This window comes from Occultella gossypii (assembly GCF_019947135.1).
GTDB classification, from domain to species: domain Bacteria; phylum Actinomycetota; class Actinomycetes; order Actinomycetales; family Beutenbergiaceae; genus Occultella; species Occultella gossypii.
Genome location: NZ_JAGSHT010000010.1, coordinates 57,282 through 114,638, shown reverse-complemented (window position 1 = coordinate 114,638; position 57,357 = coordinate 57,282). Strand labels below are relative to the sequence as shown.

Below are 57,357 nucleotides of genomic sequence, written 5' to 3'. Positions count from 1 at the left end.
GGTCGCCGCATCGTCGGCGGCGAACGCACCCCAGGTGAGGTCGGGACCGATGACCACCTCGGTCGCGCCGGTCCCGTTCTCGGGGTCGGTGCCGGCCTCCGGAGTGGCGTCGATCTCGGGATCAGCCTCGGAACTCGGAGCGGGCGCCCGATCGGAACCGGCTCCCCAGGTGACGTCCGCGCCGACGGACGCTCCGCCGTCGGGCATCGGTTCCGCCTGCGCGGGCGCGACCAGCGCCCCGGCGGCCAGGGCGACGCCGACGCCCACGGAGGCCATCCGCGCCATGAACGGCGCGCCGCCTGCTCGCAGCGCACGCTCGCCCGCGGACCAGCCGCGTCCGGCGGCCCGCGCGGCCAGACAACCCAGCGCCAGTACCGCGCTGACGCAGTACCAGGCCAGGACCCCCAGCGCGCACCAGAGCAGTCCGAGCGCGATCGCCTCGTCCACCGAGCGTGGGGTCGCGGCCGCGGGGAGGGCCACCGTCGCGAGCCAGGCCGCGACCCCACCGGTGATCCCGGCGACACCCAGGGTGAGGAGAGCCCGTCGCATGAGACCACCGCGTTTCATGTCAGTTCGTGTCGGTACGTGACTTTCGATGGAGTTAGGTGTAGTCCTTTCGGCGGTCGTTGTCCAGAGCAGTGCCGGGCATGTGGACAACGCGGGCGGCCTCCCTACTGTTGGGTCCATGAACTGGGACGACCTCTTCGCCGACCTCCAGGCCCAGTTCGTGGCGCAACAGCGGGCCGAGCAGGGCGAGCTGGTCGCGGACCTGGTGGAGGCCGAGGTGGCCACCACCACGTTCGGGGACCGGGTGCGCGCGGCGAAGGGCCGCTCCGTGACCGCGCGCCTCGTGGACGGCACCGACCGCCGCGGCCTCGTGACCGACGCCGCACCGACGTGGTTCGTGCTCGGCGAGGGCGAGCGGCGCTCACTGATCCGGATGGACGCCGTCGTCGCGGCGTGGCCGTTGGCCGGCGTCGCACCGGCGCCCGGGCGGGTCGAGCAGGGGTTACGGCTCGGGCACGTGTTGCGGGCCCTTGCAGCGGACGGAGCCGAGGTGCTCACGCACACCCTCGGCGGGATGCACCGGGGCCGGATCGTGCGCGTCGGCGCCGATCACCTCGACCTGGCCACGGCTGCGGCGGTGCTCGTCGTGCCGTGGTCGGCGCTGTTGAGCGTCGACTCCCCGTAGGCGCGCCGCCGGCGCCGGGGAGTCCGCTTTGGAGGATCCTCCAAGGCAGTTCGGGGCTGGCGGCCGAACGTTGGCGGATTGGTGACTGGCACGGCGCACCCGTGATGAACGACCGTGGTTACCTGCGCACAACGCGGAAGTCACATTCCAGGATTCGAAAGATTGTTGGTTCGCGGATTCGACGACGAATCGACCCGACTCCCCGAGGTTCCCATGTCTGTTGCGACACCCAGCCCCACCCGCACCCGGTCCGTCCATCCGGTCGACGAGCGACTGCCCACGGGCAAACTCGCCGTGTACGGGCTGCAGCACGTGCTCGCGTTCTACGCCGGCGCCGTCATCGTCCCGATCCTGCTGGCCGGGGCCATCGGACTCGACGAGCGCGAACTGATCCACCTGATCAACGCGGACCTGTTCACCTGTGGGATCGCTTCGATCATCCAGTCGATCGGGTTCTGGAAGGTCGGGGTCCGGCTCCCGCTGCTGCAGGGGGTCACGTTCACCGCCGTGAGCCCGATGATCGCGATCGGCCTCGCCGCCGGCGGCGGCACAGACGGGCTGCTGGTGATCTACGGCGCGGTCATCGTGGCCGGGCTGTTCACGTTCCTGATCGCACCCTTCTTCGCCCGCCTTATCCGGTTCTTCCCACCGGTGGTGACCGGCACCGTGATCCTGATCATCGGCATCGCGCTGCTGCCGGTGGCGGCCCAGGACGCGGTCGGTGGCGCCGGCGGCGACCCCACGAACCCGCGGAACCTCGCCTACGCACTGGGCACCCTCGCCCTGATCGTGGCGATCCAGCGGATCTTCAAGGGCTTCATGGCCACGGTGGCCGTGCTCATCGGACTGGTGGTCGGCACGCTGGCCGCGTGGGCGTTCGGGGACGCCCACTTCGGCGGGGTTGCCGAGTCCGCGTGGGTCGGTGTGACCACGCCGTTCTACTTCGGCTGGCCGCAGTTCAGCGCCGCGGCGATCATCTCGATGATCGTCGTCATGCTCATCACCGCGGTGGAGACCACCGGTGACGTGTTCGCCACCGGGGAGATCGTGGACAAGCGCATCAGCAAGGTCGACATCGCCCGGGCGCTGCGCGCGGACGGGCTGGCCACCACGCTGGGTGGGGTGCTCAACTCCTTCCCCTACACCTGCTTCGCGGAGAACGTCGGCCTGGTGCGGCTGACCCGGGTGAAGAGCCGGTACGTGGTTGCCGCCGCGGGTCTGATCATGATCGGGCTCGGCCTGCTGCCCAAGGCCGGCGCCGTGGTGGCGGGCATCCCGCACCCGGTCCTCGGCGGCGCCGCACTGGCGATGTTCGCCACCGTCGCCGTGGTGGGCATCCAGACCCTCTCCCGGGTGGACTTCAACGACCACCGCAACATCGTCATCGTCGGCACGAGCATCGGGCTGGCCCTGCTCGTGACCGCGCAGCCGGCGGTCGCCCAGGCGGTGCCGTCCTGGGCGGAGATCATCTTCGGCAGCGGCATCACGCTCGGCAGCATCACCGCGATCGGACTGAACCTGGTGTTCCACCACGTCGGGCGGGGCCGGGGACCGGCCGTCGCGGGCCGGCCCGGTGCCGACTCGATCTCTCTCAGCCAGGTCAATGCGATGAGCCGCGAGGAGTTCGTCGCCACCTTCGCCGCGCTGGTCCAGGGGGAGGGCTGGGTGGCCGAGCGTGCCTATGACCGGCGCCCGTTCGGCGACACCCAGACGCTGCGGATGGCCCTGCAGGAGGCCCTGTTCGCCGGCGGAGTCGACGAGCAGCGGACGCTGATGCAGGCCTACCCGGACCTCGGCGGGCTCGGCGAGGAGGCCGGCGCGGACTCGGCCGCGGAGCAGTCCGAAGTGGGCCTGACCCGGCTCGACGAGGAGTCCCAGGACGAGTTCACCCGCCTCACGGGCACCTATCGCGAACGGTTCGGGGTCCCGCTGATCTCCTGCGTGCGTGACATCGGTGCCCGCGAACGCGTGCTCGCCTCGGGGTGGGAGCGGCTGTCGAACTCCGACGCCCAGGAACACGCCACCGCCATCATCGAGATCGCCAAGATCGCCAACCACCGTTTCGAGTCACTCGTCGCGGACGCCAACCCCATCAGCGCCGCGCGCACGCGTAGCCTGGACCGAGCAGGGAGCTGACCATGAGCCACATCGAACTCGCGGAGGGGCGGATGATGACCGCGGACCCCAGGCAGGAGCACTGGCTCGCCGAGGCCGTCGCCCTCGCTCGCAGCAACGTCGCCGACGGGGGCGGCCCGTTCGGGGCGCTCATCGTGCGCGACGGTCAGATCCTCGGGCGGGGGGTCAACCGGGTCACGCGTGACAACGACCCGACGGCGCACGCCGAGGTCTGCGCGATCCGTGCGGCGGCGTCCGCGCTCGGGGACTACCGCCTGACCGGGACGGTGCTGTACACCTCCTGCGAACCGTGCCCGCTGTGCCTGTCGGCCGCCCTGTGGGCGCGCGTCGACCGGGTCGTGTATGCCGCGGACCGTTACGACGCGGCCCGCGGCGGCTTCGACGACCTCGCGTTCTACGAGCTGTTCGCCAAGGACCGCTCCGAGTGGGACACCGAGGTCGTCTCGCTCAAGGTCCCGGGGGCGGCTGGTCCGTTCGACGACTGGCTCGCCCGCCCCGACCGCGTGGCGTACTGACGCCTCACCGCAGCCCCAGCGCGAGGAAGACGTCCACCCGGTCGGCGAACCGGGACAGGTCCCTGCCGGTGAGCTCCTCGACCCGGCCGATCCGGTACCGCACGGTGTTCACGTGCAGGTGGAGCGCCTGGGCGGTCCGGGTCCAGGATCCGTCGTTCTCGAGGAACGTCACGAGGGTCTCCTCCAGCGACGCGTCCTGGTGCTCGGCCCGACGGGTGGCCAGGGCGCCGAGCACCCGGGCCGAGAACGCCCGCCGGACCTCGTCCGGCACCGCCGCGAGCAGACCGACATGGCTGGTCACCTCGGCCGCGGTGACCACCTCCACCGGTGCCGGGCGCAGCCGCGCGAGGGCGAACGCGTGCCGGGCCTCGTCCAGGGCACCGGCGATCGCCGCGTCGGTGGTGCGCGCGCTGATGCCGACGCAGAAGCGGCGTGCCCCCATGGCCGGCGTCAGCCGCAGGGCCGCGGCCCGGACCCGCTCGGCGGCGTCCACACGCGCCGCCGGCACCAGCGCCAGCGTCACGCCGTCGGGCCCGACCGAACCCACCGCACCGCGCCCGAGGTGCGCGGCGACGTCGTCCAGGATCGCGCCTGTGGCACCGGCCGGCGCGCCCGGGCCGGGCCCGGCAACCACCGCGACGAACGGCTCGTGGGGGTCTACACCGCACTGGTCCAGCAACGCGTGCGCCTCGGCGCCGGAGCCGTGCCCCTGCGCCACGAGCGCGAGGACGCCGTCGGCCAGGGTGTGCGCGACCTGCCGCACCGGCGCCCTGCGTGCCTCGTCCAGGGCCACGACGGCGCAGAGCTGGGTGATCGTGTCCAGGTGGTCCTCCGGCCAGTCCGCCCAGTTGCCCTCGACGAGCACCATCGTGGTGGTCACCCGGTCCGCGAGGGCACCGGCGCCGGCGAACACCGACCACGGCCCGACGGCGTCGCCCGGCTCCGTCGGCACGGTCACCACGGTCGGCAGCCGCGGGGCCCGCAGGTAGGCCTCGGTGATGTGGTCGAGCGTCGCGTCGGAGAGCGGGTCGCCCTCCCCGGCGAGCCGGCGTCCGCTCGGCGTCAGCACCCGGCAGGCCAGGCCGGTCTCGGCCCGCACCTGTCCGAGCAGTTCGGCCACGTTGTAGCCCTGCGCCAGAGCGAGCAGCAGCCGGCGCTGGCGGTCCAGGCGGGCGGCGAGCTGGTCGCCCCGCTCGGTACCGACGCGGCCCACGATGTACTCGGTGAGGGTGGCGAAGGAGACCGGCGGCGGCACCTCGAACAGGACCAGCCCATGGCGGGCGCAGGCGGCGACCACGTCCTGCGGCACCGGACCGAAGTAGGCCGTGCCGGCGGCCAGCGCCACCGCCCCAGCGGCCCGGATGGTCGCGACGAAGGTCTCCGAGTCGGCCGGCCCCTGCCGCCACATCAGGCCGGATATCACCAGCTCCCCGCCGCTCAGGTATCGGCCGGGGTCGATCAGGTCCGTCGTGTAGACGACGTTGACCGGCGCCTCGAGTGCGCTGTCGTCCCCGACCAGCAGTCGCAGGTCCAGGTCCTCGGCGTCGAGGAGGTCGCGCAGCCTCATCGCCCGAACCTACTCCGGCACGGCGCTGCCGATGACCCCTGGCCCGCCCGTGCGCGCGGTCCTGGGGCCGTGGGCGTCAGCCCTCGGTCAGCGGTGCGGTGTCGTCGAGGTCCGCCATCGGGTCCCCGCCATGGGCGATCCGCTCCTGGGTGCGCTTGTACATCCGGGCGATGTACGCCTCGAGCTCGGTGTTCTCGACGCGCCAGGTGCCCTTGCCGCCGATCTGGATCGCCTTCAGCTCCCCGCTGCGCACGAGGGCGCGCGCCTGCGACATCGTGATCTGCAGGACCTCCGTCACGTCCGCGAGAGAGAGGAATCGCGCTTCCATCCTCATAGTTTGACAGCGAACGACCCGCTTGGAGTGAACATGAGCAATCTGTGCATAACTTCCCGCAACGGGTGTTCTCTTGGCACCATGGGTGCACTCCTCGAAGGGCGAGGGGTTGGGGGGAGCAACGATGCCCGATCCGAGTACACCTGCGGCGCCGCGGCTGCGTCGGCCGAGTTGGCGCGACCCTCGGTTGGGGATCGGGATCCTCCTGGTGGCGCTGTCCGTGGCACTCGGTTCGTGGGCCGTCACCAATGCCGCCGACACGGTCGAGGTGTACCGCACCACCGACGCACTCAGCCCGGGCGACCGGATCGACCCGGTGGACCTGGAGGTCGTGCGTGTGCATGTCCCCGACATCGATCTGTATCTGACCCCGGACGAACCGGTCCCCGACGACGCGGTGGCGATCCGCGCCGTCGGGCCCGGTGAACTCGTGCCGGGTTCGGCTCTCGGCACCGAGTCGCAGGTGGAGGTCCGGCCGATCTCCCTGCCGATGAGCGCCGCCCTGGAGGCGTACCTGGAGAAGGGGTCGCGGGTGGACCTGTGGGTGGCGCTGCCGGACCCGGACGGCGTGGGCGCCAATCCCGTCGGCCCCGCGCAGCTGTTGGTCGAGGGCGTGGAGGTCTGGGACATCCACGAGGACACGTCGCTGTTCGCGGGCACCGACCAGGTCCAGGTCCAGGTCCTCATCGACGTGGCCGACCTGCCGGACGTGCTGGACGCGCTCAGCAGCGGGGCGGAGATCACGGTGGTGCCGCTGCCCGGGCAGGCCGACTCGTGAGCACCGGGGTGCTGCTCTGCCTGCGCGGCGAGGTCGAGCAGTCGCTCGTGGCCTCGATCGCGGCCGCCCCGGGACTGTCCGTGGTGCGCCGGTGTGCCGACACCGCCGAACTGTTGGCCGCGGCCCTGGCCGGTCTGGGCTCGGTGGCCGTGGTGGACGCCGACTTCGAGGTGGACCGCCCCCTCATCAGCCGGCTGCGCGCCGCGGGCACCCGCACCCTCGTGCTCTGCGAGCCGGACGCGGTGGACCGGCACGCCCGGCTCGGGGCGGTCGCCGTTGCCCCGGACGGAGACCTCCTCGGCGCGGTCACCGCCCTCGCCGACGGCATCGACAACGACACCGACCGCACGGCGGAGCGCTTCGACGTGGTCATCGGCGCCGGCTGGGACGACCCTGGCGGGGCGTCCACGGACGCACCGGAGCAGGGTCCGACGGCGGAGTTCGCCGAGTCTGGTGCCCTCACCGGGGCTGGGGCAGCCCTAGGCGATCACGATCCCGGGCGCGTGGTGGTGGTCTGGGGGCCGGCGGGTTCGCCGGGGCGCACGACCATCGCCGTCAATCTCGCAGCGGAGCTGGCCGCGGCGGGGGAGCCGACGCTGCTCGTCGACGCCGACATCTGGGGCGCGTCCGTGGCTCAGGTGCTCGGCGTGCTGGACGAGTTCGCAGGCCTCGCCGCCGCAGTCCGGGCCGCCGATCACGGCACCCTCGACGCCGCATCGCTGGCCAGGCTGACCCCCTGGGTGTCCCAGGACCTGCGCGTGCTGCCCGGGCTGACCCGGCCCGGGCGGTGGCGGGAGGTGAGCGGTGCCAGCCTGGACGTGCTGTGGGATCAGGCCCGCCGGCTGAGCCGCTGGGTGGTGATCGACGCCCCGGTCCTGGTGCCCGACGACGAGTCCGGGCTCGGCCTCGGCCCCGCCCGCAATGCCGTGGCGGCATCCGCATTCGCGGCCGCCGACGAGCTCGTCGTGGTCGGCGCCGCCGAGCCGATCGGGGTGGAGCGCCTCGTGCAGGCCCTGCTCGACCTCGACGACGTCGCCCCCGCCGGGCTGCACCGTACCGTGCTGGTGAACCGCGTCCGGGCCTCTGCCGCCGGCCCGCGGGCAGCCGCTTCCGTCGGGGAGGCGTTGGCCCGGTTCGCCGGAGTGAGCGACCCGGTGCTCGTACCTGACGATCGCCCCATGTGCGACCGGGCCCTGCTCGCCGGGACCGCCTGGGCCGAGGCGGCGCCCAGGTCCGCGGCCCGGGAGACCGTCCGGGACGTGTCGCGCGAACTGCGGGACCGGGCCGGCCAGCGGGCGCATGCGCCCGGGCGTCGCTGGTGGAGCGGGCGCGGCCGAGGGCTGCGTGCCGACCGGGTCGGCGTGGCCCGGACGCTGCGTGGACAGTAGCCGGCGGATCCACGGTCGAAGGGTGCGCGGCGCCTGCGTCGGACGCCTGGGCGTGGCGCGTCCCCAGGGTCCACGCGTCCCGGCCGCCGCTTTGACACACTGACGCCATGCGCATCTTCCTGCCTGCCACGTCGGCCGACCTCGACAACCCCGACGGCGTGGGCGCGCGTCGGGCGCATGCCCTCACCGCGGCGTGGCGTGCCGCGATCGGCGACGAGGACCCCGAGACCGGCGAGTTCGCGACCCTGCTGATCGCCGCCGACGAGAGCGTGACGCGGATCGGCGCCACCGGCGCCGCTCCGTTGCGGGTGGTTATTGCCGCCGACGTTCCCGACGCCCAGGTGCGCGCACCGGGGCAGGAGGCGCCGCCGTCGGCCGTGCTTGTCGACGACGTGCCGTGGTCCGCGGTGGTGAGCATCCATGTGGACGACCCCGGCGACAGCGAGGTCCGAGACCAGGTCGCCCGGGCGGCCACGGGCGACGAGGCGGCTCTGGCCGGGACCGGTGACGTCGACCTGCTCTGGTACGACGTCACCGAACGCGGCCAGTTGCGGGAACTGCTGCGGGCGTGACGGACCGCGCGGGTCAGGACCGCGGCGTCCAGGCGGGCACGTACGTCGGCTCGTAGAGCAGCACCGGCTCCAGGCCCGGGACGTCGAGCATCGCGCAGCGACCGTAGGAACGTTCGGCGACGTCGCCCGTGAAGGTCGCACCGCGGGCCGAGAGGTCGGCCATCGTCACCTCCAGGTCATCGCACATGAGCGAGAGTTCATGGCGCTGGATGGAAGGTTCCGTCTGCCCGGGCCAGGTACGCGGATGGACGCCACCCTCACTCGGGCCGCTGGCGAAGATGAGCCAGCCGGGGGACGTCTCGAGGAAGCCCCACCCGACGACGTCACGGAAGAACGCGCGGGTGGCGTCGGGATCATCGCTGTAGACAAGGGTGTGGATTCCCGTGATCATCAGTTCACGATACGACTGTCCACGCAGCGGAGGAAGGCCTGAACGCGGTCATCGGAGGGCCGGGCGCAGCCTGACCCGTCACCCTCGAGCAGCGCGCCGCACACCCGCCGTTCACCGGCGGGCCGCCTCGCCGCCGTAGGGTGCTGGCAGTGCCACGTGGGTCGGACGTCGGCCCACCGCCACGGATCACGCCACCGGAGGAGAACCGTGCCCCTACCCACTCGACGACTCATCGCCGCGCTCGCGGGCGCCGGCCTGCTCCTCACCGGACTCGTGGCGCCCGCCACCGCGGACCCCGCTCCGGCGGCCGGGAACGGACTCGTGCGTCCGGGCGACGACAACGGCCTCGGCCTCGATGCGGACGGGTCCGTGCTGCACGAGGTCTCGACCCGGCCGATCGCGCCCGGACTGGACCTGACCAGCTTCCAGCGGTTGGAGGACCAGGGCTGGACGACCGGCAACATCCTCGTCGCGGACCTCACCGAGCCGACCCTGAGCATGCAGGTCCTCGACTCGGGCACCACGACCGCACCCGCGACCGTGCTGGACCAGGTGGCCGGTACGGGCGCCGTCGCCGCCGTGAACGGCAACCACTTCGACATGAACTACACGAACGTCCCGATCTTCACCACGATCACCGGCGGCGAGGTGATCAACGGCTACGCCCAGCCGTACCCGGCGTTCACGATGACCGACGGCGTCGCCACCATCGAGTACCTGTCCGCCGCCGGCGCGCTCACGGTGGGCGACGCGACGCACGATCTCGCCGGCTTGAACCGCGCGACGATCCCGGCGAGCGGCATCGGCGCCTACAACGAGCGGTGGGGCGACGCCGCACTGGACCGGCCGGCCGGGGTGCCCGGCGAGACCGACGTCGCCACCGCCGTCGTGCAGGGCGGTGTGGTCACCGCGGTCGCGGACGGGACCGGCGCCGGCGTGCCCGACGGTGCCCAGGTGCTGCTCGGCCGGGGCGCCGGCGCGGCGACGCTGCGGGCCCTCGAGGTCGGTCAGGCCGTCGAGATCAGCATCAGCCCGAGTTCCGACGTCGACCTCGGCATCGGCGGCAACGTGCCGCTCGTGCTCGACGGCGAGCTCGCCGAGTTCCCGGACGAGGCCGTCGCGGCCCGCACCGTGCTCGGCCTCACCGAGGACGGCAGCGAGCTCATCGTCGCGACCGTCGACGGCCGGGGCGCCACCGCGCGCGGGCTCACCAGGATCGAGATGGCGGAGCTGATGATCGACCTCGGCGCGTACAACGCCGTGAACATCGACGGCGGCGGCTCCACCACCATGGTCGCGCGGCCCGCCGGCGGCACCGAGGTCGAGCTCGTGAACACGCCCTCGGACGGTTCGGCGCGCGTGGTCGCGAACTCCCTCGCGTTCTTCTCCTCGGCCGACTCCGAGCGGCTCACCGACGTGGCCGTGCGTCCGGCGCTGGCCGATCCCGACGCCCACAACATCATTCCGGGCCTGACCCGGACGGTCGAGGGCGTCGGCCTGTCCGAACAGCTCGCGGGTGTGCCTGCTCCCGGCGTGACCACCGTCAGTTCGCCGGGGGGAGCGCCGAGCGGACGCGACGCGAACGCCGTCATCACGCAGCGGCAGCGGACCGGGGCCGTGCTGACCGGCGTGACGCCCGGGCCGGTGACCGTGACCCACCGGGCCACCCGGATCACCGGCACCGCGGAGTTCACCGTGCTCGGGCCGCTCGACCACGTCACCGCCTCACGCCAGCAGATCGCACTGGACGCCGCCGGGGACACCGCGACCGTCTCGCTGGATGCCCTCGACGGTGACGGGTTCTCCGCACCGGTCGAGACCGCGGACGTCGAGGCGAGCATCACCGAGGGCTTCACGGTGGCGGCCAGCGGTCCGGACACCTACACGGTCACCGCCGTCACGGGCTCCGGCTCGGCGCTGGTCACGTTCGAGGTTGCCGGGAAGATCGTGCAGGTGCCCGTCACGGTCGGCCTCACGACGGCGCCGGTCACCGACCTCGCCGACGGCGCGTCCTGGCGGTTCGAGCAGGCCCGCGCCTCCGGGACGCTGACGACGACCACGGGGCCGGACGGCCAGAACGCGCTGCGCCTGCAGCACGACTTCACCACCTCCACGGCGACCCGCGGCTCCTACGCGGTGGCCCCGGTCCCGATCGCGATCGAGGGCCAGCCGCAGGCCATCACCATGGCCATCGACGGGGACGGCACCGGCGTCTGGCCGCGGCTGCAGGTACGCGACGGCGACGGCGTGGTCCGGCAGCTCGACGGGCCGCTGGTCACGTGGGAGGGCTGGCGGGAGGTCACCTTCACAGTGCCCGCCGGCGCGCCGTTCCCACTCACGCTGGAGCGGGTGCGGCTGATGGAGACCCGGTCCGCGGTGAGCTACCACGGGGACATCTCGTTCTCGGACATCAACGCCGTCGTCGCCCCGGACGTGGCGCAGCCCGAGGCCGCCCCGGTGCACGACCCGGTGATCGTCACCGACGGCACGGTGACCGGGTACTCCCAGCAGATCGCCGTGATGTCCGACGCGCAGTTCGTGGGCCGGGCCCCGGAATCGGACATCGTGGCCGCCGCGCGGCGCACCCTCGCCGAGATCGTGGCCGCGGACCCGGACCTGCTCGTCATCAACGGCGACCTGGTCGACGAGGGGGCACCGATCGACTTCGACCTCGCCCGGCGGGTGCTCACCGAGGAGGTGGGCGACGCCGTCCCCTGGCTGTACGTGCCCGGCAACCACGAGATCATGGGCGGCTCCATCGGCGAGTTCGAGGCCGCGTTCGGTCCGGCCCAGCAGGTCACAGACCTCGACGGCACCCGGATCATCACTCTGGACACGTCCGCCGGATCGCTGCGGGCCGGTGGACTCGACCAGATCCGGATGCTGGAGGATGCGCTGGACGCAGCAGCGGCAGACCCGGCGGTGACCGGCGTGGTGGTGTTCTTCCACCACCCCACCGAGGACCCGCTGCCCGGGGACGCCTCACAGATCTCCGACCGCTACGAAGCCGCGGCCGTGGACGCGCTCCTGGCGCAGTTCCGGGCGACCAGCGGACGGTCGATCGCCGTCATCAACGCCCACGTCGGCGCGTTCCACGCCCGTAGCTTCGACGGCGTGTCCAACGTGATCAACGGCAACTCCGGCAAGTCCCCGGCCTCGACACCGGCGGACGGCGGGTTCACCGGGTGGACGCTGCTCGGGATCGACCCGGCTGATGGCGTGGTCGGGGCGAACCCGGACCCGGTCGCCGACCGGCTGGCCTGGCTGCGCGCGGAGGTGCGACCCCGCGTCGACACGCTCGCGCTCGAGATGCCGACCCAGATGACCGTGGGGGAGGTGGGCCCGGTCGCCGGGACCGTCACCCAGGACGAGGGCCGCGAGGTGCCCGTGGCGTGGCCGATGAGCGCGGACTGGTCCGGCGAGGGCGTGAGCATCTCCGACGGGACCGGGACGGACCTGGAACCCGCGGCGCAGGTGCTCCGGCTCAACCCGGCGACGGGTGAGGTCACCGCGGTTGCGCCCGGGACGGCGACCGTCGTGCTGACCGTGAACGGCGTCAGCCAGGAGGTGGTCGTGACCGTCGTCGAGGGCTGACGGTCTACCGCCCTGCAGGTGCGGGTCAGTGACGCCGCAGGCCCGCCAGCACGCCGTCGTGGAGGTGCCCGTTGGTGGCGACGGCGTTGCCTCCGAACGGGCCGTCCACTCCCTCGAGCGACGTGAACCGGCCGCCGGCCTCGGTCACGATCGGGACCAGCGCCGCCATGTCGTAGATCTCAAGGTCCGGCTCGCACGCGATGTCCACCGCGCCCTCGGCCACCAGCATGTAGGACCAGAAGTCGCCGTAGGCACGGCTGCGCCAGAGGCTGGCCTCCAGGGACAGGAACTCGTCCAGCAGGTCGGCCTCCTCCCAGCCCGCCAGGCTCGAGTAGGACATCGATGCGTCCTCGAGGCGGGTCACCGAGGACACCGAGATCCGCGTGGCCGCGGAAAGCGACCGGCCGGTCCACGCCCCGGATCCGTTGGCCGCCCACCAGCGCCGGTTCAGCGCCGGTGCGCTGACCACGCCGAGCACCGGCTGGCCCTCGTCCACCAGCGCGATGAGGGTGGCCCAGACCGGCACACCACGGACGAAGTTCTTGGTGCCGTCGATCGGGTCGATCACCCACTGGCGGGCGCCATGGCCGGTCACCCCGAACTCCTCGCCGAGCACCGAGTCGCGGGGGCGGGTCCGGGACAGCTGGGCCCGGACGATCTCCTCGGCGGTGCGGTCCGCGTCGGTGACCGGCGTGGTGTCCGGCTTCGACTCCACGTGCAGGTCCTGCGCCTTGAACCGGGCCGTCGTCTGCGCGTCGACCTGGTCCGCGATCACGTGTGCGAGGCGGAGGTCGTCGTCGTAGCGAGGCCGTCGAGGGGCCTGGGCTGCACTATCGCTGCTCATGTCAGGCAACCTATCGGTTGGCGGACGACGGTCCGGGCAGGCGCCCCGGTCCCGGTCGGGTGATCGGCCATCGCAGGACTGCCCGACCGGATGCCCGATCGGACCACACCACCGGCGCGGGCGGCGCGATCATGATCGTGTGGACCGTCCGCGGACGTGGGGAAGATCGCCCGAGAGCCAGGTCGTCCGAGGGTCCGCACAAGCCCCGGAGCACCTGACCGGGTCACCCGTGCGCGAGCCGGACCTGATCCGCCCACCAGGCGCCGCGACCGCTCCGGAAACGCTCGAGTTCCTGCAGCGAGCGGCCGGCAACCGCGCGGTACAGCGTGCGCTCGCGGGCGCGCGGGCCGCCGTGCCGGGTCCCGTGGTGAGCCGGGAGACGACTCGCACCGCGATCAGTGAGACCACCGATACGGGGAACACCTACACACAGGACCTCCTCCTCGACCGGACCCACAACACGGTGGAGATCAGCCTCGGCATCAACTGGGTCCGGAAGGGCACCTGGGCATCCGACGCCGCGTACGCGGCGTTCATCAGGCGGGTCAAGACCGCGGCCTACAGCTATCTCGACAACAAGTTCAAGGTCGTCTGCACGCCCGACTCGCCCGCGGCCGGCCCTGCTCCGGTCAACCTGCCGATCACGTTCATCCTCTACGACGACCCGAGCGGGTACGCGATCGATGTGCACGGTGGGACCCCCGGCGGCGGCAGTGCCATGGCCACCACCGGCGGCACGATCTACGAGTTCCTGGGCGACGGCACGCCCGAGGTCGACATCACCTACGCCCACGAGTTCGGCCATGCCGCGCTCGGCGCCAGCGATGAGTACGTCAACCCGGCGATGCCGAACAGGGTCCTCACGAACGACCACAGCATCATGGCGAACTACTATTCCCAGGGGATCCCGCAGGCGCAGTTCAAGGCCCGACACTTCCAGCACATCGTGACGGAGGTGGCGAAGGCGTTCGCGGGGTATACATGTTCGCTGAGATCGATGTGATGAGGGGAGAGCCGAGATGACGATGCACTACCAGCGCGGGCACGAGATGTCGGGCTACCTGACCCTGACCGTCGAGGAGGACGGATCGGCGCAGGCGTCGTCCTCTGGCCGAGGGGATCTCAATCGGCGCACCGGCTCAGGGATGCTCACGGACGCCCAGCGCGAGCGCCTGCATGACGTGGCCGAGGCGGCCGGGTTGCGCGACCTCACGGGCTCAAGCCGCACGATCGGGGACGACGAGGTTCCGATCGTCGTGACCGTGGACTCCCGGGAGGTCAGGGTGTGGTCACAGGACGCGGCGAGCATTCCCGGCTTCGAGGAGTTCGAGCGCACGGTCCGCGACCTGGCCGACCACCTGATCGGCGGCCCCGACGGCACGGAAGACGGCGGCGCGTCCACACAGTGACGCAGCCGGACGAACGATGACGGAGCAGTCCCCGATGGGCAGCGTCGACAAGGCGCTGCTGGTCCTTACCGATCTCTCCGCCGCAGGTCCGCGCGGGCGCAGCCTCGCCGACCTGGCCGAGGCAGTGTCGGTATCGAAGTCCACCCTGCACCGCACCCTCGCGGCGCTCCGGTTCCGGCACTTCGTGGCGCAGGACCCCGTGACCGGGTGGTACCGCCTCGGGGCCGCAGCGATCGACCTCGGCGCCACGTTCATCGAGGGCGACAACCTGCCGGCGCTGCTGCACCCGATGCTCGAGAGCATCCGCGACTCCTTCGACGAACTGTGCCAGCTCGGGGTGCTCGACGGGCCCGACGTCGTGTACGTGGACAAGGCGGAGCCGGCGCACGCGATCCGGGTGTGGAGTGCCGTCGGACGCCGGATCGCGGCACTGACCACCGCTCTGGGCCGTGCCCTGCTCGCCGCGGGCGAGGTGGACCGTCGTGTGCTCGGGCGGCTCGCGCCGCCGGCCCGGTTCACACCGGAGGAGGTGCAACGGTCCTGGGAGGCGGTGGTGAACGCCCGACTCGACGGCTACGCGGTGGAGCGCGGCGAGTCCGAGCCCGGCATCGGGTGCGTGGCGGTGGCGATCCTGCGGGCCCGCCGACCGGTGGCCGCGGTGAGCGTGACGATGCCGCTCGACCGGCTCGAGCACCAGATCCCCGAACTCGGCCGTCGGCTCCGCCGGGTCGTCGAGGCCGAGCTGCCCGGCTCGCTCACGCTGCCGCCGACGCTGTAGAAGCCTTGACCGGTGCCCGGCGGCACTGGAATGCTCTTCGCATCAGTTCCGGAACCAGCGTTCACCTATGCGGAACGCCGACTGGTCCGGTCCAGGCAAAGGAGCCACGATCATGCGTCCCTCCACCACGGCCCAGATGAACGAGAGGCCGCGTCGCCGTGGCCTCGCTGCCGCCACCGCCGTCGGGCTCGGGATCGGTGCCCTGCTGCTGGGCGCGCTGCCGGCTCAGGCCGGCGGGCCAGGCGGATCCGGCGAAGGCTCCTGCTCGCTGGACCGGGTGGCGATCGATCCGTCCGCTCAGGTGCACGCCCCTCTGACGGAGGCCTTCACCGGTTACGGCGACTCTGGTGAGGGGTGGACCGGTGGTGACTCCACCTACTCGGTGCCGCTGGACGGCGGGCGGACCGCCTGGATCTTCTCGGACACGTTCCTCGGTCCGGTGAACCCGGACGGGTCCCGCCCCGAGACCACGCCGTTCCTGAACAACTCCTTCGTGATCGATGAGCGCGGGAGTCTGAGCACGGCGACCGGTGGCACCGCCGAGGCGCCGGAGTCGCTGATCCCGCCGCCCGAGGAGGGTGGCGGTTGGTACTGGGTCGGCGACGGCGCCACCGACAGCGACGGCAACCTGCAGCTGGTCGCCCTCAAGTTCTGGTACGGCGGCGGTGGCGCCTTCGACTTCGGTTGGGAGTCCAACCACCTGGCCACGTTCGACTCCGACACGTTCGAGCGGCTCGACTTCGTCGACCTGCCCTCGGCGGCCGGGGTGCAGTGGGCGAGCTGGCTCCAGCGGGACGGGCGCTACACCTACATCTACGGCGTGGAGGACCTGGGTGCGTCCAAGTACATGCACGTCGCCCGGGTGGCCGGCCGCGACCTCGACGGCGCGCCGTGGGAGTACTGGGACGGGGCCGGGTGGTCAGCCGAGGAGACGGACACGGTTCGCGTCATGGACGGCGTCGCCAACGAATACAGCGTCACCCCGCTGCGGGACGGATACCTGCTGATCACCCAGGACACGCATGAGATCTTCAGCCGGAACATCGAGGCGTACGTCTCCTGCTCGCCGACCGGCCCGTTCCTGCCGCTGGGCACCGTCTACGAGATGCCCGAGGTGGGCGCCGCAGGCTCCTACGGCAACCCGAACATCTTCGCCTACAACGCCCATGAGCACCCGGAGCTGCGCACCCGGGGGGACCGGATCCTCGTCACGTACAACGTGAACAGCTTCGACTCCGGCGACCTGTACGAGGACGTCACGATCTACCGGCCGCGGTTCGTCGAAATCGACTTGGGGCTGCACCCGGACTGCGGGCGGGAACTCGGGCGCTGCGGCTGACCCGGCGCCACCGAGCGCCGCTGCGGGTCCGACTGCCGCCGCGACCGACAGGTCACAGATTCATATCGGTGCGGACGATGTGCTGGTCCCGCGTCGTCGTCTAGTGATTAGATGACTTGCATGACACAGCAGCCGGACGTCGCGAAGAGGGCGAACCTCTCCAGTGATCTGGCGCGTGCCATCGTGCGGCTGGTGAACGACCGCGGGCTCCAGCCCGGTGACCCGCTGGACTCCATGAAGGTGCTCGCGGCCCGCTTCGAGGTCGCCGTGCCCACCATGCGGGAGGCCATGCGGCGGCTCGAAGGGCTCGGCGTCCTGGAGTTCCGGCACGGCTCCGGCGTCTACGTCGGCGCGAACTCGGGCCGGCGGGTGCTCGCGAACCCGCTCTCGCCCCGGCCGGACTCCGACCAGCTCGTGGAGCTCCTCGAGGCCCGCCGGCAGATCGAACCGCAGCTGGCGATGCTGGCCGCCCAGGTGCGCGAGCCGGTCGCCATGACCTGGATGGAGGAGGCGCTCGAGCGGTCGCGCCGACTCGTCGCCGAACGGGACGAGGCGCTCTGGCTCTCGAACCTCGACTTCCACCGAGCGGTCGCCGCGGCCGGGGGCAACGGCGTGCTCGCCGAGGTCCTCGACTCGATCGTGCTCGTCCACGGCGAGGAACAGAAGGAGATCCTGCGACTGCATGGCGACGCAGTCGATGACTACGCCGAGCACGCCCGGATCGGTGCCGCCGTCCGCGACGGTGATCCCGAACTCGCTCGCGATGCCGCCTACACCCACCTCGACCACGTCGTCGAGGTGATCCGGGCCCGGATCGGCTGATCCGGGCTGCGAAGGTCCCACACGGACCCAGCCGAAGTACCCAGCAGCACCGACAGCAGCACCCCAACCCCACAAAGAGGTGTATCCATGAGGAAGAAGACGACCCTGGCGGCCGCCGTGCTCACCGCGGCCGCGCTGACCCTGGCCGCGTGTTCCGGAGGCGGCGACGGCGGAGACGGCGGCGATGGCGGTGACGGTGGCGATCCCACCGAAGCCGTCCTGAGCTTCTACACCGACAAAGCCGCGTGGGAGCCGTCCTTCGACGACATGAACGCCGCCTCCGAGGGCACCACGGCCACACTCGAGTTCACCGGGTACTCCGACCCCACGGCCTACGACGCGTTCATCAAGCAGTCGTTCCGGACCGACGACAAGCCGGACCTGTTCACCTGGCACACCGGCGACTCGCTCGCCCAGCTCGTCGACGAGGGCCTGATCGCGCCGACCACCGAGATCTGGGACGCCGCGATCGCGAACGGTGACGTCACCGAGGAACTCGCGGAGAACTACACCTACGACGGCGAGCAGTACTGCGTTCCGCTGAACGTCGTCTACTGGGTCATGTACTACAACAAGGCCGTATTCGAGGAGAACGGCGTCGAGGTCCCGACCACCTGGGACGAGTTCATGGACGTCGGGCAGACCCTCGTGGACAACGGCGTGGTGCCACTGCACCAGATGAACATCATCTTCGAGTTCGTCTGGTTCCAGGCGATCCTCGCGGGCCTCGACCCCGACGCGTACAACGGCCTCTCCGACGGCAGCGTCAGCTACACCGACCCGGTGGTGGTGGAGGCCATGAACATCTGGCACGACATGCAGACCGACGGCTTCTTCATCGACCCGGGCGTGACCACGGACCCGCAGACGCTGCTCCAGACCGGTGAGGTCGCGATGGCGTACTTCGGGACGTTCTTCACCGGCCAGCTCACCGATCTCGGCATGGTCTCCGACACCGACTACGGGATCTTCACCCTGCCGAACGTCAGCGCCGACCTGGGCGACACCTCCGTGGTCGTCGAGACCGGCCCGCTCTGCGTGGGTGCCGGCAGCGCCAACGAGGCGGCCGCCCTCGACTACAGCGCCTGGTGGATGGGCGTCGACGCCCAGTCCGCATGGAGCGAGTCCCGCGGTGACGTCTCCTTCAACCCCGGCGCCACGGTGACCGACGCTGCCCTGGCGGCGATCACCGAGGAGGTCAACGGCGACGGCTTCCTCCAGCTGCGCCGCTACCTGGAGGCGACCCCGACCCCGATCTACACCGTGGCCTCCGAGCAGTTCGGGGCGTTCGTGACGAACAACGGTGACCCGATGGCGGTCCTGGAGGCGATCCAGGCCGAGGCGGACGCGTACTGGGCCGACAACTGACCTGTCGGTGGGGTCCGCCGCCCCAGCCCGGCCGCGGACCCCACCGACGATCCGGCCCGCCCGAAGAAGGAGGTGCGTACGCATGTCGCTGCCCGCCGCGAGGCAAGCGGAACTCGTCCCACAGCGCAAACCCAAGAACCAGTTCTGGCTCTCCAGCATCGGCTTCGTGGCACCCGGCGTGCTGCTCGTCGCCGTCGTGCTCTACCTGCCGTTCCTGTGGACCACGTACATCAGTTTCACCGAGTACAACGGCCTCGGAGACCCGGAGTTCATCGGCATCGAGAACTTCCGGGACATGTTCGCCGACCCGGCGTTCCTCAACTCCGTCCTCAACACCCTCTACTGGGTGATCGGCACGATCGCGCTGCCGGTCGGACTCGGACTGCTGATCGCCGTGCTCAGCCACGGGCTGCCGAACGCCACGCTGTTCCGGCTGCCGTTCCTGATCCCGTACGCCCTCTCCGGGGTCGCCGTCGGCGTGATCTGGTCCTTCGTGCTGCAGACCAACGGTGCGCTCAGCCAGGCCCTGGTGTTCCTGCACCTGCCCGGCTCGGAACTGCGCTGGCTGCTCGACGCACCGCTGAACACCTTCGTCATGATCGGCGCCTCCACCTGGCAGGGCGCCGGCGTGAACGCGCTGCTGTTCGGCATCGGCCTGCAGTCCATCCCGAAGGAGCCGCTCGAGGCGGCCAGGGTCGACGGTGCCAGCGGCTTCACGCTGTTCCGCACGATGACCTGGCCGATGCTCGCCCCGCTCACCACCGTGGTGGTCGGGCTCTCCATCGTGGGCAGCCTGAAGACCTTCGACATCATCTGGGGCATGACCAAGGGCGGCCCGGGCCGTGTCTCGGAGACGCTCGCCCTGACCATGTACAAGGAGACGTTCATCAACAACGCCTACGGTCTGGGCGCGGCGGTGGCGCTGTTCCTGACCGTGGTCACGGTGCTCGCCTCCATCCTCTACCTGCGCCGGCAGCTCGCCGACTCCAGGTCGATCTGAGGAGGCCGTCATGCTCGCACGCAAGATCGTCCTCGCAGTCCTCGGCCTGCTCTGGTTGGTGCCGGTGTACCTGCTCCTCGCGAACGCCTCGAAACTGCCTGCCGAGTTCGGCACGTACGGGCTGTGGGAGCCCGGCAACCTCGGCGCCCTCTTCACGAACATGGCCGACGCCTGGGACCGCGGCCGGCTGTCCCAGGGCATCGTCTCAACGGCCGTCTACGCCATCGTGTCCCCGATCATCGCCGTGATCATCGGGGCCGCCGCCGGGTTCGCCATCGTGGCCCTCCGGTTGCGGAACGGGTTCTTCTGGTTCGTGGTCATCTTCGCCAGCACGATCTTCCCGCTGCAGATGATCCTGATGCCGCTGTTCGTCGGGTACGCCCAGACCGGTCTGTTCAACACCAGGGTCGGCATGATCCTCGTGTACACCGTGATCGCCACCCCGTTCTCCGCGTTCGTGATGCGCAACTTCTTCACCGGCATCGCGCACCAGGTGTTCGAGGCCGCGGTCATGGACGGCGCGTCCACCTGGCGGATCTTCTGGCGGATCTACCTGCCGATGTCCACCAGCGCCCTGATCGCGATCTTCATCCTGCAGGCCACGTTCATCTGGAACGACCTGCTGCTGGGCCTGACCCTGACCCAGTCCTCGGAGATCCGCCCGGTGATCACGGCACTGTCCGCACTGCAGAGCACCTACGGGGGATCGGCGATGTCCACGGTGCTGGCCGGCGGGCTGCTCGTCTCCCTACCCACGGTGATCCTGTTCCTGGCCACGCAGCGGGCCTTCACCCGGGGCCTGTCCCTCGGCCAGTTCTGAGAAAGGCGGAAGCCTGAGATGACAACACCGTTCGAGGCCGGCGACGGCGGAGGGTCACCCACCGTGGTCGCGGTCACCGGAGGAGCAGCGGGGATCGGGGGCGCCGTCGTGGCGCGCCTGGCCGGTGACGGCGCGCGGGTGTACGCGCTCGACACCGACGCCGATGCCCTGGCGCGTCTGGAGCAGCCGCACGGGCCGGGGAGGATCGTCGGGATCCGGGTGGACGTCACCGACGAGGCCGCGATGACCACCGCGTTCGAGACCATCGCGGCCGACGGCGGCCTGGGCGGCCTCGTCTGCGCCGCCGGCATCCAGACCTACGGCACCGTGGACGCCACCCCGATGGCGACCTACGACCGGGTGATGGCCGTGAACGTCCGGGGCGCATTCCTCGCCGCGCACCTCGCCGTGCCGCAGATCCGCTCGGGCGGCGGTGGTGGCATCGTGCTGATCTCCTCGGTCCAGGCGTACGTCGCCCAGCACGGGGTGGCGGCCTACGCGGCCACCAAGGGGGCGCTGTTGTCCCTGACCCGGGCCATGGCCGTCGACCACGCGCCCGAGGGCATCCGGGTCAACGCGGTGTGCCCCGGATCGGTGGACACCCCGATGCTGCGCTGGGCCGCTGGTCTGCACGCGGACAGCCCGGAACAGGTGGACGCGATCGTCGCCGAGTGGGGCCGATCGCACCCCCTCGGCCGGGTCGCCCGCGCCGGGGAGGTCGCGGACGTGGTGGCCTACCTGCTCAGTGACCGGTCATCGTTCGTGACCGGTGCCGATATCAAGGTCGACGGCGGCCTCACCGCGGGCAACGCCGTCGCCCTGCCCGAGGAGGACCAGTGAGTGACCTGAGGATCGTCGACATCCGGGCGACCACCGTGACGGTGCCGCTCGAGGCGCCGCTGCGACACTCGAACGGTGCCCACTGGGGCCGGTTCGTGCGCACGATCGTGGAGATCGAGGCGAGTAACGGCCTGATCGGCCTGGGCGAGATGGGCGGCGGCGGGCAGAGCTCGGAGGCCGCCATCGCCGCGCTGAAGCCCTACCTGGTCGGCCACGACCCGGCAAACGTCGAGGCGCTCCGGTTCATGATCGCGAACCCGACCGCGAGCCTGTACAACAACCGCACCCAGCTCCTGGCCGCCGTCGAGTTCGCATGCCTGGATCTCCTCGGCCAGCACGTCGGCCTGCCGGTGCACGACCTGCTCGGCGGGAAGGTCCGCGACGAGGTCGAGTTCGCGTCCTACCTGTTCTACCGGTACCCGGGGCGCGACGGCAGCGGCGAGGTCCGCACCATCGACCAGCTCGTCGACGAGGCGAAGGCCCTCAAGGCCAAGCACGGGTTCCGCGTGCACAAGCTCAAGGCCGGGGTGTTCGACACCGACTTCGAACTGGCCGGCTACCGGGCGCTCGCCGAGGCGCTGCCGGCGGACCGGTTCCGGTACGACCCGAACGGCGCGCTCAGCGTGGAGGAGTCGATCCGGTTCGCGAAGGCGATCGAGGACCTGCCGAACGACTACCTCGAGGACCCGGTCTACTCACTCACCGGGATGCGCCGGGTCCGGGAGAACACGCACGTGCCGCTCGCCACGAACACGGTGGTCGTGAACTTCGAACAGCTCGCGGCGAACATCCTCAACCCCGCCGTGGACGTGATCCTCCTGGACACCACGTTCTGGGGCGGAATCCGGCCGTGCATCCGCGCCGCCGGGATCTGCGAGGCGTTCTCCCTCGGCGTGGCCGTGCACTCCTCCGGGGAACTGGGCATCCAGCTCGCCACCATGCTGCACCTGGGCGCGGTGGTGCCGAACCTGGTGTTCGCCGCGGACGCGCACTACCACCACCTCACCGACGACATCGTCACCGGCGGTCTGCGCCCCTACGTAGACGGCAAGATGGCGGTGCCCACGGCGCCCGGCCTCGGCGTCACCCTCGACCGGGACAAGGTCGCCGAGTACGCCGAGCTCTACCGCGAGCTCGGCGGCTACCCCTACGACCGTGACCCGGGCCGCCCGGACTGGTACCCGCTGCTGCCGAACACATCCTTCGCCGACCACACCATCGAGGGCATCCCGGACGCCCTCGCCGCGGAGTACGCCCGATGGCCCTCCTGATCGTCGTCGCCGAACGCGACATCGTTGGCTCCTGGGGCGCGTCCGGGGCCAACAACCTCGCGTTCGGCGGCGGGAGGATGTTCTGATGGTGCAGATCGACCTGCCGCTGGAGCAGTTGCGGACCTACCGCCAGCCCCGGCCGGCGCCGTCCGGGCTGGCCGAGTACTGGGACCGGACCCTGGCACAGTCCCGCGCGGCGGCTGGGCCGGTCCGCTACGACCGGGTCGACGTCGGCCTGAGGACGGTCACCTGCTACGACGTGAGTTTCCCCGGCTTCGCCGGCGAGGACGTCCGGGCCTGGTGGCTGGTACCGGTACTGCCCGACGGCGTCGCTGACGCGAGCACGAACGGTCCCGTCGGTACCGGCCGCACCCTTCCGGTCGTCGTCGAGTTCCTCGGGTACGGCGGCGGTCGGGGCCTGCCCCACGAGCGCCTGATCTGGGCCGGCCACGGGTTCGCCCAGCTCGTCGTGGACAGCCGCGGCCAGGGCAGCATCTGGAACACCGGCGACACCCCGGACCCGCACGGCTCCGCCGCGGGATCCGTCGGCATGCTCACCAAGGGCGTCGACCATCCCGACCACCTCTACTACCGCCGCCTGCTCACCGACGCCGTGCTCGCCGTCGACGCCGTCGCCCACCTGCCGGGCGCGGACCCGGGCCGGATCGCCACCGTCGGGCACAGCCAGGGCGGCGCGCTCGCGCTGGCCGCCGCGGCGCTGAACCCCGCCGTCGCCGCCGTCGGTGCCCGGGCGCCGTTCCTGTGCGGGATCGCCCGCGCCCTCGACGTCACCGACGCCGAGCCCTACGGGGACCTGGCCCGCTACCTGTCCGTGCACCGCACCCGCGCGCAGGACGTCCTCGCGGTGCTCGATCATGTCGACGTCTCCTTCCTCACCCCGCGGCTGCGCTGCCCCACCTGGATCTCCGTGGGGCTCGGGGACCCGATCTGTCCGCCGTCGGGCATCTTCGGCGCGATCAACGCCATCGAGGCGATCACCCCCGAGGTCCGCACCTGGCCCTACGGCGGCCACGAGGCGGGCGGCGCGCACGACGACGCGCACCTGGCCGCCTGGCTCGCCGAACACCTTCGACCGGCCACCACCGGCCACCACCTGCCACCCGACAAGCACCCGAACCAAGGACAGCCGTGACCCACCACCTCGTCCCGACCTGCGCGGACCTCGCCAGTGACGTCGTCGTCGATGCCTTCGACGACATGGTCAACCCGCCCGGCCTGACCAACCACTGGGCCGTCGCCCAGGTGGACCACGACGTCGTCGCGGTCCGGAGCCTGAACGTCCCGCCGGTCTCGCAGGGCGACTCGATCTCCGGCCAACTCTACCTCGGCGGCCGCCTCGCCCGGTCGTTCGGCCGACCCGTGAACGTGCGCTGGCGCCCGGACCGGGTCGAGCGCAGCACCACCATCGACGGCTGGGAGATCACCACGATCACGGTGTGCCCGCCCGGTGAGCCCGGCGTGGCCGTGACGATCGAGGTCACGGAGACCACCGGCGCCGACCGGGACCTGCGGCTCGGCCTGTGGCTGGCCTCGACCGTGACGAAGCAGGCGGGGCCGTGGCTCTCGGCCGAACCGCCGCAGGCCACGAACACCCTCACCCGGACCGGCGCCCGGGTGGTCGGCACCGACGGCAGCGCCACCGCGGTCCAGGAGTTCGTCCGGCCCGACGGCGCACGCCTGCTGGACGGGCCGGCGCACGTCGTCGAGGCGGTGCTCGAGGTGCCCGCGGGCGCCACCGTCGCCTTCGGCTACGTGCACGCCGTCGCCGCGGAGCCGGCGCAGGCGGCGCAGGTCGCGGGCCGTCTCGTGGCGGGCCTGCCGGATGCGGCGCAAGCGAGTGAGACCGAGTGGGACCGGCAGATCGCCGCCATGTTCGACCCCGACGACGACGAGTTCAGCGGCTGCTTGCCGGTGCTGGAGACCGACGACGAGGCGCTGCGACGGCTGTACTGGTGGGGCGCCGTCGGGGTGTTGTGGTTCAAACGGGACAACCCGGCGTCCGTGCTCGGCCGGACCTATGACACGCTCATGCCCCGGTACTGGCAGACCACGACGTTCATCTGGGACTACTCGCTGTCCTCCCAGGTGCACGCCCTGCTCGACCCGGGGGTGATGCGCCGCCAGATCGCGCACTGGGTCGGACTGGACATCGACAAGCACTTCGGCACCGAGTGGCTCACCGGCGGGCCGGTCGGCTACTGGTACTCCGTCAACCATTACGCGATGACCCGGCTCGTGCGCGACTACGTCGCGTTCACCGGGGACCGTGCCTTCCTCGATGAGTCGCTGACCACGGCCGACGGCGTCACGCAGCGTCTCGCCGACGACGTCCGGGCGTGGTCGCGGGCCTGGCACCGGATCCGCTCGGCCAGTGGCCTGGCCGACTACGGCGAGATCGACAACCTGCTCGAGTGCGTGAGTTCCTACGTCCACGAGGTCGCCAGCCTGAACGCCGCGAACGTGTGGTGCCTGCGCACCGCGGCCGGTCTCGCCGAACTCGAGGGCGACCCGGGCGAGGCGGCGACGCTGCGGACCGAGGCCGACGACCTCGTCGCCCTGGTCAAGGACCTGTACATCCCCGGCGCCGGGTTCTTCCACGCCCGCCAGCCCGACGGGTCGCTGGTCCCGACCCGGCACTGCTACGACTTCGCGACCGTGGGCACCACCATCGCGGCGGACCTGCCGGCCCGGACGCGGAACGAGATGGTCCGGTTCTTCACGGAGGAGTTGCGGACGCCGTCCTGGATGCGGGCGCTCTCGCCGTACGACGCCGACGCCGGCTACTCCCTGCGCGCCGACCATCAGTGGAACGGTGCCTACCCGGCCTGGCCGCCGGACGCCGCGCGGTCCGCGATCGCCCTCGGCCACCCCGAGGTGGTGCTGGAGTGGCTGCCCGGCCTGGCCCGGTCGGCGAACCAGGGTCCGCCCGGGCAGGCGCACTTCGTCGAGGAGGCGGCCGAACCGGTCAACGGGGGAGCGCGCAAGACCCCGCCCCAGTTCCCGTACCTGATCGACTGGTCCTGCTCCTCGGCCGGGTCCTGGGTCGAACTGGTGATCTCCGGGATCTTCGGCGTCCACGTGGACTGGGACGGCACGGTGACGGCGAACGGCTGCGTGGACGGGCTCGACCCCGGTGCGGCGCTGCGGGGGCTGCGCGTCGGCGGCGTCAGTTACGACGTGGTCGACGGCCAGGTGCGCAGGAGCTGACGGCGATGACGGCGGCGCCCGGGGTCGCGACGACCACCCTCAACGGCGGGTGGCCGGCGCTGGAGCTGCACAGCCACGAGGCGAGCCTGACCGTGCTGCCGGAGAAGGGGTGCGACCTCGTCTCGCTCGTGGACCGGCGAACCGAGGTGGACGTGCTGTTCCGGGCGCCGTGGGGCATCCCGCCGCGGGCGACCGGGGCGTGGAACGCCGTCGACGAACCACAGTGGCTCGAGCGCTACCCCGGCGGGTGGCAGGTGCTGTGCCCGAACGGTGGCGCCGCGTCGCCCGCGCCGGGCGGCGGCACCTGGGGGTTCCACGGGGAGGCCTCCCGGATCCCATGGCGGGTGACCGGCTCCGGGACCGACGGCGGGGCCGCATGGCTGACGGCGCAGACCCGGCTCACCGCGGCTCCGCTGCGGCTGCGGCGGACCATCCGGCTCGCCGGCGCAGGCGTCTCGATCACGGAGACCTGCGAGAACACCGGGCCGGACCCGATCGGGGTGATGTGGTCGCACCATCCGGCGTTCGGGGCGCCCCTGCTCGACGCCGGGGCACGGATCACCACGGGCGCTCGGACGTTCCTCGCCGACGGGACGTCCCCGGGCACCCACCTGGCGGCGGGGGAGCGGGGTGCGTGGCCGCTGGCCGTCGCGGCCGACGGGTCGCTGCGGGACCTGTCCGTCGTGCCCGGGCGCCACGAGCGGGTCGCCACCTTCGGGTACCTGACCGACCTCGGAACCGACGGCGCCTGGGCCGAGATCACGAACGTCGGCCTGGGTCTGGGCGTGCGGCTGTCCTGGGACGCGACGCTCTGGCCGCACGCGTGGTTCTGGCAGGAGCTGCACGGGAGCCCCGGGCACCCGTGGTGGCGCGAGGCGTACGTGTGCGCCATCGAGCCGGCCAGCACCATCCCGGGGCACGGCGTCGCCGGGGCGCGCGAGGAGGACCTGCTGCACCTGGCCGGTGGCGAGAGCCGGACCGCGACGATCGAGGCGAGTCTGTTCGATCCCAGCCGACCGCAACAGTGAGGCGATGAGGAGGTAGGAGGCCATGGCAACGGTGCGTGTGTTCCATGACGGAACCGTGACGGACCCGCAGCTGGACCACCCGGAGGGCATTGCGGTGCATCCCGACGGGAGCATCTGGTGCGGTGGCGAGGCCGGCCAGCTGTACCGGATCGATCCGGACGGCGACGCGCTCGAGGTGGTCGCGAGCACCGGCGGATTCATCCTCGGCGTCACCTTCACCCCGGACGGCGACGCGCTCTACGCGTGCGACCTGAAGGCGCGCGCCGTGCACCGCCTGGACGTGGCCAGCCGCACCGTCGAGGTGTTCTCCCGAGGCGGCGACCGGCCGTTCGTGACCCCGAACGCGATCGCCGTCGCCGCCGACGGCACCATCTACGTCTCGGACTCCGGCGCGCAGGGGGTGCCGGCCCCAGGCGTGTACCGGTTCGCTCCGGACGGCACCGGAGGCCTGTGGTACGACGGCGAACTGGACTTCGCGAACGGACTCGCGCTGACGCCGTCGGGCCGGGAACTGTACGTAGTGGAGACGTTCGCGTCCGCGATCACCCGGATCCCGATCGGGCCGGACGGCGCCCCAGGGCGCCCCGAGCTCCTGGCGCACCTGCCGGGCGCACTGCCCGACGGCGTCACGGTGGGACCCGACGGTGGCCTGTACGTCGGGTGCTACGAACCGTCCCAGGTGCTCCGGGTGGACCCGGCCGACGGCACCGTGACGACCGTCGTGGCAGACCCGACCGCCCACCTGCTGTGCCACCCCACGAACCTCGCCTTCCGAGGGAGGCGACTCTTCTCGAGCAACCTGGGTCGCTGGCACGTCAGCGTGATCGACGGCGCGGTCGGCGCCGGCGCGCCGTCGACGACGCTGACGTGAGATTCACGACAGACCGTCACCTCCGGACGGGCTCGTGTCACGCGCACCGTTCGGAAGGGCTAAGTTAGACGCCGTGGCAACGCGTACGGTGACCTCATCCCGAAAAACAGGATCCGTGTGGAGATCCACACCGCTGTTGAAGGTCGCCATGGCGATCAGCGGCGTCATCCTGGTGTTGTTCCTGCTGGCGCACATGTACGGGAACCTCAAGGTGTTCGAGGGCCAGGACGCCTTCGACGGCTATTCCCACCACCTGCGCGAGCTCGGCGAGCCGATCCTGCCCTACAGCGGTGCGCTCTGGATCATCCGGGTCGTCCTGCTCGCCGCCATCGTGGTGCACGCGGTCTCCGCGATCACGTTGTGGCGCCGGGCCCGCAGGGCCACCGGCGGCAAGGGCGGGGCCCGGTACGCCAGCTCGAAGGCACCGCGCGGTGCGCAGCGCAGCTACGCCTCGTTCACGCTCCGCTGGGGTGGCGTGACGATCCTGCTGTTCGTGATCTACCACCTGCTGCACCTGACCACGAACACGATCGCTCCGGGCGGTGCCTCGGACAGCCCGTTCGAGCGGGTCGTGAACGGGTTCAGCATCTGGTGGGTGGTGCTCAGCTACACGATCGCGCTGATCGCGCTCGCGTTCCACCTGCGGCACGGGATCTGGGCCGCGATGGCGACCCTCGGGGCGAACACGAGCCCGACGCGCCGCAAGAACCTGAACATCATCGCGGTCGTCGTCGCGGCCGTGATCGTGGTGGGCTTCCTGGTCCCGCCCTTCGCCGTTCTCCTCGGATTGGTTGGTTGATTTGAGCAGCGTCAGCGACACCCAGTTCTTCACCGTCGGTGAGCCGCTCGTCGACACCAAGGCGCCCGCCGTCCCGGTCAACCTGATGTGGGACGAGCGCCGGTTCCAGGCGAAGCTGGTCAACCCCACCAACCGCCGCAAGCGCTCGGTCATCATCGTCGGGACCGGGCTCGCCGGAGGCGCGGCCGCAGCCACGCTCGGTGAGGCCGGCTACCACGTCAAGAACTTCTGCTACCAGGACTCCCCGCGCCGCGCGCACAGCATCGCCGCGCAGGGTGGCATCAACGCCGCGAAGAACTACCGCAACGACGGCGACAGCGTCCACCGGCTCTTCTACGACACGGTCAAGGGCGGCGACTACCGCTCCCGCGAGTCCAACGTGTACCGGCTCTCCCAGGTCAGCGTCGAGATCATCGACCAGTGCGTCGCGCAGGGTGTCCCGTTCGCCCGCGAGTACGGCGGGCTCCTCGACAACCGGTCCTTCGGTGGCGTGCAGGTGTCCCGGACGTTCTACGCCCGCGGGCAGACCGGCCAGCAGCTCCTGCTCGGCGCCTACCAGGCCCTCGAGCGCCAGATCGGTGCCGGCAGCGTCGAGATGTACACCCGCCACGAGATGCTCGACCTGATCATCGTCGAGGGCCGGGCCCGCGGGATCGTGGTCCGGGACATGGTCTCCGGGGAGATCGAGACCCATATGGCCGATGTCGTGGTGCTCGGGACCGGCGGCTACGGCAACGTGTTCTTCCTGTCCACGAACGCGATGGGCTGCAACGTCACCGCGACCTGGCGGGCGCACCGCAAGGGTGCCTACTTCGGCAACCCCTGCTACACGCAGATCCACCCCACCTGCATCCCGGTGTCGGGAGAGTACCAGTCCAAGCTCACCCTGATGAGCGAGTCGCTGCGTAACGACGGCCGGATCTGGGTGCCGAAGGAGGCCGGCGACAACCGCGACGCCCGGCAGATCCCCGAGGACGAGCGCGACTACTACCTCGAGCGCCGCTACCCGGCGTTCGGCAACCTGGTGCCCCGGGACGTGGCGTCCCGGGCCGCCAAGCAGGTCTGCGACGAGGGCCGCGGCGTCGGCCCCGGCGGGCGCGGGGTCTATCTCGACTTCGCCGAGGCGATCACCCGGCTCGGCCGCAAGGCCGTCGAGGCCAAGTACGGCAACCTGTTCGAGATGTACGCGCAGATCACCGGCGAGGACCCGTACGTCACGCCGATGCGGATCTACCCGGCCGTGCACTACACGATGGGCGGGCTCTGGGTCGACTACGACCTGGAGTCCACGATCCCCGGGCTGTTCGTGATCGGCGAGGCGAACTTCTCCGACCACGGTGCGAACCGCCTCGGAGCCAGTGCGCTGATGCAGGGCCTGTCCGACGGCTACTTCGTGCTCCCGAGCACCATCGCGAACTACCTCGCCGACGCCCCGTTCGAGGCCGCCGACGCCAGTCACCCGGCGGCCGTCGAGGTCACGGACGCGGTGCGCGAGCGGGTTCAGCGGCTGCTGGCCATCAACGGCACCCGCACGGTCGACTCCTTCCACAAGGAACTCGGCCAGATCATGTGGGAGTACTGCGGGATGGAGCGCACCGCCGAGGGCCTGACCAAGGCGATCGGGCTGATCCGGGCGCTGCGCGAGGAGTTCTGGACCAACGTCCGGGTCACCGGCACGAATGAGGAGCTCAACCAGACGCTCGAGCGGGCCGGCCGGGTGGCCGACTTCTTCGAGCTCGGCGAGCTGATGTGCATCGATGCCCTGCACCGCGAGGAGTCCTGCGGCGGCCACTTCCGGGCCGAGCACCAGACGCCCGACGGCGAGGCGTTGCGCGACGACGAGAACTTCGCCTACGTGGCGGCGTGGGAGTTCGGCGGCGACGGGGGCTCGCCGGTGCTGCACAAGGAAGACCTGATCTATGAAGCCATCGAGATGAAGCAGCGGAGCTACAAGTGAACATCACGTTGCGGGTGTGGCGTCAGCGCAACAGCGACGACACCGGTCAGATGCAGACCTACCAGGTCACCGACGTCTCCCCGGACATGTCCTTCCTGGAGATGCTGGACGTTCTCAACGAGAACCTCACCATCTCGGGCGAGGACCCGATCGCGTTCGACAGCGACTGCCGGGAAGGCATCTGCGGGATGTGCGGCCTGGTCATCAACGGCCTGGCGCACGGTCCGAAGGAACGTGTCACCACCTGCCAGCTGCACATGCGCTCGTTCTCCGACGGCGACGTGATCGACGTGGAGCCGTGGCGGGCCGAACCGTTCACGGTGATCAAGGACCTGATCGTCGACCGTGGTGCGTTCGACCGGATCATCCAGGCCGGGGGCTTCATCACCGCCCCCACCGGGACCGCGCCGGACGCGCACGCCGTTCCGGTGCCGAAGCTGGATGCGGATGCCGCGTTCGACGCCGCCACCTGCATCGGCTGCGGCGCCTGCGTGGCAGCCTGCCCGAACGGATCCGCGTCCCTGTTCGTCGCCGCGAAGGTGACCCATCTCGGGCTGCTCCCGCAGGGCCAGCCGGAGCGGCACTCGCGCGCGCTGGACATGGTCGCCCAGGCCGACCTCGAGGGCTTCGGCGGCTGCACCCAGATCGGTGAGTGCACGGCCGCGTGCCCGAAGGGCATCCAGCTCGACCTGATCTCCCGTCTGAACCGGGACGTGCTCGGCGCCCTGGCCCACCGCGGCTGAGTCCGACCCCTTGCGCCCCGCCGAAGTAGTCGCGGTCGGGTCGAATCAGTCGCCGCGCCGCGACTGACTCGACGCCTACCCGACTACCGCGCAACCTCCTGCGAGCACAGGCTGCCTTCGATCGCCCTGTGGCCCTTCCCGGCCGGACGGGGTACAACGGGAGTGCACGGGCCGGGAACCACCTCGACGCCCAGATGACGTCGGACCGGGCCCGCCGCGCTCGCGCGGTCGCCAGTCGAGAGGTCGATTCATCATGCCGAATGTCGCCATCAACGGGTTGGGTCGGATCGGGCGGGCCGCGCTGCGGATCCTCACCGAGCAGGACGGGATCGACGTCGTCGCGGTGAACGACATCGCACCCGCCGACAATCTCGCCTACCTGCTCGGTTACGACAGCACGTACGGGAAGTGGGGTCACGAGGTCACCAGCTCCTCCGACGCCCTGCTCATCGACGGCAAGCGCCTGCCGATCTTCGCCGAACGGGACCCGGCCGCGCTGCCCTGGAAGGACCTCGGCGTCGACCTGGTGCTGGAGTGCACCGGCGTCTTCACCGCGGCGGAGGACCTTCGCAAGCACCTCGATGCCGGTTCGCGGTTCGCGATCCTGTCCGCACCGACGAAGTCGCCCGACCTGCCCACCGTGGTCCACGGCGTGAACTCCCCAGAGGGGGACGTGCGGATGTTCTCCTGCGCGAGTTGCACCACGAACGCGATCGGGCCGGTGATCGAGGTCCTGCACCGCCGGATCGGGGTCCAGGACGCGCTTATGACCACCGTGCACGCCTACACCGCGAGCCAGGCGATGGTGGATGGGCCGAGTAAGAACCTCCGGATGGGCCGGGCCGGCGCCGTGAACATGATCCCGACCTCCACCGGCGCCGCGATCGCCACCACGAAGGCGATCCCCGAGCTACGCGACCACTTCGACGGCGTCTCCATCCGGGTGCCCGTCCCGGTCGGCTCGATCGCCGACATCGTGTTCATCGCCGAGCGGGACACGTCCGTGGAGGAGGTCAACGGTGCGCTGGAGCAGGAGGCGGCCACGGACCGGTACCAGGGCGTGCTCGGCTACTCGACGGCGCCACTGGTCTCCTCCGACATCATCGGGGACGCGCGCGGCTCGATCGTGGACGCGGACCTGACCCGGGTGATCGGCGGCCGGCTCGTGAAGGTGATGGCCTGGTACGACAACGAGTGGGGCTTCACCAACCAGATGATCCGCCAGGCCCGTCAGCTGCTCGGCGTGGATCCGGTTCTCGACTGAGGGCCACCGTCGGTGCCCGGACCGGACAGGGTCCCGGGCACCGACGCGACCACGAGTCAGTCGCTCAGCAACTGCCGGAGCACGTACTGCAGGATCCCGCCGTGGGTGTAGTAGGCGGCCTCGGCGGGCGTGTCGATCCGGACGGTCATGGTGAACTCCCGAGACCCACCGTCGTCCGCGTCGGCCCGGACCTCCACCTCGCGCGGCATCGGGTCGGCGCCGGCGAGCCCACTGATCAAGTAGGTCTCGGTGCCGTCCAGGCCCAGCGCTTCGGGGGAGTCGCCGTCGGCGAACTGCAGCGGCAGCACGCCCATCCCGATCAGGTTCGACCGGTGGATCCGCTCGAACGACGTCGCCAGCACGGCACGCACCCCGAGCAGCATGGTGCCCTTCGCCGCCCAGTCCCGCGACGAACCGGAGCCGTAGTCGGAGCCGGCCAGCACCACCAGGGGGGTGCCCTGCTCGGCATAGACCATGGCGGCGTCGAAGATCGACGACTGTTCGCCGTCGGGCAGTACCCGAGTGAACCCTCCCTCGACACCCGGCACCAGCTTGTTGCGCAGGCGCACGTTCGCGAAGGTGCCACGGATCATCACGTCGTGGTTGCCGCGGCGCGAGCCGTAGGAGTTGAAGTCCCGCACCTTGACGCCGTGTGACTTCAGGTACTCACCGGCCGGTGAGCTGGGCAGGATCGACCCCGCCGGCGAGATGTGGTCGGTGGTCACCGAGTCCCCGAGGTGGGCGAGGACCCGGGCGCCGGCGATGTCCTGGACCGGGTCGGGATCGCGCCGCATCCCCTCGAAGTACGGGGGGTGTCGCACGTACGTGGAGTCCTCCTGCCAGTCGAACACGGCCGAGTCGGCCAGGCTCATGCCCCGCCAGTTGTCGTCACCGACGAGCACGTCGGAGTAGCCCTTGGTGAACATGTCGGCCTCGACCACGGCGTCGACGACCGTCTTGATCTGGGCGCCGGTGGGCCAGATGTCCTTCAGGTACACGTCCACGCCGTCGGCGTCGCGCCCCAGCGGCTCGGTGAGCAGGTCGGCGTGCATCGTCCCGGCGAGGGCGTAGGCGATGACCAGCGGTGGGGAGGTGAGGAAGTTCATCTTCGTCTCGGCGTGGATCCGGCCCTCGAAGTTGCGGTTGCCGGAGAGCACGGCGGACACGTTCAGGTCACCGGTCGCGACGGCGTCGCTCACCTCGGGGATCAACGGTCCGGAATTGCCGATGCAGGTGGTGCAGCCGTAGCCGACGAGGTCGAAGCCGAGCTCGTTCAGGTACGGGGTGAGCCCGGCCCGTTCGTAGTAGTCGGTGACCACCCGTGAGCCGGGCGCGAGGGAGGTCTTGACCCACGGCTTGCTGCGCAGGCCCCGTTCCACCGCGTTCTTCGCGAGCAGGCCGGCCGCGATCATCACGCTGGGGTTCGAAGTGTTCGTGCAGGACGTGATCGCCGCGATCACCACGTGCCCGTGGTCGATCGTGGTGTCCGCACCGCCCAGGCTCAGGGGCACCGGGTTCGTCGGCCACTGCGCCGGGTCGGTGCCCGGGGCGGTGAAGGGGAGGGCGTCGCGTTCGATGCGTGCGCTGATCGCGACCGGGTCGCTCGCGGGGAAGGACTCCCCGGACGCCTCGTCCAGCCCGCCCTGCACGGCCTCCTCCACGCCCTTGCCGTTCAGCAGCGCCCGGAACGTGTGCTGGGCGACCCGCAGCGGGATCCGGTCCTGCGGGCGCCGCGGCCCGGCGAGGGAGGGTTCCACGGTGCCCAGGTCGAGCTCGACCACCTGGGAGTACTCGGGGACATGGTCCGGGTCGTGCCAGAGCCCCTGTTCCTTGGCGTAGGCCTCGACCAGGGCGACCTGTTCCGGGGCCCGGCCGGTCAGCCGCAGGTAGTCCAGGGTCTCGTCGTCGATCGGGAAGATCGTGACGGTCGAGCCGTACTCCGGGCTCATGTTGCCGAGCGTGGCGCGGGTGGCCAGCGGCACGTTTCCGACGCCCGGGCCGAAGAAGTCGACGAACTTGCCGACCACCCTGGTGCGGCGCAGCAGTTCGGCCACCGTGAGCACCAGGTCGGTCGCGGTGGTGCCCTCGCGCAGCTCGCCGGTCAGCTTCAGGCCCACCACCTGCGGGATCAGCATGCTCATCGGCTGCCCGAGCATCGCGGCCTCGGCCTCGATGCCACCGACGCCCCAGCCCAGCACGCCGAGGCCGTTGATCATCGGGGTGTGCGAGTCGGTGCCCACCAGTGTGTCCGGGTAGGCGAGCGGGCCGTCCGGCGTCTGCCGCACGAACACGGTCCGGGCCAGATACTCGAGGTTCACCTGGTGACAGATCCCCGTGTTCGGGGGCACCACCTGGAAATCCGCGAAGGACTGCTGGGCCCAGCGCAGGAGCTCGTAGCGCTCGCGGTTGCGCTCGAACTCGAGCTCGGCGTTGCGCAGGTAGGCGTCCGGGCGGCCGAACACGTCGGCGATCACCGAGTGGTCGATCACGAGGTCGGTGGGGATCAGCGGATTGATCCGCTGCGGGTCACCGCCGAGCTCGGTCATCGCGTTGCGCATCGCGACCAGGTCCACCACACACGGCACGCCCGTGAAGTCCTGCATGAGCACCCGGGCGGGCGTGAACTGGATCTCCGGGTTGTCGGTGCCGGCCGGGTCCCACGCCGCGAGCGCGCGCACCTGCTCAGCGGTGACCACGCGACCGTCCTCGTTGCGCAGCAGGTTCTCGGCGAGCACCTTCAGGCTGTACGGGAGCCGGTCCAGACCTGGCACGGCATCCAGGCGGTAGATCTCGTAGGCAGTGTCGGCGACCTGCAGTCGGTCCTGGGCGGCGAAACTGTTCTGGCTCACGGAAGGCCCTCCACATCGGTTGTGGGCGGCCCGCGGCACGGAAGCGATCGCGGGATCGCCTCTACCCGACCATGCCACTCCCGCGCCGAACCCGCAGGCCGACGGACCGGACCGAGGTCCGCCGCGGCCGCGACGTCAGTCCGAGTCGCCGGACCGACTCGTCAGCAGTCTGCGGAAGGACTCCAGCCGCGCCTCGCCCGCCGCGCCCGCCGCGCCCGAGGCCACCCACTCGTCGAGTGCGCAGTCCGGCGCGTCGGCGGTGTGCGTGCACCCGCGGGGGCAGTCCTGCGCGACCGCGGCGAGGTCGGCGAACGCGTCCACGAACGTGGCCGGGTCCACGTGCCCGAGTCCGAACGAGCGCACCCCCGGGGTGTCGATGATCCACCCGCCGCCGGGCAGCTCCAGCGCCACCGCGGAGGAGGACGTGTGCCGGCCCCGGCCGGTGGTCGTGTTCACCACGCCGGTGGCCCGGTCCGCGTCCGGCACCAGGGCGTTCACCAGCGTCGACTTCCCGACGCCGGAGTGGCCCACCAGCACGGAGACCTTGCCGGCCAGCTGCTCGCGCAACGCCTCCAGCCCATGGATCGTCACACCCTCCCGGTAGGTCGCGACCGAGGCGACGTCCAGGGTCCGGTACAGCTGCGTGAACGGCTCGGGATCGGCCAGGTCCGCCTTCGTCAGGCAGAGCAGGGCGTCCATGCGGGCGTCGAAGGCGGCCACCAGGCACCGGTCGACCATGCGTGGCCGCGGCTCGGGGTCCGCCAGCGCGGTGACGATGACCAACTGGTCGGCGTTCGCCACGATCACCCGCTCGATGACGTCGGAGTCGTCCGCGGACCGGCGCAGTACCGTGCGTCGGTCATGCACCCGGACCACCCGGGCCAGGGTGTCCTTCGAGCCGGAGGTGTCGCCCACCACGTCCACCTGGTCGCCCACCACGATCGAGGACCTACCCAGCTCCCGGGCCTTCATCGCGACCAGGCGGACGCCGTCGTCGGTGAGCAGGTGATAGCGGCCGCGGTCCACGGCCAGGACCAGGGCCGCCTGCGCGTTCCCGTGCTCGGGACGCTGCTTGGTGCGCGGCCGGTTCCCCTTCGGGTTCGGGCGCACCCGGACGTCGGACTCGCTCCAGTCCCTACGTCCCGCCATGACCGGCCTACGCCCTGCCGGACGGCCCGAGGAGGTGGGACCACATCGTGGTGAAGTCCGGCAGCGTCTTCGCCGTCGTCGCCACGTTCACGACCCGCACGCCCTCGACCGTGAGGCCCACCACGGCCGCGAACGTCGCCATCCGGTGGTCGTGGTAGGTCTCCACCTCGGCGCCGTGCAGGCCGCCGCCGCGGATGATCAGCCCGTCCTCGGTCTCCTCGGCGGACCCACCGAGCCGCCGGATCTCCGTGACCAAAGCCGCGAGCCGGTCCGTCTCGTGCCCCCGAAGGTGCGCGATCCCGCGCAGCCGGGACTCGCCGTCGGCCAGGGCAGCCAGGGCCGCGATCGTCGGAGCGAGCTCGCCGGCGGCACTCAGGTCCATGTCGACCGGGTACACCGTGCCGGTGCCGGTCACCGAGAGCACTCCGTCGACGACGGCGGTCGTGGCCCCGAGGCGCTCGAGCAGGCCCGGGAGCAGCGCACCGGGCTGGGTGGTCACCGTCGGCCAGTTCGGCACCCGCACGGTACCGCCCACGGCGAGTGCGGCCGCGAGGAACGGGCCCGCGTTGGACAGATCCGGTTCGATGATGACATCGCCGCCGGAGATCGGCCCCGGCTCCACCCGCCACTTGCCCGGCGCGGCGTCGTCGACGTTCACGCCCCGCTCGCGCAGGGCCGCGATCGTCATGTCGATGTGCGGCTGGCTGGGGAGCACCTCGCCCACGTGGTGCAGGGTCAGGCCCGCCTCGAACCGGGGCGCGGCGAGCAGCAGCGCGGAGACGAACTGGGACGAGCCGGAGGCGTCGATCTCGACCTCGCCACCGAGCACCCAGCCGGTCCCGTGCACCGTCAGCGGCAGGTACGCCGGGTCGTCGAGGGTCTCGCCGGTGTCGGGGTCCGCACCGGTGACCGGGACGCCGAGCGCCGCCAGGCCGCGCAGCACCGGGCCCATCGGACGGACCCGGGCACCGGCGTCCCCGTCGAGCCGCACGGGACCGTCGGCGAGCGCGGCGATCGGCGGGATGAACCGCATCACCGTGCCGGCAAGGCCGCAGTCCACCTCGGCCGGCCCACGAAGGACCGCCGGCGTCACGACCAGGGTGGTTCCGCCGTCGGAGGCCTCGATGCCGGTGCCGAGCGCACGCAGGGCGCCGATCATCAGGTCCGCGTCCCGGGAGACCAGGGCGCCGGTGATCCGGGTCGGCTCGACCGCGAGCGCGGCCAGCGGGAGGGCCCGGTTGGTCAGGGACTTCGAGCCCGGGACCACCACCGTGGCGTCGAGTGGTCGGGTCGCGACGGGAGCGGGCCAGGGGGCGGTGAGAGTCGGCACCCGCCCAGCCTACCGGGGGGTCAGGACGAGATCTTGGCCCGCAGATCCGCGGTGGTGGCCTTGACGTCGGACTTCAGGGCCTTCACGTTCGCCCTGGTCAGGTCCGCCTTCACGTCCGCCAGCTCACTGCGGTGCGAGCGCCAGTTGCGCCACTGCCAGCCCAGCGAGGGCTTGCCGACCCGGTCCTCGGCCGCGATCAGCAGGCCACCGACCAGGGCGAGGTTGCGTAGGAACGCGGTGGTGTCGGCGCGGCGTTGCTCGCCCTTGGAGGTCCAGAACGGGTAGCGCACCACCGTGACCGGCACGGTGATGGCCGCGAGCACCGCCGAAGCCAGCCGCGGGGCCTTCCCGGTGGCGAGCAGGACCCCGGCGCCGACCGTCACCGCACCGGTGATCCGGGACAGCGTCTTCGCGTCGGTGGGCAGCTGCGGAACCTTCTCCCCGATCGCCTGGATCGGCTTGTCGTAGGGCTCGAGCTTCTCGGCGTGCTTGTCCGCGTTCCGGATGGCGTCCAGGCCGTCCACGATGAACACCGAGGCGAGGAGCGGACGGGCGAGCAGGCGCAGAGGATTCATGATCCATGACTACCGCAGATGCCCCGCGAGTGCTAGTGGAAAGCCCTGCTGGAATGACCGGCGGCCCGGCGTGGTTGAGGAGGTTGTGAGCGCCGAGTTGACCGAGCACCGAGCCACGGCTCCGTGTCCCCGAACGGCCGCGTCGACGCGGCCGTCGCCGAGTGGTCCCGCGGGGGTCCGCCGGCCCGGACTGCGGCGTGCCACAGGCAGACTAGGCTCGACCCCGATGACAGAGAACACCGACCGGGCACCCGAGGATGAGAACGAGGTCGCCCGGGACCGACGGTTCGAGGACGAGGCGATGCCCTACCTCGACCAGTTGTACGGCGCCGCGCTGCGGATGACCCGCAACCCCGCCGACGCCGAGGACCTGGTCCAGGAGACGTTCGCGAAGGCCTACGCCGCGTTCCACCAGTACAAGCCCGGCACGAACCTCAAGGCGTGGCTGTACCGGATCCTGACGAACACGTTCATCAACACCTACCGCAAGAAGCAGCGCGAACCCCTCCAGTCGGACGCGGACACCGTCGAGGACTGGCAGATCCACCGGGCCGCGTCGCACACCTCGACCGGGCTGCGCTCGGCCGAGACCGAGGCGCTGGACTCGCTCGGTGACGGTGAGATCAAGGACGCGCTCGCAGAGCTTCCGGAGGACTTCCGCCTGGCCGTGTACCTGGCCGACGTGGAGGGCTTCGCTTACAAGGAGATCGCCGAGATCATGGAAACGCCGATCGGTACCGTGATGTCACGGTTGCACCGAGGGCGCGCCCAACTGCGCAAGTTGCTCGCCGAGCACGCGCGCTCGCTGGGGATGAAGGTGGAGAAGGTATGAACCAGGACCGCCCGAACACGGGTGAGTGCCGGTGCGAAGAGGCACTGGAGCACCTGTACGAGTACGTGGACTCCGAGCTGCCGGACCTGGACCTGGTCCGGCTGCGGGCCCACATCGATGAGTGCGTGACGTGCCTTCAGGCCGTGAGCGCCGAGACCGAGCTGCGGGTGGTGCTGAAGCGCTCGTGTGCCGAGGTGGCGCCGGACGCACTGCGGATGCGCGTCATGACGCAGCTCTCGCTGCTGCGGACCACGACCACCTCCGACTGAGGCCGGGCCGGCCGGCTCAGGTGGCTCGCGGCCGGTCTCGCACGCCGAGGTGGTCCCGGACGCCTCGAGACCGCCGGTTCCCGGGTCGGTCCCGAGGCCCGGGCGACTACTCGCCGATGCCCGGGAACGAGAAAGCGCCGAGGACACCGCGGGGTGTCACTCGGCGCTCGGGCTTGCCGACGCTCAGGCGTTCGGACGCTTGCCGTGGTTGGCGGCGCTGTTCCGACGGGCCTTGCGCTTGCGACCGCGCTTGCTCATGACTGTCTCCTCGATACCGACTGTGGCGGAATGCCAGTCTCCGCCGTCCATGGTCCCACACCTGGGCAGGTGGCTCCGACGCCGTGATGCCCGACGGCGGGTGGTCGCCCGGGCGGGACGGTTCCGGCCGCTGCCGGGTCAACTTCTCGATGCCCGACGGCGGGTGGTCGCCTCGTGCGGCCGTGGCCGCTAGGGTGGCGCCCGGCCCGTGATCCACATCCCGATCGTACGAAGGCGATATGTCACTGTCTCAGGAACCGACACCGCTGCGGGTGGGGGTGGTCGGGCTCGGATTCGCGGGTTCGACGCACCTGGCCGCGTACCAGCAGATCCCCGGCGTGGAGGTGGTCGCGCTCGCCGGGCTCGAGACCGAGCGGCTTCACCAGCTCGCCGACAGCCACGGCGTCGAGCACCGCTACGAACGGTGGGAGGACCTCGTCGCGCGCGACGACCTGGACATCGTGAGCGTGGGCACGCCGACGTACCTGCACGAGCCGGTCACCGTGGCCGCCCTCTCCTCCGGCGCGCACGTGCTCTGCGAGAAGCCCCTCGCCCGGACCGCCGAGGAGGGCAAACGGATGGTGGACGCCGCCGTTGCCGCCGGCCGGGTCCTGCACATCGCGTTCAACCACCGCCGCCGCGGGGACGTGGACGTGCTCAAGCACCAGATCGACGCGGGCGCGCTCGGGCGGATCTACTACGCGAAGGCGCACTGGCGCCGCCGCAACGGGATCCCAGGCATGGGCAGCTGGTTCACCGACGCCGAGATGGCCGGCGGCGGGCCGCTGATCGACCTCGGCGTGCACATGCTGGACATGGCCCTGTTCCTGCTCGGTGAGCCGCGGGTGCTCAGCGTCTCCGCGTCCACGTTCGCCGAACTCGGCCCTCGGGGCCTCGGCGGGCGGGTGGACGTCGGCAAGACGCAGGTCGCGGCCGCCTACGGCGTCGAGGACCTGGCGACGGCGTTCCTGCGGTTGGAGGGCGGCGCCACCCTGCTGCTGGAGACCAGCTGGGCCAGCTACCGCCGGCCCGGCGACAACTTCGGCGTCGAACTGTTCGGCAGCGACGGCGGCGCCGTGGTCGACGTCGAGAACTACACCCATTCCGACACCCTGCGGATCTACACCGACGTCGCGGGCGTGCCCGCCGAGGTCCGGCCCGCCGTCACGAAGGGGGAGGGGCATCTCGCTGTCGTCCGGGAGTTCGTCGACGCGGTGCGTGGCGGCGACTGGTCCGCGCACGTGGGCCGCGACGCCCTCACCCGGGCCCGGATCATCGACGCGTGCTACCGCTCGGCCCTCGAGGGCCGTGAGGTCGCCGTCGAGGCCGACTGACCCCGACCCACGCCATCGCCCGAACCCCAAGACATCCCTGGAGAGACCCATGCCACAGCCGAACCAGCCGATCCAGCCGATCCGTGTCACCGTATGGGGCGAGAACGTGCACGAGCACCGCGATGAGTCCGTGCGGGCGATCTACCCCGACGGCATGCACACCACCATCGCCGAGGGCATCGCCGAGCACCTCGGCGATGGCGCCGTGGTCCGCACCGCCACCCTGGACCAGCCCGAGCACGGCCTCACCGAGGAGGTCCTCGCCGAGACCGACGTGCTCACCTGGTGGGGGCATGCGGCGCACGGGGACGTCAGCGACGAGATCGTGGCGCGGGTACGGGCCCGGGTCCTGGCCGGCATGGGGCTGCTCGTGCTGCACTCTGCCCACTTCTCGAAGATCTTCATCGATCTGATGGGCTCGACGTGCTCGCTCGGCTGGCGCAACGAGGCGGACCGGGAACTGGTTTGGACCGTCGCCCCGGGGCACCCGATCACGGCCGGCGTGCCGAACCCGATCGACATCCCCGAGCAGGAGATGTACTCGGAGTACTTCGACATCCCCGCCCCGGAGGAACTGGTCTTCATCAGCTCCTTCACCGGCGGTGAGGTGTTCCGCAGCGGGTGCACGTTCCGCCGCGGCAACGGCCGGATCTTCTACTTCAGTCCCGGGGACCAGGAGTACCCGGTCTACCACCACCCGCAGGTGCGGCGGGTGCTGGCCAACGCCGTCGGTTGGGCCGCCCCTGGCCCCGCGATCGACGCTCCGACGGTAGCCAACCGCCCGCGAGGCTGGTTCGAGGCCTAGGGTTCAGGCGGCTCCGGAGCTGGTGTCGCCCGCCTCAGCCCTTGACGGCGCCGCCGGTGATGCCGCGCACGAAGTAGCGCTGCAGGGCGAAGAACACGAGGATCGGGACGACCATCGAGACGAACGCGGCCGCGGTGACGAACTGCCAGTTCCCGCCGAAGTTCGTGGTGAGGTTGGCCAGGGTCACCGAGAGCGGGTGGTTGGCGGGTACCGGTCCGAGGTAGACGAGCGCGACCAGGAGGTCGTTCCAGACCCACAGGAACTGGAAGATGACCAGGGATGCGATGACCGGGACGCTCATCGGCAGGACCAGCCGGAAGAAGATGGTGGCGTGTCCGGCGCCGTCGATCTCGGCGGCCTCGAACAGTGATCGCGGCAGCCCACCGACGTAGTTGCGGAGCAGGTAGACCGCGAACGGGAGGCCGTAGCCGGTGTGTGCGAGCCAGACCGCCATGATCGTGCCGTTGAGCTCGTAGCCGCCCAGGGATGCGTCGCGGAACAGTGCCAGGACCGGGATGAGGGTCACCTGGAGGGGTACGACGAGCAGCCCGACCACGACGACGAAGATCGCGTTGCGGCCCGGGAAGTGCATCCAGGCGAACGCGTATGCGGCGAACGCCGAGACCATGACGACGAGCACGGTCGCCGGGATCGTGATGAACAGGCTGTTGACGAAGGAGTCCCAGAAGCCGGCCCGGTTCAGGACGTAGTCGTAGTTGCCGAACGTGAATTCCCAGGGTGGGATGATCGCGGTCCACCAGCCGGAGGCGTTGGTGGCTTCCGCGGTGCGGAAGGAGGCCACGAACAGGCCGAGCGTGGGCACCGCCCACATGAGCATGATGATTGTGAGCACCACGTGCAGCACGGAGCCGGGGCGGCGCTTCTTGCCACGCCTGCCGCCCGCGGGCTCCTGCGTGGGCAGGTCCACGGCGATGGGTGCCTGAGTCATCGCACCTCCTCCTGCTGCTTGAAGCGCTTCACGTTGAGGATCATCACGGGCACGGTCGCGAGCAGGAGCACGACGGCAACCGCCGCCGCGCGGCCCTGCTGGCCGTTCGCGAAGAGTTCCTTGTACATCGTGTTCGCGATGACGTCGGTCTCGAAGTTGCCGTTCGTCATCACGTAGACGATGTCGAACGTCTTCAGCGCGAAGATGATGACGGTGGTGGCCACGACGGCGATCGTCGGGGCCAGGAGCGGCAGGATGACGAACCGGAATACCTCCCGTTCGTTCGCGCCGTCGATGCGTGCGGCCTCGAGCAGTTCTGCGCTGATGCCCTTGAGCCCGGCCGAGAGGATGACCATCGCCAGCCCGGTGAACATCCAGACGCCGACGAGGATCAGCATGAGGTTGTTGATCGGCGAGGTGCTGAGCCACGCCACCCGGGGTCCGTTGACGAGGTCGAGGGCGGCGTTGAGCGTCCCGGTGTTCGGGTTGAGGTCGTACATGAGGCGCCAGATGACCCCTGCGGCGACGAAGCTGATCGCCATCGGCAGGAAGACCACCGACTTCACGACCACCTCGTACCTGACCCGGTCCACGAGTACCGCGATGCCCAGCCCGAGAGCGACCACCAGCAGCGGGAGCAGCAGGACCCAGAGGACGTTGTTGCGCAGGGCGATGAGCGTGTCGCTGCGGGTGAAGAACCATACGTAGTTCTCGAGTCCGCTGAACGCGTCACCGCGCCGGTTCTGGAAGCTGCGGTAGATCGTGGCGAGAGTGGGGTAGACGAGGAAGACGCCCAGGAAGCCGAGCGCGGGGGCGAGCCACAGCCAGGGTCGGACGGCTGCGGAGACCCGCCGGGACACCCTCGTCAGGAGCGCCTCGACGGCGACGATGTACAGCACGAGGACGGCCGGGACGCCGAGCACGACGATCAGGGCGAGCGCCAGCCGGTTCTCGAACAGGTCGACGAGCACGTGGATCTCCCTCCGCACCGGCCGGTGGCGGCCGAGCCGCCACCGGCCGATCGCTCAGTCGGCGGCGTAGGCGTCCGTCTGGGTCTCGTCCAGGCCCGCCAGGATGGAGTCGAGGTCGCCCGGGTTCTGGGCGAACGCGACCATGGCACGGTTGAACGCGTCGCTCATCGCCGCCGGCATGTTGTCGGAGCCGTCGAACCGGAACGTCTGCGCGTTCTGCAGGATCTCCGCCGAGCGCATGGACGTCTCGTCCGGGTAGACGTCGAGCGGAACCCCGGAGTTGGCGGAGATGAAACCGCCCCGCTCGACCCAGATCTGCTGCGCCTCCGGGGTGAGCAGGTACTCGATCAGGGAGCGGGCCTCCGGCGTGTCGTTGAACATGCCGATGAGGTCGCCGCCGCCGGTGACGCCGCCGGTGTACTGCGGGTCGATGTCCGGGAACGGGAAGAAGTCGAACTGCTCGGGCGTGGCACCGGCCTCGTTGACGAAGAAGTCGGTGATGAAGGATGCCTGGTGGTGCAGCACGCAACCGGGCGGGTCCTCGAACATCGGGTTGGCGCCGCGGCCGAACGCGGTGTTCACGATGTAGTCGGAACCGCCGTAGGAGTTCTCGAGCACGCTGCCGAAGGTCTCGAACGCGGCCGTGATCTCCGGCGCGGACCACGCCAGTTCGCCCGCGACCCACTGGTCGTAGACGTCCGGGCCGGCCTGCCGAAGGACGATGTCCTCGATCCAGTCGGTCGCCGGCCAGCCGGAGGTCGCACCGGACTCGAGGCCGACGCACCACTGGGCGGTCTCGCCGGTGGCCAGGCCACCGGCCGCGGTCTCCAGGTCCGCCCACGTCGCGGGCGGCTCCGCGGTCCAGACCGCGGTGTTGTAGTAGATCAGCCCCTTGACCGCGGCCTTCGTGAAGACACCGATCAGCGTGCCGTCCTCACTCATGCCCAGGTCGGCGAAACCCTCCGGCGTCGCGCCCGAGTAGGTGTCGAAATCGACGAAGTCGAGAGGCTGCAGGGCACCCTGGCCATACCAGTCGTTCATCGGACCGGGCCCCGGAAGCCCGGCGATGTCCGGGAGGTTCCCGGACGCGATGCCGGTCGTCAGCTGCTGGCTCAGGTCACGGGTGCCGGTGTACTCCACCGTCACCCCCGTCTCCTCCTCCCATGGCGCCACCATGGCCAGGAACGAGTCCTGCTCGTCGCCCGACCAGGAGCCGATGAAACTCACGGTGCCGCTCAGCTCCTCGTCACCGCCGCCCTCACCGCCGTCGCCGTCCTCCTCGCCGCCCCCGCACGCGGCGAGGACCAGGGCGAGGGCCGCGCCGCCGACGACGACTACCCGGAACTGACCTCTTGTCGCTCTCATATCTGACTCCTGTGCCCGCCCGCCGGATCACCGACGGGATGGATCCATGGATGAGCCGTTGCCGCGGCGCCGCCCGAGGGCTCGTCGCAGAAGGCAGGAGGACGTCATGCCGCAGGGGATCCGAGTTCGGCCGACCGTTCGGCCGGGGACGGGGTTCCGCACCACTGGGCCACTCCTCAACGGCGGGTGACGCGCACGTGCCCTCAGGGGCGCTAGATGCTCCGTCGGTCGTGGGGCGCATCCCGGGGCACGGTCATCGCTGACCGCCAGCCGTTTCATGCTGGTCCTACGGGCGAGTGCTGTCAAGGAAACCGGTGGGCACGATCTGGTCACGATCGCGGCCGGGACGCGTGGTCGGGGGCAAGTGGTTAGGGTGAGGCGATGCGTTGCGCCTATGCCGCCAGTCAGCACCCCGAGGACCCGCTGGCCGGGCTCGAGGTCGCCGACCTGCCCGAACCCGAGGCGCCGGCCGGCTGGCTGCGGGTCGGGGTGCGCGCGGCCGCGCTGAACCACCACGACCTGTGGAGCCTGCGCGGGGTCGGCCTGCCCGCGGACCGGTTGCCGATGATCCTCGGCACCGACGCCGCCGGGGTCACCGACGACGGGCGCGAGGTCATCGTGCACTCGGTGATCACCGCACCGGGCTGGACCGGTGAGGAGACGCTCGACCCGAAACGGACCCTGCTGTCCGAACTGCACCCCGGCACCTGCGCCGAGTATGTGCACGTCCCGGTCCGCAACGTCGTCGACAAGCCCGCCGAGTGGAGCTTCGCCGAGGCCGCCTGCCTGCCGACGGCGTACCTGACGGCCTACCGGATGCTGTACGCCGCCGCCGGGGTCACCCCGGGCCAGCGGGTGCTCATCCAGGGCGCCGGCGGCGGCGTCGCCACCGCGGCGATCCTGCTCGCCCGCCTCGGCGGTGCGCACGTCACCGTCACCTCCCGGGACCAGGGCAAGCTCGACCGAGCCCGCCGGCTCGGCGCCCACGACGCGGTCACCTCGGGCACCCGCATCGCCCCCGTCGACGCCGTGCTGGAGACCGTCGGCGAGGCCACGTGGGGCCACTCCCTGCGATCGCTTCGCCCCGGTGGCGTGATCGCCGTCGCGGGAGCGACCAGTGGGCCCGCACCGTCCGCGGACCTGAACCGGGTGTTCTTCCGCAGCCTGAGGGTGATCGGCACCACGATGGGCACGCTCGCCGAGCTCACGGCCGTCCGGGACGCCATGGTCGCGGCCGGGATCCGTCCGGTCATCGACTCCGTCCACGACTTCACCGACGACGACACGGGCTCGATGGCGGTCCGCACCGCCTTTGAGCGGCTCGCCTCGGGTGCCGCGTTCGGCAAGGTCGTCCTCACCCGATAGCACGTAAGCCCACGCAACCGATCACGAGGAGCTCAGCACATGGCAGCAACGAGTCGGATCATCACCGGGCCGGAGTCGATCGAGATCGGCGGGTCCGACGGCGTCACGGAGGTCCGTGTCCAGCTCATCAAGGGCGGCGCGGAGGTCGTCGCCCGAGCCGAGCCCGGCCTGCACATCGACGTCGACGAGGTGGACGGGGCACCCCTGGAGGTGGCCACCGATGGCGGGCGCCTGACCATCGGCTACCCCTCGATCGGCTGGGAGGGCTGGCTGAAGCGGCTCACGTCCTTCACCGCCGACGACCGCGCCCGGGTCCGGATCGCCGTCGGCCCCGGGATCCGGGTCACCGCCGCCACGGTCGGTGCGGCCGTGTCCGTCGCGGACGTGGCCGAGGACCTGACCGTCAACAGCGCGTCCGGGCCGGTCCGAACCGAACGGACCACCGGTTCGGTCACGGTACGCACCGCGTCCGGTCCGATCGTGATCCAGGAGCACACCGGACCGGCCAACGTCACCACCGCGACCGGCACCACGTTCGTCGGCGGGGCAGTGCCCCGCCTGTCGGTGACCACGGTCTCAGGTGACGTCGCCGTGTCCCCGACGACGCCGTCGTCCGTGGTTTCGGTGACCGGCGTGTCGGCGGCGATCGCGGTGACGCTCGCGGCGGACGTCGGCCTGGACCTGAGTGTGCACGGCGTGAGCGCGCCGGTCGTCGTCGACGGCGTGGACCGCCGCGGCGGTTCCGGCCCGTCGTCCACATCGGTCTCCGAGCCGCGCGGCGCCGGGACAAGCTTCGTGAAGGTGAGTACCGTCACGGGCAGCGTTTCCGTTGTGCATGACGTGCAGGATGTGCCCGAGGGTGACGCGGGGCGGATCGACGGGGCCGGCTGATTCCAGGGCCGGGGGCCCGGCAACGAACCATCGAGTGCAAGGGAGCATGACGTGGAGCAGGCACGAGAAGAATTCAAGGGACGGCGGGCGTTCATCTTCGCTGCCGTCGGGTCGGCCATCGGGTTGGGGAACATCTGGCGGTTCCCGTACGTGGCCTACGAGAACGGCGGCGGCGCCTTCATCATCCCGTACCTGGTGGCGTTGCTCACCGCGGGTATCCCGCTGCTGTTCCTGGACTACGCGATCGGGCACCGGTTCCGGGCGTCGTCCCCGCTGGCCTACCGCCGACTCGGCGGGGCCGCGGAGTCCATCGGCTGGTGGCAGGTGGGGATCTGCTTCGTGATCGCCGTCTACTACGCGGTCGTGATCGCGTGGGCGGTCCGCTACACCGGCTTCTCGATCAACCAGGCCTGGGGCGATGACCCAGGGGGCTTCTTCGGCGGCGACTTCCTGCAGCAGAGCGGGGAGTTCACCCTCGGCGGGTCCTGGGTGCCGGCGGTCGGCATCCCACTGATCATCATCTGGCTGTTCACCCTCGTGGTGCACCGGCTCGGCGTCCAGGGTGGCATCGCCCGGCTCGCCCAGATCTTCATCCCGGTGCTGATCGTCATCTTCGTGGTCATGGTGATCCAGGGGCTGCGCCAGCCCGGCGCGATGCTCGGCCTGGACGCCCTGTTCACGCCGAACTGGGAGGCGCTGACGAACTCGCAGGTGTGGATCGCCGCCTACGGCCAGATCTTCTTCTCGCTGTCCGTGGGCTTCGGGATCATGATCACGTACGCCTCCTACCTCAAGCGCAAGTCGAACCTGACCGGCTCCGGCCTGGTGGTGGCGTTCTCCAATTCCGGCTTCGAGATCCTCGCCGGCATCGGGGTGTTCGCGGCCCTCGGGTTCATGGCCCAGGCCAGCGGAGTCGGGGTCGCCGACGTGGCCGAGTCCGGGATCGGGCTCGCGTTCATCGCGTTCCCGGCGATCATCTCCACGATGCCCGGCGGCAGCCTGTTCGGGGTGCTGTTCTTCCTCTCGCTGGTCCTCGCCGGGATCACCTCGCTCGTGTCGATCGTGCAGGTGGTCCTCGCGGGCGTGGAGGACAAACTCGGCTGGAGCCGCACGAAGTCCGTGCTGATCGCCGGTGGGCTGATGGCGGTCGTCTCGGTCGCGTTGTTCCCCACCACCACCGGGCTCAACCTGCTGGACGTGGTGGACAACTTCGCGAACAACTTCGGGATCGTCGGTGCCGCGCTGGTTAGCGTGATCGTCATCGGCTGGGGCCTGCGCAAGTTCCCCGAGCTCGCCAGGCACGTCAACTCGGTGTCCTCGTTCAAGATCGGGCGCACCTGGTTCATCCTGCTCGGGGTCGTCACCCCGCTCGTGCTCGGCTACATGTTCATCAGCGAGGTGGTCACCCGGATCCGGGAGGGTTACGGCGAGATGCCGGCCGGCTACGTGGCGGTGTTCGGCTGGGGCGTGGCGATCGGCCTGATCGTGATCGCCGTGCTGGTCAGTCTCATCCCGTGGCGACGCGGGGTGGTCGAGGACGAGTCGTTGCTCGTCGAGGGAGGTGAGTCGCGATGAGTGCTGCGGCGATCGTGATGTTGGTGGTGGCCCTGCTCCTGGTCTGGGGCGGGCTGGTGGCGGCGCTGCTGCACCTGCGCAAGCATCCGGAGGAGTTCGACGTGGTCGAGGACGGGCACCAGGAGTACCCGCCGTCCACGTGAGCGCGTGACCTGCGGGTCACCCGGGCGAAACACGGGGCTGGCACGCTCGTCGGGAGATGACCGGCCGAGGCAGACACGTTCTCGACGGCGACGAAGGATCGGGGGATTCGATGTCACGACTGGAAGAGGTACTCGGGCAGATCGGCTCGGTGGTGTGGGGCCCGTACCTGCTCATCCCGTTGCTGCTCGGCACCGGGCTGTACCTGACGATCAGGCTCGGCGGGCTGCAGTTCCGCACCCTGGGCGCGGCCTTGCGCCTGGGGTTGCTGCGGCGTAAGGACGTGGGCGCCGAGGGGGACATCTCCCAGTTCCAGGCACTCACGACGGCGTTGGCCGCCACCGTCGGCACCGGCAACATCGTGGGGGTCGCCACGGCCATCGGCATCGGTGGGCCGGGCGCACTGTTCTGGATGTGGGTGACCGGGCTGCTCGGCATGGCCTCGAAGTACTCGGAGGCCTTCCTCGCCGTCCGGTTCCGCACCACCGACGCCGCCGGGGAGAAGTCGGGTGGGCCGCAGTACTACCTGGAACGCGCGATCAACAACAAGGCGGGCAAGGTCCTGGCGCTGACGTTCGCGGTGTTCGCCACGATCGCCTGCTTCGGGATCGGGAACATGACGCAGGGCAACTCGATCGCCACGAACCTGGAGCACAGTTTCGGTGTGCCGGTGGTGGTGACCGGGGTGGTGCTGACCCTGCTGGCATTCGTGGTGCTCGTCGGTGGGATCAAGTCCATCGGCCGCGTGACCGCCGCCCTGGTGCCGATCATGATCGTGTTCTACGTGCTCAGCGCGCTGTACATCCTCGCCGTGAACGTGCAGGCCCTGCCCGGTGCGTTCGCGCAGATCTTCACCGACGCGTTCACCGGCACGTCCGCGGTGGGCGGTTTCGCCGGCTCGGCCATCATCATCGCGGTCCAGTACGGGGTGGCGCGCGGCATCTTCTCCAACGAGTCCGGGATGGGCTCGGCGGCGATCGCGGCCGCGGCGGCGAAGACCACCCACCCGGTCCGCCAGGGCCTGGTGTCCATGACCCAGACCTTCATCGACACGATCATCGTGGTCAGCTGCACGGGGCTGGTGATCATCACCACCGGGGTCTGGAGCGAGGTGGACGCCGCCGGGGAGCAGATCTCGGCCGCGATCATGACCGGCGAGGCGTTCACCCACGGCCTGCCGGGGGAGTGGGGCCACTGGGTCGTCACCATCGGGCTGGCGCTGTTCGCCTTCTCCACCATCCTGGGCTGGTCCTACTACGGCGAGCGCAACGTCGAACGATTGATCGGGCGGCGCGCAGTGATGCCGTTCCGGGTGATCTTCTCGCTCGTGGTGTTCGTCGGCTGCACCGTGCAGCTCGGGGTGGTGTGGAACTTCTCCGACGTGATGAACGGGTTGATGGCGCTGCCGAACCTCATCGGTCTGCTGGTGCTGAGCGGCTTGATCGTGCGGGAGACGCGGCACTACCTCAGGAACGACCCCACGCTCGCCGCGTCCAAGGAGGAGATCGAGGCGTTCATGGCGGGTCAGCCGGGTTGGGCCGACTGGAAGGCCGGAGACCTGGTCGGATCCAGCCGTTCCGGGGGCGGCGGGGACTAGCGGCCGGGGGCGCGCGCCCTTGCTCAGCCGAGGTCGGCGTCCTGCCGGATCTCGATGCTGTCCCCGGCACCGCTGAACTCGACCACCACCAACTCGTTGCTGCCGACGCGCCAGCACGGCGCGGGTGCGTAGAGCGTGCGCTGGGGGCCCGCGGCGTTCCAGTAGCGGCCGAGGTTGAAGCCGTTCAGGAACACGTACCCCTCCCGCCAGCCCGGCAGTGCCAGGTAGCCGTCGCCGACCTCGGTCAGGTCCAGTTCCGCCCGGTGCACGCCGGCGCCGGTGACCGGCTCGAGCCCGACGGCGGTGGTCGGCTCCGCGGCCGACCAGTCCAGTTCCGGCAGCGTGGTCAGGTCCAGGCCCGCATGCTCCCAGCCGAACAGGTGCTGGTGCGAGAACCGCACCGCGGCCAAGCCCTTGGGATCGCGCAGGTGGCGGCCGAAGTTCACCCGGCCGAGCGAGGTGACGGTGATCTCGATCGTGTTCACGGGCTGGTCCAGCTCGATCCGCAGGCCGTCGCCCGCCGGGCCGTACGCGGGGTCCGCCTGGGTGCGGCCGAGGCGGCCGACGAGTGCGCCGTTGACCATCACGGTGGCGAGGTCGGCCAGACCGTCCAGGTGCAGGTCCGCGGCCGGGATCGGCGGCGTCGTCGACGGCACCGTGGTGACGTACCGGACCACACCGTGGTGGATGCCGAGCCGCTCGAACGAACGGGGCGTCGGTGCGGAAACCGTTGGGACGCCGTCGAGCACGGCGCCGAGGTCGAGGGAGGCCTGCACCTCGACCGTGCGCGGGGCCAGCCGCACCGGGGCCGACGGGGGAGCGGGCGGCGTGCGCCCGGTGTGCGCGGCGATCACGTCCCGGAACGCCTCGAACTTCGCGGTGAGCGCGCCGTCCTCGGCGATGGGGGCGTCGTAGTCGTAGGAGGTGATGGTCGGCTGATACCCAGGTCCCGCACCGGCGTCTTCGGCGTCGTGGCAGTTCGCGCCGGCCCAGACCCCGAAGTTCGTGCCGCCGTGCGCCATGTAGAAGTTCACCGAGCGGCCGTCCGCGAGCATCCCGGCCAGTTCCTCGGCGGCGCTCGCGGCGTCGCGGGTGTGGTGCCGGGCGCCCCAGTGGTCGAACCAGCCGTTCCAGAACTCCATGCACATCCCGGGCTGGTCCGGGCGCGCCCGGGCGAGTTCCGCGAAGGCCTCGGCCTGCCGTGAACCGAAGTTCGCCGTCGCGAGCAGGCCCGGCACCGTGCCACCGGCCAGCATCAGCGGCTCCGGGCCGTCCGAGGTGAACAGCAGCACGTCGATCCCGCGCGCCCGAAGCCCGTCGGCCATCGCCCGCAGGTAGGCGGCGTCGTTGCCGTAGCTGCCGTACTCGTTCTCCGCCTGCACGGCGATGACCGGGCCGCCTCGGGTGAGCTGGCGCTCGGCGATGATCGGGATCAGGACGTCGAACCACTCGTCGACGTGGGCGAGGTAGGCCGGGTCCGAGGTGCGCAGCGCACCGGCGGCCGCGTCGTCGGTCAGCAGCCACGAGGGGAACCCGCCCAGGTCCCACTCGGCGCAGATGTACGGGCCGGGGCGCACGATCACGTCGAGGCCGAGCTCACCGGCGAGATCGATGTACGCACCGAGGTCCGCGCCTGCGGTGAAGTCGGGTGCGGCGCCCGCGTGCGGGGCGTGGAAGTTCCACGCCACGTACGTCTCGACGGTGTTGGCGCCCATGGCGAGCAGCCGGCGCAGCCGGTCCTCCCAGAGCGCGCGCGGGATCCGGAAGTAGTGCACGGCGCCGGAGATGATCTGGTGCGGTGCGCCGTCGCGCAGGAAGACCTGCCCGGAGACCGTGAAGGTGTCGGTCACAGGTGTCCTCACTCCTGGGGCAGGCCCAACCACTCGTGCCAGCCGTTGTGGAGCACCAACCAGGCGAGCAGGCCGTAGCCGGCCTGCTGCGGGTGGGTGCCGTCGCCGGCGGAGGTGTCCGACAGCCATTGCTCATGGGTACGCAGCGGTTCGAACGTCTCCACGTAGGTCACCCGACGGCGCTGGCAGACATCCGCGAACGCCCCGGAGAGATCCCCGAGCGCGGACTCGGGCACGTCGGTGCGCGGTGGTGGGCCCACCACGAACGTTGGGATCTGCCGGTTGGCGGCGTCGTCGAGCACGTTCGCCAGGTTCAGCCGGCTACGGGCCAGGGACACCCCGTGCAGCAGGTCCGCGGAACCGGGGGCCACCACGAGGCGGTTCTCCCCGGACCCGAAGCGACGGTTGCACTCGGTCTCCCAGCGCCCGGACAGGGAGGTGCTGGTCTCGCCGGGCACGGCCAGGGTGAAGAACGCCAACGGCGACTCCGAGGGCGTCCGGGCGGCGACCCGGCCGACCCAGCCCATCCCGCGGGCGTCGCCCAACCCGGCGACGAGTTCGTCGCCGACCACACAGATGCGCGTGCCCGCCGCGTCTGGGGACGCGGCGCTCACCGTTGGAATGCCTCGCTCAGCAAGGTGGCCTGCTCCGCCTGGTGCTTCTTGCCGGTACCGGCGGACGGGGCCGCCATGTTCGGGCGGGACACCACGCTCAACCGGCCCTTCAGCCGAGCCGCCTCAGACATCTCGGGCAGCGCGTACACCAGGTTGAGGACCAGGTAGCTCCACGCACCCTGGTTCTTCGGCTCGTCCTGGACCCAGACGAACTCGGCGTTCGGGTACCGGCCGAGCTCGGCGCGGATGGCCTCGTCGTCGAGCGGGTAGAGCTGCTCGAGGCGGACGATCGCGGTCCTGGTGTCCTCACGCTTGGTGCGCTCGGCGAGCAGGTCGTAGTAGACCCGCCCGCTGCACATCAGCACACGGTCGACCGCGGCCGGGTCCACGGCGGAGTCGCCGATGACCGTCTGGAACGTACCGGTGGTGAAGTCCTCGACCGAGGACGTGGCCGCCCGCAGCCGCAGCAGCTGCTTCGGCGTGAACACGATCAGCGGGCGACGCGGGCGCTGGTACGCCTGGCGTCGCAGCAGGTGGAAGTGGTTCGCCGGGGTGGACGGCTCCGCGACGATCATGTTGTCCTCGGCCGCGAGCTGCAGGAACCGCTCCTTGCGGGCGGAGGAGTGGTCCGGTCCCTGGCCCTCGTAGCCGTGCGGCAGCAGCAGCACCACGGAGGAGCTCTGGTCCCACTTCTGCTGGGCGGAGGAGATGAACTCGTCGATGATCGTCTGGGCGCCGTTGACGAAGTCGCCGAACTGCGCCTCCCAGAGCACCAGGGCATCCGGTCGCTCGACCGAATAGCCGTACTCGAAACCGAGTGCCGCGTACTCGCTCAGGGACGAGTCGTACACCCAGAACTTGCCCTGGTCCGCGGCGAGATACATCAGCGGGGTCCACTCGGCACCGTTGACCCGGTCGTGCAGGACCGCGTGCCGCTGGACGAACGTGCCGCGGCGCGAGTCCTGCCCGGTCAGGCGCACCGGCGTGCCCTCGAGCAGCAGGGAGCCGAACGCGAGCATCTCCCCGAAGGCCCAGTCGATGTCCCCGTCGGTGGACATCTGGTGGCGCTTCTGGAGCATCTGGAGGAGCTTGGGGTGGACGGTGAACCCCTCCGGCGGGCGCACGTGCGCCTCGCCGATCCGCTCCAGCATCTGAGCGGGTGCGGCGGTCTCCCAGCCGACCATCACGCCGGCGTCCTCGAGCTGGGACTCCGGACGCTCGAGGCCGGCCACCTGGACGTCGTCGGTGGCGGTACTGCCGCCGGAGCGGGCCTCGGTGAAGACCCGCTCGAGTTCGCCCTTGTAGTGCGAGAGTGCTTCCTCGGCCTCGTCCTCGGTCATGTCGCCACGACCGACGAGCGCCTCGGTGTAGAGCTTGCGGACGCTGCGCTTCTTCTCGATCAGGGAGTACATCACCGGCTGCGTCATCGACGGGTCGTCGCCCTCGTTGTGACCGCGGCGGCGGTAGCACACCATGTCGATGATGACGTCCTTGTGGAACTCCTGGCGGTAGTCGAACGCCAGCTCGGCCACGTGCGCGACGGCCTCCGGGTCGTCACCGTTCACGTGGAAGACCGGGATCTGCAGGCCCTTCGCCACGTCCGTGGCGTACAGCGTGGAACGGGACGAGGACGCGCCGGTGGTGAAGCCCACCTGGTTGTTGATCAGGATGTGCACGGTGCCGCCGGTGCGGTAGCCCCGCAGCTGGGACATGTTCAGGGTCTCGGTGACCACACCCTGCCCGGCGAAGGCGGCGTCCCCGTGGATCAGGATCGGCAGCACGGAGAACCCGGCCCCGCCGAGGTCGATCCGGTCCTGCTTGGCGCGCACGATCCCCTCGAGCACGCCGTCGACGGCCTCGAGGTGGGACGGGTTCGCGGCCAGGTAGACCTTCGTGGACTCCCCGCTCACGGACGTGTACATGCCCTCCGTGCCGAGGTGGTACTTCACGTCGCCGCTGCCCTGCACGGTGCGCGGGTCCTGGTTGCCCTCGAACTCGGCGAAGATCTGCGCGTAGGACTTGCCGGCGATGTTCGCCAGCACGTTCAGGCGGCCGCGGTGCGGCATGCCGATGCCGACCTCGTCGAGGCCCTCCTCGGCCGAGCGCTCCAGGATCTTGTCCAGCAGCGGGATGAGCGACTCGCCACCCTCGAGGCTGAACCGCTTCTGCCCGACGTACTTGGTCTGCAGGAACGTCTCGAACGCCTCCGCGGCGTTGAGCTTGCGCAGGATCTGCTGCTGCGCGATCGGCTCGGGCTTGGCCCAGCCGGACTCCAGGCGCTGCTGCAGCCACTTGCGCTGGGCGGCGTCGTGCAGGTGCATGTACTCCGAGCCGATGGTGCGGCAGTAGGAGTTGCGCAGCAGCCCGAGGGTGTCCCGCAGGAGCGCCTTGGGCTTGCCGCCGAAGCCGCCGGTCGGGAAGGTGCGGTCCAGGTCCCAGAGGGTCAGGCCGTGGTTCTGCACGTCCAGGTCGGCGTGCCGGCGCTGACGGTAGGCCAGCGGGTCGGTGTCGGCCATGAAGTGCCCGCGCGAGCGGTAGGCGTGGATCAGCTCGGCGATCCGGGCCGGCTTGCCGAAGTCGTCCTCGGCGTCGGCGTTGGTGTCCTGGGTCCAGCGGACCGGCTCGTACGGCACACGCAGCGAGGCGAAGACCCGGTCGTAGAAGCCGTCCTCGCCGATCAGCTTGGCGTGGACGATCCGCAGGAAGTCACCGGACTGGGCGCCCTGGATGATCCGGTGGTCGTACGTGGACGTCAGCGTCAGGATCTTCGAGACACCGAGCTTCGCGAGGGTCTCGGTGGAGGCCCCCTGGAACTCGGCGGGGTAGTTCATGGCACCGACGCCGATGATCGTGCCCTGCCCGGCCATCAGCCGCGGCACCGAGTGGACGGTGCCGATGGTGCCGGGGTTCGTGAGCGAGATCGTGGTGCCGGCGAAGTCCGAAACCTCGAGCTTGCCGCCGCGGGCCTTCTTGACCATGTCCTCGTAGGCCGCCCAGAAGTGGGCGAAGTCCATCGTCTCGGCTTCCTTGATGGAGGGCACCAGCAGTTGCCGGGTGCCGTCCGGCTTGGCCAGGTCGATGGCCAGCCCGAAGTTGACGTGGGCCGGGCGCACGATGCCCGGCTTGCCGTCCAGGTCGCGGTAGCCGGCGTTCATCTCGGGCATGTCTCCGAGGGCCTCCACGACGGCGAAGCCGATGAGGTGGGTGAAGGAGACCTTGCCGCCACGGCTGCGCTGCAGGTGGTTGTTCAGGACGATCCGGTTGTCCACGAGCAGCTTCGCCGGGATCGAGCGCACGCTGGTCGCGGTCGGCACGTCGAGGCTGGAGACCATGTTCGTGACGGTCCGGGCGGACGCGCCACGCAACTTCTCGACCTCGTCGTCGCCACCTGCGCTGCGGGGACCGCCGCCGGTGAGGGATTTCGTGTAGGGGGCGGTCGGTGCCTCCGCGGTGACCTCGGGCGCGGCGGGAGGCAGGTCGGCGCGGACCTCCTCGGCAGGCGGGGTCGGGGCGCTCGCCTGCGCGGCGCTGTGCGCGGGGGCCGACGGCGTCGCTGCGGCGGGCGGGTTCGTCGCCTTCGCCCGGGGTGCCGGGGCAGGCGCGGCCGGGGCTGCCTTCGTGGCGGCCGGTGCGGTGGCCGGCTTGGCAGTGGGGGCGCCGTTGCTACCTGCGGTGCCGTTGGCGGCGAGGTCGGCGGGGCGATAGTTCTCGAAGAACTCCCACCACGTGGGGTCGACTTGCGACTTGTCCTCCCGATACTGGGCGTACAGCTCGTCGATGAGCCATTCGT

50 protein-coding genes (2 of these 50 running past the window's edge) are annotated in these 57,357 nt (G+C 70.8%); 34 read left to right on the top strand and 16 right to left on the bottom strand.

All coding sequences use genetic code 11. From position 1 onward, the window contains the following. Positions 1–549: the 5' portion of a LysM peptidoglycan-binding domain-containing protein gene (locus KCQ71_RS09510; RefSeq protein WP_223405192.1), read on the bottom strand. It extends 474 nt beyond the left edge of the window; 549 of the gene's 1,023 nt are visible here — the first part of the coding sequence; the start codon lies at positions 547–549; its stop codon lies off the left edge, out of view. Positions 550–685: 136 nt separating this feature from the next. On the opposite strand from KCQ71_RS09510, the gene KCQ71_RS09505 reads away from it, so the two are divergent. The 3 genes from KCQ71_RS09505 (at position 686) to KCQ71_RS09495 (ending at position 3,843) form a co-directional block, all read left to right on the top strand. Further along, positions 686–1,192, top strand: coding sequence for a hypothetical protein (locus KCQ71_RS09505; protein WP_223405191.1), 507 nt, complete (start codon positions 686–688; stop codon positions 1,190–1,192). 213 nt (positions 1,193–1,405) lie between these two features. After that, the gene (gene uraD, locus KCQ71_RS09500; protein ID WP_223405189.1) at positions 1,406–3,328 is read left to right on the top strand and encodes a 2-oxo-4-hydroxy-4-carboxy-5-ureidoimidazoline decarboxylase; all 1,923 of its coding nucleotides are present in this window, start codon (positions 1,406–1,408) and stop codon (positions 3,326–3,328) included. Between the two features lie 2 nt (positions 3,329–3,330). Continuing rightward, on the top strand, positions 3,331–3,843 hold the full coding sequence (locus KCQ71_RS09495; RefSeq protein WP_223405188.1) for a nucleoside deaminase: 513 nt from the start codon (positions 3,331–3,333) through the stop codon (positions 3,841–3,843). Between the two features lie 4 nt (positions 3,844–3,847). On the opposite strand, the gene KCQ71_RS09490 is transcribed toward KCQ71_RS09495, so the two are convergent. Together KCQ71_RS09490 and KCQ71_RS09485 are read right to left on the bottom strand one after the other, a co-directional pair. Then, positions 3,848–5,410, bottom strand: a complete 1,563-nt coding sequence (locus tag KCQ71_RS09490; protein WP_223405186.1) for a helix-turn-helix domain-containing protein — start codon at positions 5,408–5,410, stop codon at positions 3,848–3,850. Positions 5,411–5,486: 76 nt separating this feature from the next. Continuing rightward, the gene (locus tag KCQ71_RS09485; protein ID WP_223405184.1) at positions 5,487–5,738 is read right to left on the bottom strand and encodes a helix-turn-helix domain-containing protein; all 252 of its coding nucleotides are present in this window, start codon (positions 5,736–5,738) and stop codon (positions 5,487–5,489) included. Between the two features lie 130 nt (positions 5,739–5,868). On the opposite strand from KCQ71_RS09485, the gene KCQ71_RS09480 reads away from it, so the two are divergent. The 3 genes from KCQ71_RS09480 to KCQ71_RS09470 all read left to right on the top strand — a co-directional run bounded on the left by KCQ71_RS09480 (position 5,869) and on the right by KCQ71_RS09470 (position 8,482). Continuing rightward, the gene (locus tag KCQ71_RS09480) at positions 5,869–6,522 is read left to right on the top strand and encodes a CpaB family protein (protein WP_223405183.1); all 654 of its coding nucleotides are present in this window, start codon (positions 5,869–5,871) and stop codon (positions 6,520–6,522) included. Further along, positions 6,519–7,910 (top strand): CpaE/TadZ family protein, encoded by a 1,392-nt coding sequence (locus tag KCQ71_RS09475; RefSeq protein WP_223405181.1) that lies wholly within the window; start codon positions 6,519–6,521, stop codon positions 7,908–7,910. Before KCQ71_RS09480 ends, KCQ71_RS09475 begins: the two co-directional genes overlap by 4 nt. A gap of 107 nt (positions 7,911–8,017) precedes the next feature. Then, a complete protein-coding gene (locus KCQ71_RS09470; RefSeq protein ID WP_223405179.1) occupies positions 8,018–8,482 on the top strand; it encodes a DUF6912 family protein in 465 nt (154 codons plus the stop codon). A 13-nt stretch (positions 8,483–8,495) separates the two neighbouring features. Here KCQ71_RS09470 and KCQ71_RS09465 read toward each other — a convergent pair whose 3' ends face one another. After that, positions 8,496–8,873, bottom strand: coding sequence for a VOC family protein (locus KCQ71_RS09465; RefSeq protein WP_223405177.1), 378 nt, complete (start codon positions 8,871–8,873; stop codon positions 8,496–8,498). Between the two features lie 207 nt (positions 8,874–9,080). Here KCQ71_RS09465 and KCQ71_RS09460 point away from each other — a divergent pair, with 207 nt between their 5' ends. Further along, the gene (locus KCQ71_RS09460) at positions 9,081–12,467 is read left to right on the top strand and encodes a phosphodiester glycosidase family protein (protein ID WP_223405176.1); all 3,387 of its coding nucleotides are present in this window, start codon (positions 9,081–9,083) and stop codon (positions 12,465–12,467) included. Between the two features lie 25 nt (positions 12,468–12,492). On the opposite strand, the gene hisN is transcribed toward KCQ71_RS09460, so the two are convergent. After that, positions 12,493–13,311: a histidinol-phosphatase gene (gene hisN, locus KCQ71_RS09455; RefSeq protein WP_223405174.1), complete on the bottom strand. Its 819-nt coding sequence runs from the start codon at positions 13,309–13,311 to the stop codon at positions 12,493–12,495. A gap of 229 nt (positions 13,312–13,540) precedes the next feature. On the opposite strand from hisN, the gene KCQ71_RS09450 reads away from it, so the two are divergent. From KCQ71_RS09450 to gap, 18 genes are all read left to right on the top strand, one after another. Then, positions 13,541–14,314 carry a hypothetical protein gene (locus KCQ71_RS09450; protein WP_223405172.1) on the top strand — a complete coding sequence of 258 codons (774 nt, stop codon included), beginning with the start codon at positions 13,541–13,543 and terminating at the stop codon, positions 14,312–14,314. Between the two features lie 16 nt (positions 14,315–14,330). Then, positions 14,331–14,720: a hypothetical protein gene (locus KCQ71_RS09445; RefSeq protein WP_223405170.1), complete on the top strand. Its 390-nt coding sequence runs from the start codon at positions 14,331–14,333 to the stop codon at positions 14,718–14,720. 16 nt (positions 14,721–14,736) lie between these two features. Then, positions 14,737–15,498, top strand: a complete 762-nt coding sequence (locus tag KCQ71_RS09440) for an IclR family transcriptional regulator (RefSeq protein ID WP_223405169.1) — start codon at positions 14,737–14,739, stop codon at positions 15,496–15,498. A gap of 112 nt (positions 15,499–15,610) precedes the next feature. Further along, positions 15,611–16,837 (top strand): DUF5005 domain-containing protein, encoded by a 1,227-nt coding sequence (locus KCQ71_RS09435; protein WP_223405167.1) that lies wholly within the window; start codon positions 15,611–15,613, stop codon positions 16,835–16,837. A gap of 120 nt (positions 16,838–16,957) precedes the next feature. Then, positions 16,958–17,659 carry a FadR/GntR family transcriptional regulator gene (locus KCQ71_RS09430; protein ID WP_223405165.1) on the top strand — a complete coding sequence of 234 codons (702 nt, stop codon included), beginning with the start codon at positions 16,958–16,960 and terminating at the stop codon, positions 17,657–17,659. An 87-nt stretch (positions 17,660–17,746) separates the two neighbouring features. Continuing rightward, positions 17,747–19,027: an ABC transporter substrate-binding protein gene (locus tag KCQ71_RS09425; protein ID WP_223405164.1), complete on the top strand. Its 1,281-nt coding sequence runs from the start codon at positions 17,747–17,749 to the stop codon at positions 19,025–19,027. 82 nt (positions 19,028–19,109) lie between these two features. Next, the gene (locus tag KCQ71_RS09420) at positions 19,110–20,027 is read left to right on the top strand and encodes a carbohydrate ABC transporter permease (RefSeq protein ID WP_223405162.1); all 918 of its coding nucleotides are present in this window, start codon (positions 19,110–19,112) and stop codon (positions 20,025–20,027) included. A 10-nt stretch (positions 20,028–20,037) separates the two neighbouring features. Then, positions 20,038–20,847: a carbohydrate ABC transporter permease gene (locus KCQ71_RS09415; protein WP_156741604.1), complete on the top strand. Its 810-nt coding sequence runs from the start codon at positions 20,038–20,040 to the stop codon at positions 20,845–20,847. Positions 20,848–20,865: 18 nt separating this feature from the next. Next, positions 20,866–21,687: an SDR family NAD(P)-dependent oxidoreductase gene (locus KCQ71_RS09410; protein WP_223405160.1), complete on the top strand. Its 822-nt coding sequence runs from the start codon at positions 20,866–20,868 to the stop codon at positions 21,685–21,687. Next, positions 21,684–22,958: an enolase C-terminal domain-like protein gene (locus KCQ71_RS09405; protein ID WP_223405158.1), complete on the top strand. Its 1,275-nt coding sequence runs from the start codon at positions 21,684–21,686 to the stop codon at positions 22,956–22,958. Before KCQ71_RS09410 ends, KCQ71_RS09405 begins: the two co-directional genes overlap by 4 nt. Before the next feature lie 85 nt (positions 22,959–23,043). Then, positions 23,044–24,111 carry an acetylxylan esterase gene (locus KCQ71_RS09400; RefSeq protein ID WP_223405156.1) on the top strand — a complete coding sequence of 356 codons (1,068 nt, stop codon included), beginning with the start codon at positions 23,044–23,046 and terminating at the stop codon, positions 24,109–24,111. Further along, entirely contained in the window at positions 24,108–26,186 is a 2,079-nt protein-coding gene (locus KCQ71_RS09395; RefSeq protein ID WP_223405154.1) for a glucosidase family protein, read from the top strand. The genes KCQ71_RS09400 and KCQ71_RS09395 overlap by 4 nt, the downstream gene beginning before the upstream one ends. A 5-nt stretch (positions 26,187–26,191) precedes the next feature. Beyond that, the gene (locus KCQ71_RS09390; protein WP_223405152.1) at positions 26,192–27,214 is read left to right on the top strand and encodes an aldose 1-epimerase; all 1,023 of its coding nucleotides are present in this window, start codon (positions 26,192–26,194) and stop codon (positions 27,212–27,214) included. 22 nt (positions 27,215–27,236) lie between these two features. After that, positions 27,237–28,085 carry an SMP-30/gluconolactonase/LRE family protein gene (locus KCQ71_RS09385; protein WP_223405150.1) on the top strand — a complete coding sequence of 283 codons (849 nt, stop codon included), beginning with the start codon at positions 27,237–27,239 and terminating at the stop codon, positions 28,083–28,085. 115 nt (positions 28,086–28,200) lie between these two features. Continuing rightward, on the top strand, positions 28,201–28,884 hold the full coding sequence (locus tag KCQ71_RS09380; protein ID WP_223405148.1) for a succinate dehydrogenase cytochrome b subunit: 684 nt from the start codon (positions 28,201–28,203) through the stop codon (positions 28,882–28,884). Position 28,885: 1 nt separating this feature from the next. Continuing rightward, a complete protein-coding gene (locus tag KCQ71_RS09375; protein WP_223405146.1) occupies positions 28,886–30,841 on the top strand; it encodes a fumarate reductase/succinate dehydrogenase flavoprotein subunit in 1,956 nt (651 codons plus the stop codon). Further along, positions 30,838–31,584: a succinate dehydrogenase/fumarate reductase iron-sulfur subunit gene (locus tag KCQ71_RS09370; RefSeq protein WP_223405144.1), complete on the top strand. Its 747-nt coding sequence runs from the start codon at positions 30,838–30,840 to the stop codon at positions 31,582–31,584. The genes KCQ71_RS09375 and KCQ71_RS09370 overlap by 4 nt, the downstream gene beginning before the upstream one ends. A 253-nt stretch (positions 31,585–31,837) precedes the next feature. After that, positions 31,838–32,848, top strand: a complete 1,011-nt coding sequence (gene gap / locus KCQ71_RS09365; RefSeq protein ID WP_223405142.1) for a type I glyceraldehyde-3-phosphate dehydrogenase — start codon at positions 31,838–31,840, stop codon at positions 32,846–32,848. Between the two features lie 56 nt (positions 32,849–32,904). Here gap and KCQ71_RS09360 read toward each other — a convergent pair whose 3' ends face one another. The 4 genes from KCQ71_RS09360 to KCQ71_RS09345 all read right to left on the bottom strand — a co-directional run bounded on the left by KCQ71_RS09360 (position 32,905) and on the right by KCQ71_RS09345 (position 38,751). After that, positions 32,905–35,697, bottom strand: coding sequence for an aconitate hydratase (locus KCQ71_RS09360; RefSeq protein ID WP_308116624.1), 2,793 nt, complete (start codon positions 35,695–35,697; stop codon positions 32,905–32,907). 135 nt (positions 35,698–35,832) lie between these two features. Then, positions 35,833–36,846 carry a ribosome small subunit-dependent GTPase A gene (gene rsgA, locus KCQ71_RS09355; RefSeq protein WP_223405138.1) on the bottom strand — a complete coding sequence of 338 codons (1,014 nt, stop codon included), beginning with the start codon at positions 36,844–36,846 and terminating at the stop codon, positions 35,833–35,835. Positions 36,847–36,853: 7 nt separating this feature from the next. Continuing rightward, entirely contained in the window at positions 36,854–38,176 is a 1,323-nt protein-coding gene (gene aroA / locus KCQ71_RS09350) for a 3-phosphoshikimate 1-carboxyvinyltransferase (protein WP_223405136.1), read from the bottom strand. Between the two features lie 20 nt (positions 38,177–38,196). Continuing rightward, positions 38,197–38,751, bottom strand: coding sequence for a DoxX family protein (locus tag KCQ71_RS09345; RefSeq protein ID WP_223405134.1), 555 nt, complete (start codon positions 38,749–38,751; stop codon positions 38,197–38,199). Positions 38,752–38,821: 70 nt separating this feature from the next. Between KCQ71_RS09345 and KCQ71_RS09340 the strand changes: the two genes are divergently transcribed. Both KCQ71_RS09340 and rsrA read left to right on the top strand, forming a co-directional pair. Continuing rightward, the gene (locus tag KCQ71_RS09340) at positions 38,822–39,583 is read left to right on the top strand and encodes a sigma-70 family RNA polymerase sigma factor (RefSeq protein WP_372453980.1); all 762 of its coding nucleotides are present in this window, start codon (positions 38,822–38,824) and stop codon (positions 39,581–39,583) included. Further along, positions 39,580–39,852, top strand: coding sequence for a mycothiol system anti-sigma-R factor (gene rsrA, locus KCQ71_RS09335; protein ID WP_223405130.1), 273 nt, complete (start codon positions 39,580–39,582; stop codon positions 39,850–39,852). The genes KCQ71_RS09340 and rsrA overlap by 4 nt, the downstream gene beginning before the upstream one ends. Before the next feature lie 183 nt (positions 39,853–40,035). Here the strand turns inward: rsrA and KCQ71_RS27885 are convergent, their stop codons facing one another. Then, positions 40,036–40,110, bottom strand: coding sequence for a 50S ribosomal protein bL37 (locus KCQ71_RS27885; RefSeq protein WP_372454003.1), 75 nt, complete (start codon positions 40,108–40,110; stop codon positions 40,036–40,038). 239 nt (positions 40,111–40,349) lie between these two features. On the opposite strand from KCQ71_RS27885, the gene KCQ71_RS09330 reads away from it, so the two are divergent. Both KCQ71_RS09330 and KCQ71_RS09325 read left to right on the top strand, forming a co-directional pair. After that, the gene (locus KCQ71_RS09330; protein ID WP_223405128.1) at positions 40,350–41,444 is read left to right on the top strand and encodes a Gfo/Idh/MocA family protein; all 1,095 of its coding nucleotides are present in this window, start codon (positions 40,350–40,352) and stop codon (positions 41,442–41,444) included. Positions 41,445–41,493: 49 nt separating this feature from the next. After that, positions 41,494–42,249, top strand: a complete 756-nt coding sequence (locus tag KCQ71_RS09325; RefSeq protein ID WP_223405126.1) for a ThuA domain-containing protein — start codon at positions 41,494–41,496, stop codon at positions 42,247–42,249. Positions 42,250–42,283: 34 nt separating this feature from the next. On the opposite strand, the gene KCQ71_RS09320 is transcribed toward KCQ71_RS09325, so the two are convergent. Genes KCQ71_RS09320 through KCQ71_RS09310 form a run of 3 tightly spaced genes read right to left on the bottom strand, consistent with a single transcriptional unit; the run spans position 42,284 to position 45,534 of the window. Further along, positions 42,284–43,198, bottom strand: coding sequence for a carbohydrate ABC transporter permease (locus KCQ71_RS09320; protein ID WP_223405124.1), 915 nt, complete (start codon positions 43,196–43,198; stop codon positions 42,284–42,286). Further along, positions 43,195–44,169, bottom strand: a complete 975-nt coding sequence (locus tag KCQ71_RS27590) for a carbohydrate ABC transporter permease (RefSeq protein WP_223405122.1) — start codon at positions 44,167–44,169, stop codon at positions 43,195–43,197. Before KCQ71_RS27590 ends, KCQ71_RS09320 begins: the two co-directional genes overlap by 4 nt. 54 nt (positions 44,170–44,223) lie before the next feature. Continuing rightward, positions 44,224–45,534 (bottom strand): ABC transporter substrate-binding protein, encoded by a 1,311-nt coding sequence (locus KCQ71_RS09310; protein WP_223405120.1) that lies wholly within the window; start codon positions 45,532–45,534, stop codon positions 44,224–44,226. A 381-nt stretch (positions 45,535–45,915) separates the two neighbouring features. Here KCQ71_RS09310 and KCQ71_RS09305 point away from each other — a divergent pair, with 381 nt between their 5' ends. From KCQ71_RS09305 to KCQ71_RS09285, 5 genes are all read left to right on the top strand, one after another. Beyond that, positions 45,916–46,899 carry a zinc-binding dehydrogenase gene (locus KCQ71_RS09305; protein WP_223405118.1) on the top strand — a complete coding sequence of 328 codons (984 nt, stop codon included), beginning with the start codon at positions 45,916–45,918 and terminating at the stop codon, positions 46,897–46,899. 39 nt (positions 46,900–46,938) lie between these two features. Continuing rightward, the gene (locus tag KCQ71_RS09300; protein ID WP_223405116.1) at positions 46,939–47,790 is read left to right on the top strand and encodes a DUF4097 family beta strand repeat-containing protein; all 852 of its coding nucleotides are present in this window, start codon (positions 46,939–46,941) and stop codon (positions 47,788–47,790) included. 51 nt (positions 47,791–47,841) lie between these two features. Further along, complete coding sequence (locus tag KCQ71_RS09295) at positions 47,842–49,365, top strand: sodium-dependent transporter (RefSeq protein ID WP_223405114.1); 1,524 nt, start codon at positions 47,842–47,844, stop codon at positions 49,363–49,365. Continuing rightward, positions 49,362–49,508, top strand: coding sequence for a methionine/alanine import family NSS transporter small subunit (locus tag KCQ71_RS09290; protein ID WP_223405112.1), 147 nt, complete (start codon positions 49,362–49,364; stop codon positions 49,506–49,508). Before KCQ71_RS09295 ends, KCQ71_RS09290 begins: the two co-directional genes overlap by 4 nt. A 110-nt stretch (positions 49,509–49,618) precedes the next feature. Continuing rightward, complete coding sequence (locus KCQ71_RS09285) at positions 49,619–51,103, top strand: alanine/glycine:cation symporter family protein (protein ID WP_223405110.1); 1,485 nt, start codon at positions 49,619–49,621, stop codon at positions 51,101–51,103. A 23-nt stretch (positions 51,104–51,126) separates the two neighbouring features. Here the strand turns inward: KCQ71_RS09285 and KCQ71_RS09280 are convergent, their stop codons facing one another. The 3 genes in view from KCQ71_RS09280 to KCQ71_RS09270 are tightly spaced (at most 8 nt apart) and all read right to left on the bottom strand, a layout consistent with a single transcriptional unit that may run on beyond the window. Beyond that, a complete protein-coding gene (locus tag KCQ71_RS09280) occupies positions 51,127–52,953 on the bottom strand; it encodes a glycoside hydrolase family 35 protein (protein ID WP_223405108.1) in 1,827 nt (608 codons plus the stop codon). Between the two features lie 8 nt (positions 52,954–52,961). Further along, positions 52,962–53,567 (bottom strand): GDSL-type esterase/lipase family protein, encoded by a 606-nt coding sequence (locus KCQ71_RS09275; protein ID WP_223405106.1) that lies wholly within the window; start codon positions 53,565–53,567, stop codon positions 52,962–52,964. Further along, a protein-coding gene (locus tag KCQ71_RS09270; protein ID WP_223405105.1) for a multifunctional oxoglutarate decarboxylase/oxoglutarate dehydrogenase thiamine pyrophosphate-binding subunit/dihydrolipoyllysine-residue succinyltransferase subunit crosses the window boundary here: on the bottom strand, positions 53,564–57,357 show its 3' portion. 55 nt of this gene lie beyond the right edge of the window; only the last 3,794 of its 3,849 coding nucleotides appear in the window; the start codon falls outside the window, past its right edge; it ends in the stop codon at positions 53,564–53,566. The genes KCQ71_RS09275 and KCQ71_RS09270 overlap by 4 nt, the downstream gene beginning before the upstream one ends.

What these genes read in the sequence shown, in the direction of transcription:
- KCQ71_RS09505 (WP_223405191.1), top strand. Translation starts at nt 686, where the DNA reads ATGAACTGGGACGACCTCTTCGCCGACCTCCAGGCCCAGTTCGTGGCG.
- uraD (WP_223405189.1), top strand. Translation starts at nt 1,406, where the DNA reads ATGTCTGTTGCGACACCCAGCCCCACCCGCACCCGGTCCGTCCATCCG.
- KCQ71_RS09495 (WP_223405188.1), top strand. Translation starts at nt 3,331, where the DNA reads ATGAGCCACATCGAACTCGCGGAGGGGCGGATGATGACCGCGGACCCC.
- KCQ71_RS09490 (WP_223405186.1), bottom strand. Translation starts at nt 5,410, where the DNA reads ATGAGGCTGCGCGACCTCCTCGACGCCGAGGACCTGGACCTGCGACTG.
- KCQ71_RS09485 (WP_223405184.1), bottom strand. Translation starts at nt 5,738, where the DNA reads ATGGAAGCGCGATTCCTCTCTCTCGCGGACGTGACGGAGGTCCTGCAG.
- KCQ71_RS09480 (WP_223405183.1), top strand. Translation starts at nt 5,869, where the DNA reads ATGCCCGATCCGAGTACACCTGCGGCGCCGCGGCTGCGTCGGCCGAGT.
- KCQ71_RS09470 (WP_223405179.1), top strand. Translation starts at nt 8,018, where the DNA reads ATGCGCATCTTCCTGCCTGCCACGTCGGCCGACCTCGACAACCCCGAC.
- KCQ71_RS09465 (WP_223405177.1), bottom strand. Translation starts at nt 8,873, where the DNA reads ATGATCACGGGAATCCACACCCTTGTCTACAGCGATGATCCCGACGCC.
- hisN (WP_223405174.1), bottom strand. Translation starts at nt 13,311, where the DNA reads ATGAGCAGCGATAGTGCAGCCCAGGCCCCTCGACGGCCTCGCTACGAC.
- KCQ71_RS09445 (WP_223405170.1), top strand. Translation starts at nt 14,331, where the DNA reads ATGACGATGCACTACCAGCGCGGGCACGAGATGTCGGGCTACCTGACC.
- KCQ71_RS09440 (WP_223405169.1), top strand. Translation starts at nt 14,737, where the DNA reads ATGACGGAGCAGTCCCCGATGGGCAGCGTCGACAAGGCGCTGCTGGTC.
- KCQ71_RS09435 (WP_223405167.1), top strand. Translation starts at nt 15,611, where the DNA reads ATGCGTCCCTCCACCACGGCCCAGATGAACGAGAGGCCGCGTCGCCGT.
- KCQ71_RS09430 (WP_223405165.1), top strand. Translation starts at nt 16,958, where the DNA reads ATGACACAGCAGCCGGACGTCGCGAAGAGGGCGAACCTCTCCAGTGAT.
- KCQ71_RS09425 (WP_223405164.1), top strand. Translation starts at nt 17,747, where the DNA reads ATGAGGAAGAAGACGACCCTGGCGGCCGCCGTGCTCACCGCGGCCGCG.
- KCQ71_RS09420 (WP_223405162.1), top strand. Translation starts at nt 19,110, where the DNA reads ATGTCGCTGCCCGCCGCGAGGCAAGCGGAACTCGTCCCACAGCGCAAA.
- KCQ71_RS09415 (WP_156741604.1), top strand. Translation starts at nt 20,038, where the DNA reads ATGCTCGCACGCAAGATCGTCCTCGCAGTCCTCGGCCTGCTCTGGTTG.
- KCQ71_RS09410 (WP_223405160.1), top strand. Translation starts at nt 20,866, where the DNA reads ATGACAACACCGTTCGAGGCCGGCGACGGCGGAGGGTCACCCACCGTG.
- KCQ71_RS09400 (WP_223405156.1), top strand. Translation starts at nt 23,044, where the DNA reads ATGGTGCAGATCGACCTGCCGCTGGAGCAGTTGCGGACCTACCGCCAG.
- KCQ71_RS09390 (WP_223405152.1), top strand. Translation starts at nt 26,192, where the DNA reads ATGACGGCGGCGCCCGGGGTCGCGACGACCACCCTCAACGGCGGGTGG.
- KCQ71_RS09385 (WP_223405150.1), top strand. Translation starts at nt 27,237, where the DNA reads ATGGCAACGGTGCGTGTGTTCCATGACGGAACCGTGACGGACCCGCAG.
- gap (WP_223405142.1), top strand. Translation starts at nt 31,838, where the DNA reads ATGCCGAATGTCGCCATCAACGGGTTGGGTCGGATCGGGCGGGCCGCG.
- rsgA (WP_223405138.1), bottom strand. Translation starts at nt 36,846, where the DNA reads ATGGCGGGACGTAGGGACTGGAGCGAGTCCGACGTCCGGGTGCGCCCG.
- KCQ71_RS09345 (WP_223405134.1), bottom strand. Translation starts at nt 38,751, where the DNA reads ATGAATCCTCTGCGCCTGCTCGCCCGTCCGCTCCTCGCCTCGGTGTTC.
- rsrA (WP_223405130.1), top strand. Translation starts at nt 39,580, where the DNA reads ATGAACCAGGACCGCCCGAACACGGGTGAGTGCCGGTGCGAAGAGGCA.
- KCQ71_RS09330 (WP_223405128.1), top strand. Translation starts at nt 40,350, where the DNA reads ATGTCACTGTCTCAGGAACCGACACCGCTGCGGGTGGGGGTGGTCGGG.
- KCQ71_RS09325 (WP_223405126.1), top strand. Translation starts at nt 41,494, where the DNA reads ATGCCACAGCCGAACCAGCCGATCCAGCCGATCCGTGTCACCGTATGG.
- KCQ71_RS09320 (WP_223405124.1), bottom strand. Translation starts at nt 43,198, where the DNA reads ATGACTCAGGCACCCATCGCCGTGGACCTGCCCACGCAGGAGCCCGCG.
- KCQ71_RS09310 (WP_223405120.1), bottom strand. Translation starts at nt 45,534, where the DNA reads ATGAGAGCGACAAGAGGTCAGTTCCGGGTAGTCGTCGTCGGCGGCGCG.
- KCQ71_RS09305 (WP_223405118.1), top strand. Translation starts at nt 45,916, where the DNA reads ATGCGTTGCGCCTATGCCGCCAGTCAGCACCCCGAGGACCCGCTGGCC.
- KCQ71_RS09300 (WP_223405116.1), top strand. Translation starts at nt 46,939, where the DNA reads ATGGCAGCAACGAGTCGGATCATCACCGGGCCGGAGTCGATCGAGATC.
- KCQ71_RS09290 (WP_223405112.1), top strand. Translation starts at nt 49,362, where the DNA reads ATGAGTGCTGCGGCGATCGTGATGTTGGTGGTGGCCCTGCTCCTGGTC.
- KCQ71_RS09285 (WP_223405110.1), top strand. Translation starts at nt 49,619, where the DNA reads ATGTCACGACTGGAAGAGGTACTCGGGCAGATCGGCTCGGTGGTGTGG.